The organism is Citrobacter sp. Cpo090 (assembly GCF_030332665.1).
Classification (GTDB): domain Bacteria; phylum Pseudomonadota; class Gammaproteobacteria; order Enterobacterales; family Enterobacteriaceae; genus Citrobacter; species Citrobacter portucalensis.
Genome location: NZ_JAOWHK010000035.1, coordinates 172,083 through 229,753 on the forward strand (window position 1 = coordinate 172,083; position 57,671 = coordinate 229,753).

The window sequence follows — 57,671 nt, forward strand, 5'->3', positions numbered from 1 at the left end:
ACTGTCCAAACTGCTGAGCAAGCAGAACGAACAGAACCTGCTGCCGAAAACCATTCTGTACTGCCTGAACCCGCGTGATAACGAAGTGCTGGGCACCATGATCGGTAACTTCCAGGGCGAAGGCATGCCGGGCAAGATGCAGTTCGGGTCCGGCTGGTGGTTCAACGATCAGAAAGACGGGATGGAACGTCAGATGACGCAGCTGGCCCAGCTCGGTTTGCTGAGCCGCTTCGTCGGCATGCTGACCGATAGCCGCAGCTTCCTGTCATACACGCGCCATGAATACTTCCGCCGCATTCTGTGCCAGATGATTGGCCGTTGGGTTGCTGCAGGTGAAGCACCGGCAGATATCCAGTTGCTGGGTGAAATGGTCAGAAATATTTGCTTTAACAATGCGCGTGATTACTTCGCCATTGAACTGAACTAAGGCCCGGGTGAAGGTATGCAATACATTAAGATCCATGCGCTGGATAACGTCGCGGTAGCGCTTGCTGATTTGGCTGAAGGAACCGAAGTCACCGTTGATGGGCAGGCGGTAACCCTGCGTCAGGCGGTCTCTCGTGGCCATAAATTTGCTTTACGCGATATTGCGAAAGGCGAAAACGTCATTAAATACGGTTTGCCAATTGGCCATACGCTGGTGGACGTTGCGGCGGGTGAGCATATTCATGCTCACAACACGCGCACCAATCTGAGCGACCTGGACACGTATAGCTACCAACCTGATTTTCAGGCGGAAGTTGCACAACCGGCGGATCGCGATGTGCAGATCTACCGTCGTGCCAACGGTGACGTCGGCGTGCGCAACGAACTGTGGATCCTGCCGACGGTAGGCTGCGTTAACGCCATGGCGCGCCAGATGCAGAACCGTTTCCTGAAAGAGACTAACGACGCCGAAGGAATCGACGGCGTGCATCTCTTCAGCCACACCTACGGCTGTTCACAGCTCGGCGACGACCACATTAACACCCGCACCATGCTGCAAAACATGGTGCGTCACCCGAATGCGGGGGCGGTGCTGGTGGTCGGCCTTGGTTGTGAAAACAACCAGGTTGATGCCTTCCGCGAAACCTTAGGCGAGTACGATCCTGAGCGCGTTCACTTCATGGTCTGCCAACATCAGGAAGACGAAGTGGAAGCGGGGATTGAACATCTTCACCAGTTGTACAACGTGATGCGTAACGATAAGCGTGAGCCGGGTAAACTGGGTGAGCTGAAGTTTGGTCTGGAATGCGGCGGCTCTGACGGCCTGTCCGGTATTACCGCCAACCCGATGCTGGGGCGTTTTTCTGACTACGTGATTGCCAACGGCGGCACCACCGTACTGACCGAAGTACCGGAAATGTTCGGCGCCGAGCAGCTGCTGATGGACCACTGCCGCGATGAAGAAACGTTCGGCAAGCTGGTCACCATGGTCAATGACTTCAAGCAGTACTTCATTGCCCACGACCAGCCGATCTACGAGAACCCATCGCCGGGCAACAAAGCGGGCGGTATCACCACGCTGGAAGATAAATCTCTGGGCTGCACGCAAAAAGCGGGCTCCAGCCAGGTGGTGGACGTACTGCGCTACGGTGAACGCCTGAAAACACACGGTCTGAACCTGCTGAGCGCGCCGGGTAACGATGCGGTGGCGACCAGTGCCCTAGCGGGCGCGGGCTGCCATATGGTGCTGTTCAGTACCGGTCGTGGTACGCCGTACGGTGGTTTTGTACCGACGGTGAAAATTGCCACCAACAGCGAGCTGGCAGCGAAGAAAAAGCACTGGATCGACTTTGACGCTGGACAGCTAATTCATGGTAAAGCGATGCCTCAACTGCTGAGCGAGTTTGTCGATACGATCGTTGAGTTCGCCAACGGCAAGCAAACCTGCAATGAGCGGAATGATTTTAGAGAGTTAGCGATATTTAAAAGCGGCGTAACGTTGTAGTAAATACCTGATGGTGCCTGCATACAGGTCTGCGCAAACCGTAGGCCTGATAAGCACAGCGCCATCAGGCACAAACCGTTGCCGGATGGCGGCGAACTCGCCTTATCCGGCCTACGAGATAGAATTGGGGTTGCTTGCATGACCGCGTATTGGCTGGCCCAGGGCGTAGGTGTCATCGCCTTTCTGATCGGTATTACCACCTTTTTTAATCGCGATGAGCGCCGCTTCCGGCTGCAACTCGCTGTCTATAGCGCCACCATTGGGGTGCATTTTTTCCTGATGGGCGCCTGGCCTGCGGGAATGAGCGCCGAGCTTAATACCATCCGCACACTCGTCTCGATGCATACCCGCAAACTGTGGGTGATGGCCGTTTTTATTATCCTCACCCTGGTTCTCGGACTGGCGAAATTACAGCATGCGATGGAGCTGTTGCCGATAGTCGGCACGCTGGCCAGCACCTGGGCGCTGTTCCGCTGCCAGGGATTAACCGTACGCTGCGTAATGTGGTGTGCAACCGCCTGTTGGGTTATCCATAATTTCTGGCTGGGATCGATTGGCGGGACGATGATCGAAGGGAGTTTTCTGGTGATGAACGGCCTGAATATTATTCGCTTCCGGCGGATGCAAAAACGCGGAATTGATCCGTTCAAAATTGAAAAAAGCGTACAAGAAAAGAACCCCTCCGCCCGATGACGGAGGGGAACAGCGATTAGCCGCGCAGGGCGCTATTTGCCAGACGCTCGTCTTCAGCCTGGCAGGCCGCAGCGGTAAACAGGACGTCTGTAGAAGAGTTCAGCGCCGTTTCACAGGAATCCTGCAATACGCCGATGATAAAGCCAACGGCTACCACCTGCATGGCGATATCATTCGGGATACCGAACATATTACATGCCAACGGGATCAGCAGCAGAGAACCGCCCGCCACGCCCGATGCACCGCAGGCACACAGCGAAGCCACCACGCTCAGTAACAGCGCCGTTGGTAAATCAACCGGAATACCCAGTGTATTCACCGCCGCCAGCGTCAGTACGGTAATGGTGATCGCCGCGCCAGCCATATTGATGGTGGCGCCCAGCGGGATAGACACCGAATAGGTATCACGATCCAGATTCAGCTTCTCACACAGCGCCATGTTCACCGGAATGTTTGCTGCGGAACTGCGGGTAAAGAAGGCATACACGCCACTTTCACGCAGACAGGCCAGTACCAGCGGATACGGGTTACGGCGAATTTTCCAGAAGACCAGCAGCGGGTTGACCACAAACGCCACCAGCAGCATACAGCCTACCAGAACGGTGAGCAGTTGGGCGTAGCCCCAGAGCGTAGCAAAACCGGTGGTTGCCAGCGTAGAGGAGACCAGACCAAAGATACCGATTGGCGCGAAACGAATGACCAGCTTCACCATAAAGGTGACGGCGTTGGACATATCATTGACCAGATTTTTGGTCGTTTCATTGCCGTGGCGCAGCGCAAAGCCCAGACCGACGGCCCATACCAGAATGCCGATATAGTTGGCGTTCAGCAGGGCATCAATTGGGTTAGAAACCATGCTCATCAGCAGGCTACGCATCACTTCAACAATGCCGGATGGCGGCACAATATCGCTGGCGCTGCTGGAAAGATGCAGCGTGGATGGGAAGGCGAAGCTGAAGACAACGGCCGCTAACGCTGCGGAAAATGTTCCGAGCAGGTAGAGGAACAGAATGGGGCGGATATTGGTTTTTTGCCCGTGCTGGTGGTTGGCGATAGAAGCCATTACCAGCATCAGAACCAAAATTGGCGCGACGGCTTTTAATGCGCCGACGAACAGCGTACCCAGCAAACCAACGGCCTCTGCCGCAGGTTTTGACACCAGTGCCAGTAAAATCCCCAGTACCAAACCGATCAAAATTTGTTTAACCAGGCTCCCTTGCGCCAAACGCGAGAATAGCCCCGATGAACGTTGCGTAGTCATGTCGTGATCCTTTCATTGTGTTGTTGCCTTACCTTTGTGCGTTCTGTTGACGCATCTTTCTGGATGGGGCAAATGTTTGCATGGCTGAGTATAAGGAAAGAACGGGGTTCTGGAAGCGAAATATCCCGGATTCCGCGTTGAGATCATATTTTATAACTTTAACTTAACATTATTTTGACATGATAAACAAAAAGCCCGACGCACGCAGTGTGCTGTCGGGCTTTTCAGCTAGCAGATGAAACTTACTGTATTTGCTGCTTTTTATCGTGCTGGTGGTTGACCCACGCGTTAACAACCAGCGTCACAAACAGAATGCCAAATACCACGCCTAACGAGATAGCGATCGGGATATGGTAGAAATCGACGATCAGCATCTTAATACCGATAAACACCAGAATGACCGACAAGCCGTACTTCAGCATGGAGAAACGCTCCGCCACGCCCGCCAGCAGGAAGTACATCGCTCGCAGACCCAAAATAGCAAACAGGTTCGAGGTCAGCACGATGAACGGGTCGGTGGTCACGGCAAAGATAGCCGGAATACTATCGACGGCAAAAATGACATCGCTCAGTTCAACCAGAATCAACACCAGCATCAGCGGCGTGACAAACAGCAGGCCATTTTTACGCACGAAGAACTTTTCATCTTCGATGGTATCGGTCATGCGCAAATGGCCGCGCAACCAGCGCACCAGCGGCCTGTCGCCGATACCGGAGGCATCTTCTTTCGCCAGTGCCATCTTCACGCCGGTAAACAACAGGAACGCGCCGAACACGTACAACAGCCACTCAAACTGGGTGATAAGCCAGCTGCCGGCGAAGATCATGATCGTACGCAGAACAATGGCACCCAGCACGCCATACACCAGTACCCGACGCTGCAACGCAGGCGGCACGGAGAAGTAGCTGAACAGCATCAACCAGACAAAGACGTTATCTACCGCCAGTGATTTTTCGATCAAATAGCCGGTCAGGAACGCCAGCGCCTGCGGATCGGCAACGGCGCGGCCCTGGGTTTCTGCCAGGTACCACCAGAAGGCGGCGTTAAACAGTAACGACAGCGTTACCCAGACGATTGACCAGGCCGCAGCCTGCTTCATTGACATCGTATGCGCGCCACGACGACCCTGCAACAGCAGGTCGATGGCCAGCATAATTACCACTACGACAGCGAAGCCACCCCATAACAACGGTGTGCCGACAGTATTCATTGTATTTCCCCATGCATAAAAAAAACGGCCAACGCCGAATGACGTTAGCCGCTGCTTTTTATGCATAGACCTTGCCATTCGGCAAGGTCTCACTTACAACAACAAAGGAATACGGTGGCGTATTCCTTTGTTATCGCCCGGTGACCGGATGTGGTTTTTCACACATCGTAATGACGATCAACCGACAACGAAGTTACTCCCCTTTGCGGGTTACAAAATATTACAGGCCATGCATTCAGTCAATGGCCTGCAACATTCGTTTTACACACCTTTACGCAGTCAGCGATGTTTCCGCTTCGTCTGCCGGGAAAACCACGCCGGTCTGGCGGCGAATCTCCGTTTGCAGTTTGGCGGTGATACGGCTGACGGCCTGTGCCGGGTGATCCACTTCGCCGGATTCAACCAAATGAGCAAAAGCCTCTGCCTCATACAGCATAGTATTGATGTGCTGAGGCGTCGTCAGATCCTGCGTTTTCCCTCCACGTGGAACGAAGCACACTTTCTGACACTCGGAGATATGCTCGATGACCAGCGATCCCGACTCGCCCTGAATTTCACTGGCTAATACCGAATCGCTTACTTTTGAGTGCTGGAGCGTAACGCTGAAATCACCATAATTCAGCACCACCACGCCGTGGGCATCCACACCGCTTTCCAGCAGGCTGGCGCTGGCCTGAACGCTCTGCGGTTCGCCCCACAGCGCAACCGCCGAGGCCAGGCAGTAAAAACCGATATCCATAATCGAGCCATTGGAGAACGCCGGATTAAACGTGTTTGGGTTTTCACCGTCCAGATAGCGCTGATAGCGCGAGGAGTACTGGCAGTAATTGATAAACGCTTTCCTGATTTTTCCAACTTTTGGGAGCGATTGCTGTAACAGCAGGAAGTTAGGCAGGTAGGCGGTTTTAAACGCTTCAAACAGCACGACCTGATTTTCACGCGCGCAGGTGATAGCGGCTTCAGCTTGCGCCAGGTTTGAGGCCAACGGCTTTTCGCAAATAACATGCTTTTTGTGCCGCAAAAACAGCTCAGTCTGCGGGAAATGCAAAGAGTTTGGACTGGCGATGTAGACGGCGTCGATCGCCTCGCTTTGTGCCATCGCGTCCAGTGAGGTAAACAGATGTTCGACAGGGTAATCGTTGGCGAAGGTCTGCGCCTGCTCAAGGCTACGGGAATAGACTGCGGTTAACTTATATTTGCCGGTTTCATGGGCGGCATCGACAAACTGGCGGGTGATCCAGTTTGTGCCAATTACTGCGAAACGTATCATAAAGGCCTTCAGGCTGCGAAAAGGGATTCTTTCGTCAATTTAGCATGCCCTGAAGACAAAGCCAGTGCGCGACTACGCAGTTTGCTTTAACGATTGTTGCGTTAACCACAGGCGGGTATCGAACTCCAGTTGGTGATACTGAGGCTCCATATGGCAGCACAGCTGGTAAAACGCTTTGTCGTGCTCTTTTTCCTTCAGATGCGCCAGTTCATGAACGACGATCATACGCAAAAAGGGTTCGGGGGCATTGCGAAACACGGTGGCGACGCGGATCTCCGCTTTGGCTTTGAGCTTACCGCCCTGCACGCGAGAAACGGCGGTATGCAGCCCCAACGCATTCTTCAGAACGTGGATCTTGCTGTCATACATGACTTTATTCAGCGGCGGGGCGTTACGCAGAAACTGATTTTTCAGATCCTGAGTATATTGCCAGAGCGCTTTGTCGGTCGCGAAGTCATGCGTACCCTGATAGCGCTTCTCCAGCACTGCGCCCAGGCGCTGCTCAGCAATCAGCGTTCTCACTTGAGAAAGCAAATGTTCCGGGTAGCCCTGGAGGTAAGTTAGTTGGTTCATTCATGTCCACGCAAATCATAAAAGTGTATACTCACGCACCCTTTTCAGGGATACGCCGAAATTTTACCATTCAGGAGGGCCGATGAGCCACATAGACAACGGTTTCCGTTCGCTGTCACTTAAACGTTTCCCGGAAACGGATGACGTTAACCCGCTGCTGGCGTGGGAAGCTGCAGATGAATATCTGCTGCAACAGCTGGACGATACCGAGATTAGCGGCCCGGTGCTGATCCTGAATGATACCTTCGGCGCGCTGGGCTGTGCGCTGGCGGAACATACGCCGTACAGCATTGGCGACTCCTATCTCAGCGAGCTTGCCACGCGCGAGAACCTGCGTCACAACGACATTGCCGAGTCGAGCGTCAAGTTCCTCGACAGTACCGCTGATTATCCGCAGGCGCCGGGCGTGGTGCTGATTAAGCTGCCAAAAACCATGGCGCTGCTGGAGCAGCAACTGCGCGCCCTGCGCGAAGTGGTAACGCCAGAAACGCGCATCATCGCCGGGGCAAAAGCGCGTGATGTACATACCTCGACGCTGGAACTGTTTGAAAAAGTGCTGGGTTCAACCACCACGACGCTGGCGTGGAAAAAAGCCCGTTTGATCAACTGTACGTTCAGCAAACCTGAGCTGGCCGCTGCCTCACAAACGCTAAGCTGGAAGCTGGAAGGTACCGACTGGACTATTCATAACCACGCCAACGTCTTCTCCCGTACCGGGCTGGATATCGGCGCGCGCTTTTTTATCGAGCATCTGCCGGAAAACCTCGAAGGGGAGATTGTTGACCTCGGCTGCGGTAACGGTGTTATCGGTATGACGCTGCTGGCGAAGAACCCGGAAGCCAGCGTGGTATTTGTTGATGAATCGCCGATGGCGGTGGCTTCAAGCCGTTTGAACGTGGAAAGCAACATGCCTGAAGCGTTGGATCGCTGCGAGTTTATGATTAACAACGCGCTGTCTGGCGTCGAACCTTTCCGCTTTAACGCCGTGCTGTGCAACCCACCGTTCCATCAGAAGCATGCGCTGACGGATAACATTGCCTGGGAAATGTTCCACCACGCCCGCCGCTGCCTGAAAATCAACGGCGAGTTGTACATTGTGGCTAACCGTCACCTCGACTACTTCCACAAACTGAAGAAGATTTTCGGCAACTGCGAAACCATCGCTACCAATAATAAATTCGTGGTGCTAAAAGCGGTCAAAACCGGTCGCCGCCGCTAATTGCGTGTGCCGGATGGCGGCTAACGCCTTATCCGGCACACGAAAAACATGACGTTATATTTCCAGCGCCAGTCGGGTGCCCTGCGCAATAGCGCGTCGGGCATCCAGTTCCATCGCCACATCGCAGCCGCCGATCAGATGCACCGTTTTACCTGCCGCGTGCAGCGGATCGACCAGTTCACGGCGCGGCTCTTGTCCGGCGCAAATCACCACGTTATCCACGTTAAAGATCACCGGTTCGCCGTTCAACACAACGTGTAACCCATCATCATCAATCTTCTGATAGCTGACTGCCGGGATCATTTTCACGCCGCGTGAGAGCAGGGTGGCGCGATGGATCCAGCCCGTCGTTTTACCTAAACCTTGTCCCGGTTTGCTGGCTTTGCGCTGCAGCATCACTATCTGGCGCGGGCTGCGGGATAAGTGCGGACCTTCCGGGCGTAAGCCGCCGGGCTGTTGCAGGCTGGTGTCGATCCCCCATTCTACGCAGAACTCCGCAATGTTCTGGCTGGTGGGGTCACCGGGCTGACTCAGATACATTGCAGTATCAAAACCGATCCCGCCGCAGCCCACGATCGCCACGCGTTTACCCACCGGCGTTTTATCGCGCAGAACGTCGAGATAGCTCAGCACTTTAGGATGATCGATCCCCTCGATCGGCGGCATGCGTGGCTCGATCCCGCTGGCAAGGATCACTTCGTCGAAGGTGTGCAGATCGTGTGCGCTGACAAAGTGATTCAGCTTCAGCGTCACGCCAGTCACGTCGATCATCCGGCGGTAGTAGCGCAGGGTTTCATAGAATTCTTCTTTGCCGGGGATCTGTTTGGCGATATTAAACTGCCCGCCAATCTCGCCATGTGCGTCAAACAGCGTCACGTGATGCCCGCGCGCTGCGGCATTTATGGCGAAGGCGAGGCCCGCAGGACCCGCGCCAACAACCGCCAGATTTTTCGGCACAGCTGCCGCAACGATCGGCATTTTGGTTTCATGGCAGGCGCGCGGATTGACCAGGCAAGAGGTGACTTTGCCGACGAAGATCTGATCCAGACAGGCCTGGTTACAGCCGATACAGGTATTGATCTCATCCGCTCGTCCGCTTTGCGCTTTTGACAGCAGTTCGGCATCGGCGAGGAACGGTCGGGCCATTGACACCATATCGGCATCCCCACGGGCCAGAATGTCGTCGGCGACCTGGGGATCGTTAATGCGGTTGGTGGTGACCAGTGGGATTGTCACATGCCCTTTCAGCTTACGCGTCACCCAACTAAACGCGCCGCGGGGTACCGGGGTAGCGATAGTGGGAATACGCGCCTCATGCCAGCCAATACCGGTGTTAATAATGGTGGCCCCGGCGGCTTCTATCGCCTGCGCCAGTTGGATGGTTTCGTCGAAGGTTCCGCCGTTTTCCACCAGATCGAGCATAGACAGGCGAAAGATAATAATAAAGTCATTCCCGGCACGCTGGCGTACCGCTCGCACCACCTCAACGGCAAAACGCATGCGGTTGGCATACTCACCGCCCCATTGGTCATCGCGCTGGTTGGTACGCAGCGTCAGGAATTCGTTGATGAGATACCCTTCCGACCCCATCACTTCCACGCCATCGTAGCCCGCTTCCCGCGCCAACTGTGCGCAGTGGGCAAAATCTTCAATCAACTGCAGCACTTCATCGTGTGTTAATTCATGTGGCGTAAAGCGGTTAATGGGGGCCTGAATGGCAGAAGGTGCCACCAGGTGCGGCTGGTAGCTGTAACGTCCGGTGTGCAGGATTTGCAGTGCGATTTTGCCGCCTTCATCATGCACTGCATCGGTAATGACGCGATGGTGTGCAAGCTGGCTGGTGTCATTGAGCATCGCGCCGCCTTCCATCCCTACACCGGAAAGCGCAGGCGCAATGCCTCCGCTCACAATCAAAGCCACACCGTGACGGGCGCGCTCGGCGTAGAACGCGGCCAGCCGTTCTGCACCGTCGGGATATTCCTCCAGCCCGGTATGCATTGAACCCATCAGCACGCGGTTTTTAAGCGTGGTGAAGCCTAAATCGAGCGGAGCGAACAGCGACGGATAGCTCATAAAGGTGTCCAGTATGTAAAATTATTGTTATGTGGTCGGATGAGTTAATAATTTAGCCGTCGCTGCGTAAAAGGGAAAAGGGGAATGCCGTGATTGTGATGGGATTCAAAAAAGGAGTGGGGCCGGAGAATGAATTTGCCGGATATCGGCGCAAGCACCTAATCCGGCCTGTGAAAATGTGTCCTTTGCAGGCCGGATAAGCGAAGCTCCATCCGGCGTTATGTCACAGATTACTGTTTTTTAAGAAAATCGTTATACAGCATATAGAGATGCGCCGCGCTCCAGGAGAAGTTCGGTGCGCCCTGCTGTGCGCCGGTCAATGGGTTATAGTTTTCCTGAATCGGACCGTCAGCGGTGAGGCCTTTGGCGTGGCTGAAGAAGGTATCCGCCAGTTTTAACGCGTCATCGCGATAGCCGTAACGCTCCATCCCTTTTAGTCCGAACCAGAACTGATCCACCCAGACGCGCCCGCGCCAGTATATATCCGCACCAAAGGCCGGGTTGGTCAGCGCCGCCGTACCAAGTGGGACAAAGGTGTTGAACTCTTTAGGGTCGAGCATCACCTTAACCACCGCGTCCGCATGGGACTGCGTTGCCGCGCCGTTAAACAGCGGCGACCAGCCCTCCGGCCCTTTGCCACGTTCGACGATCGGTTTACCCGCACAGCCGTTTGCCAGCGGGGTTTCTTCAATCCTGACGTCATAAAAGAATTGGGTGTCAGGGTCGAACATGCAGGTATTGATGTAATCCGCGAGTTTTTGCGCCAGCTGGCGGTAGCGTTGCGCCTCTTCATGTTTGCCGAGAAGGGGCGCCATCTGCGCCAGATAATGGTTGTCGCTGTACATGTAGCTGGCCTGATCGACTGATTCCTGCAACAGCGAGTAACCCAGCAAATCACCGTCTTTACTGCGGTTTTCGGCAAATTTCACCACCCAGTCGCTGCGTTTACCGCCGCCCGCGACGTATTTATCCAGTTGATCTTTATCGATAAAACCAAAGACTGCCGCATCGTCGCGACCGGACTCCCACGAGGCGGCAACCTGCGCTGGGATCTCCAGGCTGTCATACTGGCCCTTATCGATCACGGTGGCGTAGTTGTTAAGCCCGGAGAGCGTTTCTTCCTTGTCGCCTTTTTTCACCGTAAACAACATTTCGCCGCGGTCGGTATTGTGGGCTTTATCGCGGGTAGCGCCGTATTCCGGCACGCCGTTGCCGTTATGATCGCGGTTACGCAACCACCAGTCGTGATAAGCAACCAGCTTTGGATACATCTCTTCGAGCCAGGCCTTGTCTTTGGTGACGTTGTAGACCTCCATCACCGACCAGGCCGCCAGGCTGGGCTTGGTGTTGCGCTCGTTCCAGTTACCACCGTCGCCGCCGCGTTCCGGGCTGAGATTCCAGGCAATCAGGTCGGGAATGAATCCGGCATCCTGCGGGCGAACCGGGTCGCCGGGTTTAACCTGCCATGAAAAGACGGCGCGAATATTCTCTTTGGCGATCTCCGGGTTAAAGTGCGCCATGGCGAAGGCTTGCTTCCAGGTGTCCCACGGCCAGGTTTGGTTGCCGGAGAACCAGCGGCCGGTGACCGATGGCGTCACGGTATTGTGTTTTACCACACCGCCTGGCGAGCGCCAGTTACCGTTCAGCGTTTCAATCGCTTTTACCGCGACACGGGTTTGTTCCGTTGTGGCATCCGGGTTGGTTAAGCCTTTTTGCAGATAATCTGCCCAGCGCTTTTGTGATGCAGCAAGATACCAGGCCGGGCGCGCCAGAATATCGCGGATCTGTGGCTGCTCTTTCGCGACATCCTCGTCGGTAAGCAGGTGAGAATAAGTAGTATAAATAGTCGTCGAGCCGTTGATATGGGCCTTCCCCGTGAAGCGATGACCGTTAACCGTGGTTTTCATGGAGACGGATTTATGCACCTGATACTCCGACTCACCGGAGGTGAGCAGATCCCAGGTTGAGCGCACTTTGCCAAAGGTGACTTTCAGGCCATTATGAGTGGCGGTGATTTTGCGCTGATAGCCAGGAAATTCGCCATCAATGGTTTTATCCGACAGCGCTTTTCCCTCTTTGGCTTCCAGTTTTTCCAGCAGCTCGCCGTCCCACACCAGATCCAGCGGTGTATTACTGGTGATTTTGGTTTCCAGCAGCGAGGTGCGCGGACTGGCAAAACGCAGCGTCATCTCTATTTGCACATGCTTGGATGACAGCTTTTGCACCAGCGCGCCGGGAATGCTGTAGGCCTCAAGCGCGAAATCGACCTTTTTACCGTGCTGGTACACCGTCAGACGGTCAAAATTATTGGCCATAAAGTTGATGTACTCTTCGGTCAGCAACGCCACGCCTGGAAAACCACCCATCGTTGCAGGGCCGTCCGGGAGCAAATGACCGTGCCAGGCGCCGAGATCGAAAAAGGGATTAAAGCGCTGGTGGTCGTCGTGATCGTAGTCATGCATGTAGCCCGGCGCACCGGTGCGATTAATGATGTTTTTAAAGTCGTTAGCACTGGCGGCATGTGCGGAGAAGTTCATCAGCAGGATGCAGGCCAGCGGCGTAAGAATAGGTTTCATGTTCATGGTATTCCGGTCCTTGTTACCAATAGAAATATTGCATCAGGAAGATTTGGTCGCTCGGGTCGCCGGATGCATTCTGCATATAGAACCGACTGTCGAAGGCGGTAGCGAAACGGCCGCCGCCGTATTCATACCAGATACCAAACTGCATAAAGGAAGTGGTTTCGTCCTCGGCGCGATCTGGTCGGTGTTTGGCGTAGCTATAAGCGGTGGAGAGGTAAACGCCTTTTAGCGCTTCATACATCGCGCTGACCATGTAGCCGGTTTCGGTGCCGGACACATCCAGTCCGTCGGCTCGGCCCGTGTGGTGCCAGGCGCGGGCGGCGAAGTTGGGCGAAAGGATGCCGGTCAGGAACAGTTGTCCGGTACCGTCAGTTATCTCCAGGCCGTTCATCCAGGTTACGCCTTCGGTCAGGTCGTACTGGATATAGCCGTTCATCATGGCCGGATAGGTATATTTATCGTCGTAACGATCGTATTTACCAAAGTGCAGCCAGGCTTTGCTCTCGTCGTGGTGTCCGGCGGGCGTTGCTGTCACGCTGTAGCGCAAAGGACCGGTCAGGTTTTGCACCTTAATGGCGGTCATGATGTCGCGAGTGTTGGGAATGACGTAGCCCAGGTCTGGAGTGAAATCCCCCCACCATTGCAGGTCATCCAGCGAAGAGTCCTGGCGCAGGCTGAGCATCAGTTCCGTTCCGTCATTGGTACGATAACCGCCGTAAAAGCGGTTGATCCCGCCCTCGAACCCGCCCCAGCTATGGTCAGGAACCCAGGCATTGCCCTGATGGTCGGCCTGCACGGTCCAGCCCTCGCCGTAGATCAGACCAAACCACGAGCCGTGTTTTATCTCCAGGCCACCTTCTATATAGGTACCATCACTGTATTTATGTTTGTCTTGTCCTTCTAAATCCATATATCCCCCCATACCCAATTCGCCATAAAAGCGAAATGAGGGGGAAGATATTTCTGGCGTGTTCGTGTCGTCGTGTTCTGCAGGGCGAACTTCTTCTGCACCCAGAGAGGAGACGCAGAAAAAGGGCAGGGCAATAATTGCCCTGCAACAATGGCTAATGTTTTTCATGCTTCGATCCTAAGCAAATAAAATATAATTTTTATCGTTATAGCCTTGGCGAATATTGTTTATTGTTATTTTGTTTTAGTCATTAATTGATATCTGAAGCAGGAGCTGCCTCAATAGCTTTTTCTTCTTTGGTTAGCCCTTTGATGTATTTACTGTATTTCCACCAGGCAAAACCGAGGAAAATCACAATCCCACCGACGTTATAGAAAATAATGGTTATGATGTTACCGCCGGTCGGGAAGGTAGAGGCGATAAATCCGATGGTGAAAAGAACAATCAGCATCGACACCACAACAATGCCGGTTTTTTGCGAACCCATTCGGAAGTCGCGCGGTAAGTGGTCCAGTTTTGCACGCAGATTCAGGTAAGCCAGCATAATAAACAGCGGCGGCAGCATCGAGGCGGCGGCGGTCATGTTGATGATGGTGTTCATTAAATCCTGCACGGTATTGGAGCCGAGCGTCGGGATAATCATCAGCGGGATAACGATCAGGAACTGGATCCATGCTGCACGGGCCGGGACGCCGTTTTCATTCAGTTCGACGGTTTTTTTACCGAAAATACCCGCCGGAATTTCAGAGAAGAAGATCTTCACCGGCGTTGCGGTCCACATCAGCAGGGAGCCGAACATCGCGGTAAAGGAGACCAGGCCGACGAAGCGGTTAACGACCAGCTCCGGCAGGCCAAAATATGCCGCCAGACCGTGGAATACCTGCACCGATCCGCCGGTAAACTTCAGCTCTTTGCTGCTGACGAAGACGTTGATCAGCACCGAGGAAATGGAATAGAGCACGCCGATAAAAATCCCGGCAATGATAATGACCTTCACGAACGATTTGGAGCCGCCCTTGACGTCGTTGACGTACACCGCCACCGACTCCGCGCCGCCTGCTGCCATAAAGATCCAGGTGGTGATACCGAGGAATGCCCAGTTAAAATTCGGGATCATTGCGTCTACGGTGATAGGGTCAGCAGGCTGTACGCCGCCGACCAGCGCTGTACCTGCCAGTAAAATGTAGGACAGCGTCAGCAGCAGCATCAACGTGGAGGTGACCGAGGTAATCGGCCCTAGCATTTTTGCGCCATTGGTCGAAACCCAGGTGGAGAAGGCAAACAGCACCATACTTAACACGGTAGTCGCGAACGGCGTCAGAATGTATTCGTAGCCTAAAAAAGCATATGAGGCGTAGGCAATAACGCGGGGCAAAAGCGAGGTAAAAAAGAACAGGTTAACGAACCAGTAGGTGTAGGCGGTAATAAATGCCCAACGCCCACCCAGCGAACTTTTTACCCATGCGTAGACACCGGCTTCGGAGTTTTTATTCAGCGAAACAAATTCGGCGATGATTAAACAGAACGGAATAAAGTAGAAAATCGTCGCGAGGAAAAACATCGGTGCGGATGCCAGACCAAGCTCAATATTATTGTTGATTACATTATTAAAACTATAAACCGCGGCAAAGGTGAGTGAAAGTAAGCCGAACTTGCCGATGGTATTACGTTTGGTATCAGACATAGCACATCTCCGATTCCTGATTATTATAGGGTACTGGCGGCGCAACGTCGGCGCCGCCTGTGTTTTTATTTATTATGAAAATAACCATCTTCGATGGTGACTTTGAGTACGACTTTTTTCACTGCGTTATTACAAATAAAACGATAGGCTTCGTGGTTGTCACAAATAACCATTTGTCCTTCATGCACTTCGACGGTTTTTCCACAACCTTTCAGATATTCGCGATCGGTTTCATCGCGATAATATTCAACCACCTGGAGATCCTCTTTGGCGGCATACTCTATTTTTTGCTGTCCTTGCAGGTAGTAATGGATCTCAAAATAACGACGGTGACCCGTAAACAGCGCATCGGTCGCGGAATCTGTTTCCACGCGGTAGCTCAGGGAATCACCGATCGAGTGGGCGACGCCAGGCTGAATATTGTCAATATTTTCAATAGCCTCAACGCAGCGTTGCCATTTCCGACCCGAAGCATAGCGTTGCTGGAACTGCTCTAAGTTGTCGATGATCCTCATTTTGTATTCTCGCTGTGCATATTCGTGGAAAAGAACCCGGTGCCAAAGGCGCGGTTGGCGGTGGTTTGGGCGCCAGATTCGCTGCCGGAAACCGGCAACAACGTGAAGCCGTAGCTGAATGACGTAAACCAGACGCGCCAGGAATCGAGCACCTCACTCCCCCACGAATTGGAACCTAAGCCCAACAACTGGTGATCCACATTCAGGGTGATGTCATCGCTACGTTGCAGCGCGTTGCAGTGCTGTGCGGCAAAGATATTTTCTGGCGTATAACGCCAGGCGCTCAGGTTGACAGGGCGCTGCGGAACCACCAGCAGACCGTTGCCGTGGCGGTTGGTTAGCGTTGCCCAGCGCACGTCCTGACGATTGCCGTTGTTTTGCGGGAACGGATAGTTTTCGAACATCTCATCCACGCTGCTGCGCCAGATGTCGATGATGTTAGCCTGCTGGCTATCGGCATAGTTTTCACCGGGACCACGTCCGTAATACGCCACCTGGCCCAAATCACCGTTGATGCCCATCGTGAAGCCGATGCACGGAATGATGTCCCGGTACTCGCCGTAAGGCTGGCCAGAAAGTTCCACATTCAGCTGACCGTCCGCGGCAATGCGCCAGCGATAGGTGCAACGCATGCCGAAATCGAATACCGGCGGGGCGATAATGGTCTGGCTGGTTATCAGCAGCGCATCATCGGTTTGCTCAAGGGTAAACTCGCGCAGATGCTCCTGCATAATCTGTAAATGATTCGGCTGCCAGAGGCCTTCAAACTCTTGCTTGTGGTTATCAATGGTCGGTTTGAAGAAATTAATCTTCGGCTCGCGGGTAATCAGCTCTTCACCATTGACGTTCCAGGCGATCGGTTTACCGGTCAGCTTTGAGAAGGTCAGATGGAAGTTATAACCGCGAACGGTGCAGCTCTGGCGGCTGTCTTCCAGCGTCAGAGGGTTGGCGTTTTGCAGGCTAAACGGTACGGTAGTCGCCGTTCTGGCCTTCAGTGGGAACTGATACGTCGCGATGTGATGCCCGGCTTCGCTGTATGGCGTGCGGGAATCTTTCGTCACGATAACGTTGAGGAATGCTTCGCGCGCATCCAGCTCCGGCAGTACGCATTGCAGCAGCGCGTCGCTGTTGGGAGGAACGTCGCGCAGTTTTATCTGTTGAGCAGAGAGCGTATCTCCTTCGGCGCGAACCTCAATATGCAAGGTGTAATCGTCAAGGGTGGTGAACCACAGTTTGTTTTCTACCCGCAGCTCACCGCGGGCCAAATCCTGTGCGCGCACTTTCACTGGCGCAATTACCTGCTTGTACTCTTTCAGCCCTGGGCCTGGGGTTTGATCGGAATAAATCAGGCCATCAAGGCAGAAGTTGTAGTTGTTCGGATAGTCGCCGTAGTCGCCGCCATAGTTGTACCAGACGTTGCCGTCGTCATCTTTGGCCTGAATCCCGTGATCGCACCACTCCCAGACATAGTGTCCCTGAATGCAATCATGCTGATAGAAGACGTTCTGATATTCCGTTAACCCACCGGGACCGTTGCCCATGGCGTGAGCATACTCGCAGATGATGCGTGGCTTAGGATGCGGATATTCACCAAACTCATTCATCAGCGGCACGCGGGTGTACATAGTGGAGATGATATCCACCACTTCGGCGTCACGATCTTCTTCGTAATGGATCAGACGCGAGTCATCCAGCGCTTTCGCAGCGTGATACATGGCACGAATGTTACAGCCGTATCCGGATTCATTGCCGAGCGACCAGATGATGATCGACGGGTGGTTTTTCTGCGCATGGACGTGGCGCACGATGCGCTCAACGTAGACATTTTCCCACAGCGGATCGTCGGTGATCCGGCTGATATCGCCGATATTGGCGAAGCCGTGAGATTCAACGTCAGTTTCGGCCATCACGAACAGGCCGTAGATATCGCACAATTCATAGAAGCGCGGATCGTTCGGGTAATGGGCGGTACGTACGGAGTTGATGTTGTGCTGCTTCATTAACAGCAGATCTTTTTCAACGCGATCCATACCGACCGCGCGGCCCTTAAGATGATCGTTATCGTGGCGGTTAACGCCATGCAGCATCACGTAGCGGTTATTGATGTAAAACAGACCGTCGCGAACTTTGATATCGCGAAACCCAACGCGCTGTGGCACGACTTCAAGAATATTGCCGCTGGCATCTTTCAGCGTCATCACCAGATGGTAGAGATACGGCGATTCCGCCGACCACTGCTGCGGCGCGCTAACCTTGAAATGAAAAGCGGTCTGCGTTTGTTTATCCACCTTCAGGGTGTTAATCACACCGCTATGCAGCGCCTTCTCACCGTCAAACAGGGTGTATTCGAGCGATGCTATCGCTGGCGTTGCGGCCAGGTTTTCCAGCGCAATGTCGCAGGAGAGGGTGGCGTCGCGATAGTCATCATCGAACTCGGTGCGAACGGTAAAATCCTGAATGTGGGTCGCCTGTTTGCCGACCAGATAGACGTCGCGGAAAATTCCCGCCGACCACCACATGTCCTGGTCTTCAACGTAGGTGGAATCAGCCCATTGCATTACGCGAACGCACAGCAGGTTGTCACCAGTGCGCACCATTGCGCTGATATCAAATTCGGCCGTCAGGCGACTGCCTTTACTGAAGCCAACGTACTGACCATTCACGTAAACTTCGAAGTAGGTTTCTACGCCATCAAACTTAATCAGCGTCTGTTTGCCCTGCCAGCCTTCGCTGAGGGTGAAAATGCGCTGATAGGCCCCGGTGGGGTTATTGGTCGGAACGTAGGGGACATCAATCGGGAAAGGAAAACCTTCGTCGGTATACTGCAGCTTACCGTGTCCTTCCATCTGCCACATGCCGGGGACGGTGATGCTGCCCCAGTCGCTCATAAACTGCGACGTAAAGTCTTCCGGCACCTGCAGTGGATGCTCAAAGAACTGAAAATTCCACTGACCGCTTAGCAGCTGAAAGAGGCTGCTGGTTTCGCGGGCAAACGAGCGAGCCTGCGCAACGGAGTCGTAAGAGAAAAAGTATGCGCGTGGCGCCAGTCGATTTTCGTGGGTGAGCTGAATGTTTTCCCAGCGATTCATAAGGCCTCCCGGTGGAGAAAAATCGGAACCATTCATTGTAATGGTGAGTAAGTGTAATTGATGGTGGTTTTAGTAAAAGTTTTACTAAAATATAGCGGGCGAGGTGATTTACTTTAACTGGATCACGAAATTAATTCGGACACGGAAAATAATGCATGACAATGCGCGCCCGGCATCAGAAGAAACCGGGCGGGTTAACAGAGGGTTTTAGCGGGTGGTGCCGCGCAGTTTCAGCTTGCTGGGAACAAAAACCAGTAGGGGAAGCGCACGCCCGTCGCGGGCTTTCTCAAACAGCAGGTTGACGCCCTGACTGCCCATCATTTCTGAATGGATGCGAACGGTGGAAAGCGGAGGAAAGGTGAAACGCGCCGTTGGGATATCATTAACGCTAATCAGCGAAATATCCTGCGGAATGTTCAGTCCACGCTCGTGGATGGCGCGCAAAACGCCAATAGCTATCGAGTCTGAAGCCACAAACAGGGCGCTGGGATAGTCGGGTTTTGCCAGCATTTCTTTAGCCAGTTCATAGCCTGATGAACTGGAGAAACCGCCGCGATAGATGTCCTTTTCAGAAACGACCTGCTGCAGACGACCGTATTCGACAAACGCGGCTTCGCGGATATCGGCCTTGCCCGGCTGGTCTTCGCCGCCGATGAAGCCAATGCGGGTGACGCCCTGGGCAATGAAGAAGTCGATGCTCTCTTTACTGATGCGGGCCAGATCGATATCGACGGCGTCATATTCGCTGCCGGATTCATGGAAATCGATAAAGCAGATGTTGTCGGTAAGCGCTGTTGCCGCCTCGCGCAGAGCGGGAGAAGGCTTGCCGACAATAAGGATGCCGGTAATGTGTTTGGTCTCCGGCAGCCCGCTGTGTTCATAGCAGTTGGTCAGTTCGATTCCTAGCTTCTCACACTGGGTTTCAATCCCATGGCGGATCGCGAGGTAGTAAGGATCGTTGATTTCCAAATCCTGCTGATAGCTGTAGAGCGCCAGAATATGCTGGGGGCCGAGCGCGCTGGTCTGGTTCTTACGGGCGCTGCTGGTTTTGTACTCCAGCTTTTCCGCGATCTCCAGAATGCGATGCTTAGTCTCTTCTTTTACATTCAGCGTGGGGTCATCGTTTAAAACCCGGGACACTGTCGCCAGGGACACGCCAGCTTCGATTGCGATGTCTTTAAGTGTTGCCATGTTTGCCTTTTCCCTGAGTTACCTGCGCATTGTAAATGAAGTGCTTATCTATTCATCTGTTTTCAGTAAAAAAAGCATGTTTAATTGACATGCTCGGGGTAAAACTGGGCTTTCAGAGTGTGATGAGTACGTCATTTTCCTGCTTTTGAGAACAATGCCCGGAAAATATTTTGCTAGTATTTAGTAAAATTTTACCAAAGGAGAAAACAATGGATACCGTCGCATTTGCTGATTTTGCCCGAATGGAAATACGTGTTGGAAAAATCGCACACGTAAAGCGCCATGACAATGCCGATAAGCTGTATATCGTACAGGTAGATGTGGGAGAGCGTACGCTGCAAACCGTGACCAGCCTGGTGCCTTACTACAGTGAAGAGGAGCTGATGGGCAAAACGGTAGTGGTGCTGTGTAACCTGCAGAAGGCCAAAATGCGCGGTGAAGTTTCAGAGTGTATGCTGCTGTGTGCTGAAACGGACGATGGCAGCGAAAGCGTGTTGTTGACGCCAGAACGCCTTATGCCTGCGGGTGTGCGGATTGTTTAAGTTAGGCTAATTGCCGGATGGCGGCTGCGCCTTACCCGGCCTACAAAAGAGTGTCTTTTATAGGCCGGGTAAGGTTGTTACATTTGCTCCACGCTCACCCGTAATGCCGCCAGGGCTTTGCGCGTCGATCGCAATACCAGATCGCATTGCTCGATCGTTAACGTCAACGGCGGTTCGATGCGGATCGTCTTTGCATTGTTCAGCGTGCCGGCAACCAGCACCCGCTGGCGGAACATCTCACTGGCAAAGTTGTAGCCGATTTCATTATCGACAAACTCAATCGCCATCAGCATGCCCTTACCGCGAACATCATGTACCAGGTCCGGGTATTCCCGCGCAAGCTGACGGAAACCATCCAGCAACATATCGCCTTTCTGCTCCGCCTGAGCCGGTAAATTTTGCTCCAGCAGGACGTTAATGGTGGCCAGCGCAGCCGCACAAGCGAGCGGGTTGCCGCCAAACGTGGTGGTATGCAGGAAAGGATTGTCGAACAGGACGGAGAACACCTCTTCGGTGGCAATGGTCGCGCCAATGGGCATCACACCGCCGCCCAACGCTTTGGCCAGACACATAATATCGGGTTGCACGTTTTCGTGTTCGCAGGCGAACATTTTGCCGGTACGCCCCATGCCGGTTTGCACTTCGTCAAGGATCATCAGCGCGCCAAACTCATCGCAAAGTTTACGAACGGCGGTCAAATAGCCTTGTGGAGGCAAGATCACCCCGCCTTCACCCTGGATGGGTTCGAGGATCACGGCTGCGACATCGTCACCGGTCTTTTTACACTCGCTGAGCATGGTGCGCATCGCGTTAATATCGCCAAACGGCACATGACGGAAGCCCGGCAGCAGCGGCATAAAGGGTTTACGGAAGGTAGATTTAGCCGTGGCAGACAGCGCGCCCAGTGATTTACCGTGGAATGCGCCGCTGGTGGCAATAAACGTAAATTTACCACGCGGCGATTGATACGCTTTCGCCAGCTTCAGGGCGGCCTCAACCGACTCGGTCCCGCTGTTACAGAAAAAACTGTATTTCAGTTTACCGGGCGCCAGTGCGGCGAGAGTTTTTGCCAGCATGGCCCGCAGAGGGTCAAGTAACTCCTGGCTGTGCAGAGGTTGTTTCGCGAGTTGATTCTGTACGGCGGAAACCACGACTGGATTACGGTGCCCCACGTTGAAAATTCCAAAACCACCCAGGCAATCGACGAACTCTTGCCCTTGGGTGTCGACAAGCGTATTCAGGCTTCCCGCTTGCCACTCTACGGCTCCGTAATCCCCGCCTGCAGTTACAGATTTTCGATACTCTAAGAACCCCGGATTGACATGCTCCTTGAAGTACTCAATCACCTCTCGGTTTAACGATTTCATTTCCTCATGATCAAGCGTGCGCTTTTCAATGAGATTCAGTGCGTGTGCGCTGCAGGCCAGGGCCGATGCGCTGGAAGGTAACCTGTTCAAAATATGCTCCCGGAGCTCGCGTATCACATGATACTGATTTAAGTATTGCAGGGATTGCGCCATTCCGGCGCGCTTAGCAAAAATCGGGATAAACACCAGGAAACATCTCATTTGCGCAACATTTAATGCCGAGCTTTAACATTTGCTGGCATTTTGCCCAGGTCAGAAGCCTGAAAACAGATCGAAAAAACGCAAATTTGCGCTAAAAATGGGCAATATTTGCACTGTGACGGTGCGCTGGTAGAAGTGACATTGAATAGTTACTGGGCGAAAGTATTTTAAATCAATGGATTAGAATGCGTACAGATTTTGAGGTTTAATCGCAAATTGCGATCTAAATCAAATTTAACAACTAAAGATAAAAAAATTATCGCCGAAATAACATAAGCCGAAAGAGTTAACAACCAGATAACCTGCACAGGACGCAATCATGTCTTCTCATCCCTACGTTAGTCAGCAAAATACACCGCTGGATGATGATATCACCCTCATGTCTACCACCGATTTGCAAAGCTATATCACCCATGCGAACGATACTTTTGTCCAGGTCAGTGGCTATCAGCTGAATGAATTGCTCGATAAGCCGCACAATCAGGTTCGTCATCCGGACATGCCAAAAGCGGCGTTTGCGGATATGTGGTACACCCTGAAGCAGGGCGAGCCATGGAGCGGGATTGTGAAAAACCGGCGTAAGAATGGCGATCACTACTGGGTGAGGGCCAATGCGGTGCCGATGGTGCGGGAAGGACGCGTGACCGGGTATATGTCGATTCGTACCCGGGCAACTGACGAGGAAATTGCGGCGGTAGAGCCTTTATATAAAGCGCTGAATGAAGGACGTTGCAACCGACGTATCCATAAAGGACTGGTGGTACGCAAAGGCTGGCTGGGTAAACTGCCGGCGATGCCGATTCGCTGGCGGGTGCGCGGCGTAATGGCCTTGATGTTTGTCCTGCTAGCGGTCGCATTGCAGCAAATGGGCGCCGAATGGCCGTTACTGTTGATGAGTGCATTGGTGATGCTTTTAGGAACGGCTATTTTCGAATGGCAGATTGTGCGTCCTATTGAGAATGTCACCCGTCAGGCGCTGAAAGTGGCGACCGGTGAACGGAACAGCGTGTCGCATCTTAACCGTAGCGATGAGCTTGGCCTGATGCTGCGAGCAGTGGGCCAGTTGGGACTAATGTGCCGTTGGCTCATCCATGACGTCTCCAGCCAGGTGAGTTGTGTGCGCAGCGACAGCGAAACGCTGGCGAAAGGCAGCGATGATTTAAACAAGCATACGCAGCAGACAGTAGAGAATGTGCAGGAAACGGTGACCACCATGAATCAGATGGCGGCATCGGTGAAACAAAACTCAGAGACCGCCGCCGCGGCTGATAAGCTCTCTATTGCCGCCAGCAGCGCAGCAACGCACGGCGGTGAGGCGATGGATACCGTCATCAAAACCATGGACGATATCGCCAACAGCACCCAGCGGATCGGCACCATTACCACGCTGATTAACGATATTGCCTTCCAGACTAACATTCTGGCTTTGAACGCCGCTGTTGAAGCCGCGCGGGCGGGCGAGCAGGGGAAAGGGTTCGCCGTGGTGGCGGGAGAAGTGCGTCATCTTGCCAGCCGCAGCGCCAGTGCGGCCAATGATATCCGCAAGCTGATTGATGCCAGCGCTGACAAGGTGCAGTCCGGATCTGACCAGGTTCATGCCGCAGGACGCACGATGGACGATATCGTGGCGCAGGTGCAAAACGTCACTCAGCTGATCGCCCAAATCAGCCACTCCACGCTGGAACAATCGGATGGTCTTTCCAGCCTGACCCGCGCGGTGAATGAGCTGAGCAACATTACGCAGAAAAACGCCGAACTGGTTGAAGAGAGTGCGCAGATTTCCGCGATGGTGAAACATCGCGCGGGTCGTCTGGAAGATGCGGTTACGGTGCTGCATTAATACTAAAAATACAGGCGGAACGTCGGGCATACGGGTTCCGCCTGCTGTGCAGATTAATCCAACTGAGTAATATCCAGCGCAGCGCGATCGATAATACCGATGATTTTTTTGATCTGCGCATCGCTGGTATCACCATGATTGACGCGTAGATCCAGCACGGCTTTGAAGTTTTCCAGCGCGCGTTTCATCTGTGGATTTTTGCGTAATTCAAAACCCACGCAGCGGGCTTTAATACGTTCGTGGATATGTTCCAGATGCTCACGGTTTTCATCCAGCCACTGCTGGCCCTGGGTTGTGATCGCAATCTGTTTACGCCCACCTTCCTCGTCGCTGACGGTGATCAGTGCCTGATCCTGCAAGAAATCCAGCGTTGGATAGATAACGCCCGGGCTTGGGGTGTAATTACCCTGAGTCAGAGTTTCAATCGCTTTAATCAGCTCATAGCCGTGGCTGGCGTCGCGGGTTAAGATATCCAGAATCACCAGGCGTAATTCGCCGTGGCCGAAGAACCGCTGACGACGACCGCCGCCGCGACGATGCCCGCAGCCGTGCTCGTGGTGATGATCTTTGTTACAGCCTTCATGGCGATGTTCTTCACCTTTGCAGCAACCTGCATGGTGCTCGTTGTGGCGGCCTTCGTGGTGATGTCCTTCACCCTTGCAGCAGCCTTCGTGTTGGTGCTCTGTGTGCTTGCAGCAACCTTCATGATGGTTTTGCATCATCGTCTCCTGATGTTGTTTAGATATATCTAATTTATATCTAAAAATTATCAGCTTGCAAGTCTATAAAATAATTTTTGTTTAACTCGTTGATTATTAAGTATTTTTATGTGGTTGTGATAGCGGGGTAATCATAACTCAACTATATCAAAAAATTGCTTGCAATCTTTTTGATTAGCAATCATTATCATTTGAAAATGAGTTTAGATATATCTTATTATTTTCACGAAGGCGAAAAAATGACAACAAACACCTCACGCTACCCGCAGCGCGTTCGCAATGAACTTCGCTTTCGGGAACTTACCGTCCTGCGCGTAGAACGCATTAGCGCGGGCTTTCAGCGCATTGTACTGGGCGGTGACGCTCTGGACGGTTTTAGCTCACGCGGCTTTGACGATCATACCAAGGTCTTTTTCCCTGAACCGGGCAGCCACTTTGTACCGCCTGTCGTCACCGATGAAGGCATTGTCTGGGCTGACGGCGTACGTCCGTTATCCCGTGACTACACGCCGTTGTATGACGTAGTGCGCCATGAGCTGGCGCTGGATTTTTATATTCATGACGGTGGCGTGGCAAGTACATGGGCGATGAATGCCTGCGAGGGTGACAAGCTGACAATCGGTGGGCCGCGCGGTTCTTTGGTGGTGCCAGAGGAATATGCGTATCAGGTTTATGTGTGTGATGAATCGGGAATGCCCGCGTTGCGCCGACGCCTGGAGTCGCTCAGCCGTTTAACGGTACGTCCGCACGTCACGGCGCTGGTTAGCGTGCAGGATGCAGCGTACCAGGACTATTTAGCCCATCTCGACGGATTTACCATTCAGTGGTTTATCGGTCATGACGAGCATGCGGTGGATGAACACTTATCGCGGCTATCGGTGCCCGCAGACGATTATTACATCTGGATCACCGGTGAAGGAAAGGTGGTGAAAAACCTGAGTGCTCGCTTTGAAACCGAGGCGTTCGATCAGCAACGGGTTCGCGCAGCGGCTTACTGGCATCAACGTCGTTAATCAGTAATTAGACGGCGGAACGCCAAACGCCTGGCGGAATGCGTAGCTAAATGCCGCGGTGCTTGAATACCCTACGTCGAGCGCCACGGCGGTTACGCTTTTATTTTTCTTCAGCATTAATACGGATTCCAGAATACGCATTTTTTGCTTCCAGACGCTGAAAGGCAATCCGGTTTCTTTTTTGAAATGGCGTGAAAAGGTACGAGCAGACATACCCAGATGCTGCGCCCAGTATTCAACCGAATGCTCCAGTGCAGGGGATTCTTGTATTGTTCGGCATACTTTGGTTAATTCGCGATCCTGCGGCCAGGGTAATACAAAAGCGACTTCCGGGAGTTGCAGAATAATATCGACCAGCACACTAACCAGCTTGCCCTCTTTTGACTGACTATCATAATGGCCTGAAATTGAATTCGTGGCGTAATGAATAAACTCTCTGGCGAAATCACTGATAGCCACTACTTTGCATTCATTGATGCTCTCTTCAAGAAAGCCCGGTTTAATATCCAGATTTTCTAAATACACATCATCTAATGCCCAAACCGCATGCTCCGTATTATTGGGGATCCAGATGCCATAATGCGCCGGGATTATCCAGCACTTACCGGCAACATCAATGCGCATGCTGCCTTTGCGGGCGAAATGAAACTGCATAAATGAGTGTGAATGTTGCGGTACATGGTGGTTGGCTTCCAGGACATAAGAGCGAAAGAATACGTCCTGCGGCAGTTCGGTCATGGAGTTATCCGGGAAGGAGTTCCACTGTTTTTGCGCGAGAGTTTCCATAAATGAATCGTCAATGTTCCCGATGGTGTGTCCGCTGCTCGATAGATCTTGTCCGCGGATCATAATACATACACTCTTTTTTCCATAATAATCTTGCGTAATAATTTTTAGTCCACTTTTGGTAAATACCATGAACTCGCTTTGTTCAGATGCTGTCATCGTCAATGAAACAAATGATAACTGGACCCGAATGGGAAAAGAGCTGCTTTCGCAAGCGGATATCAGAATTAATGGCTCGCGTGCCTGGGACATTCAACTTCATCATACTGGTTTCTTTAAACGGGTATTGCAACAAGGCTCGTTAGGGCTTGGCGAAAGCTATATGGAAGGCTGGTGGGACTGCGAACGGCTCGATATTCTGTTCTGCAAAATCCTGAGAGCAAAACTCGACCAGCAAATGCCGGGAAATCTGAAAGATATTTTACGCATTGCCAGCGCACGCCTGTTTAATTTGCAGTCGCGGAGCCGGGCATGGATCGTCGGTAAAGAACATTATGATATTGGTAACGATCTCTTTGCGCTGATGCTTGATCCGCATATGCAATATTCCTGCGGTTACTGGAAAGATGCGGCCACATTAGAAGATGCGCAAAATGCCAAATTAAAAATGATCTGCGAGAAGCTGCAGCTTAAACCGGGTATGCGTTTACTCGATATCGGTTGTGGCTGGGGCGGGCTGGCGGAATATGCGGCACGTCATTATGGCGTGGCGGTAGAAGGCGTTACCATTTCCAAAGAGCAGCAGAAAATGGCGCAGCAGCGCTGTGAAGGGCTGGACGTTAACATTCTACTGCAGGATTATCGCGATCTTGATAAACACTACGATCGCATTGTGTCCGTGGGGATGTTTGAACATGTCGGGCCGAAAAACTACGACACCTATTTCAGCATCGCCGACCGTTGTTTAAAACCGGACGGACTGTTCCTGCTGCATACTATTGGTAGCAATAAAAAAGGGATGAGCGTCGATCCGTGGATCAATAAATACATTTTCCCGAACGGTTGCTTACCGGCAATTTCCCACATTGCCGAGGCCAGCGAATCACGGTTTGTGATGGAGGACTGGCATAACTTCGGTAGCGATTATGATAAAACGCTGATGGCCTGGCATGAGCGCTTTAATCAGGCCTGGCCGGAGTTGTCATCACGTTATTCCGCCACCTTCAGAAGAATGTTTAATTACTATTTATGCGCCTGCGCCGGGGCTTTCCGCGCCAGAGATATCGAGCTTTGGCAGGTTCTGTTTAGCCGCGGCGTAGAGGGCGGGATCCGCGTTTATCGTTAATGTTCTGCCGGATGGCGGCGCAAGCGCCTTATCCGGCCTACAAAGGTTTGCACTCGTAGGCCTGATAAGCGCAACGCATCAGGCACTTATGGCTTAGCCCAATTCACTCTCTGCCAGCGCTTTAAACACCATCGCGACGGCGTGCGCGCCGGGGTCCATATTTCCGAGCAGGCTTTCGCTGCTGAGATACGATGCGCGACCGGCATTGGCTTTGCTCGATAAACAGGTTCGTTCGGCTCCCGCTTGCGCGGCGTCGAATGCGGCCTGCAAATCTTGCGGTTGTGCGAGCAGCGAAGTCAGGGCCGGTTGCAGTGCATCAATCATGGTGCGATCGCCTTCGTCTGCGCCGCCGTAAAACTTCATCTGCGCCAGTCCCGTATTCAGGGCTTCGGCAACGTTAGCTCCCTGTTCCAGTTTCTGCCCCGCAGCGGTAAAGAAAATAGACATCAACACACCGCTGGAACCACCCATCACCACGGTCAGACGTTCACCAATCAGCGCGAACAGCGTGGCAAGATTATCCAGCGGCAACTGCTGACGATGCAACAGACCGGCAATTTCCCGCGCGCCGGCGGCAAAGGTTGAACCGGTATCGCCATCGCCGACTTTGGCATCCAGCGCATTAAGATGGGTCTCCAGATCGGAAAGGGTTGTGGTGACAAGTTCTACAATCCCGGCCACCAGAGCGTTCGCCGAAGGCTGGAATTCCACGCGTGCGCTACGCTGGGATGACGGTACACAGCTGATTTCACGCGGTGGGACAGGCGTCGGCCAGTTACTGGTTTCCACCTCGGTGAGTAGCGCTTTCTCGATGCTTTCTTCCAGCACGATGGCCGTGAGAGAAAAGCCTTTCATATCCAGCGCGGTGACCAGCGAGGCCGGGCCAATCAGCCAGTCGATACGCGGGTGCAGCGGGCTGCTGGCCAGTTCGCGGGTAATGATGGCCATTTCGGCAACAGAAACGCCGCCAAGATTGTTAATCATCACCGCCAGACGGCCGGTTTCAGGCAGGGCAGCCAGCAGTTTATCCACCATCAGGCTCACCACCTGCGCACTGTTCTGGGTGTCGATAACCGAGGCACCTGGTTCGCCGTGAATGCCCATGCCCAGTTCCGCGTGGCCCGGATGATGACGTGGGGCGGTGTCGGTTTCTTGCGGCAGATGACAGCTTGAAAGCGCAACGCCCAGGCTGAAGGTGTTATTAGCCGCGTACTGCGCTTCACGCAGGACGGTGGCGAGGTTGTAGCCGCGTTCGGCAAAATAGCCTGCGATTTTATGCACCAGGATGGTTCCCGCAATGCCGCGCGGGTGTTTGTTATCCGGCAGGGAGATGTCGTCGCCAGCAATCAGCATTTCAACGTTGTAACCAAGGCGACGGGCTTTTTCGGCGGCAAGACCGAAATTAAGACGGTCACCGGTGTAATTTTTCACGATCAATAAACAGCCCGCCTCACCGGTCACCGCCTGAATGGCGGTCAGTACCGCATCCACGCTCGGGGAGGCGAACACGTCGCCACAGACCGCAGCGGTTAGCATTCCTTTACCGATAAACCCAACGTGCGCGGGTTCGTGCCCTGAACCGCCGCCGGAAATGACCGCCACGTTATTTTTGTTGAGGTCACGACGGACCACGATGCGAATGGCCGGATCGCTTTCCAGACGCGCCAGGTTATTCCACGGGCTGGCGATAATCGTACCGTCGATGACGTCGCTCACAAGATGGGTACGTTGATTAAAAAAGAATTGAGACATAACGGCTCCTTGAGGTTGAGTGTAAGACAAACCCCCGGAAGCATGGTCATGGTGCGGAGGCGATAGAGAGATTCTGGCGAAGTCAGCACGGAAAAAAACAACGTTAAAATGAGTTTCATTACGGAACGTTGTTGTCGTTTTTTGTTCCGAAATGAAACTTAAAAGAACGAGGAACGACCACAATGCGAGCTTGCTCGACTTTTTTCTCTCGCGTTGAATGCAGGTCAAACGGCACTGTCAGCTTTTTTTTGTCGTTTTTTTGGCAAGCAAGTGGGTAAAAGAGAAAGTGAGATTCGTCTGTGCCGGAGATTTGGCGGTAAATGAACGGATCGGGATCGCAAACCTTATATTTTTTATGGATAAGCGTTCCAATATGGAACATGTGTCGTTTTTATCTGTTTCATATCAGAACAAAAAGACGAAAGATTTTTTTGTGCACGCCTCGCCATACAGTTATTGCATCGCTCCGGTATCTCCCGTTTTCGCCGTCAGCATCAGGCCAAACAGGTTAACGCCAGGGCTCACCATGTAAAAACATGTACTTATTTGAGGATGAAAGGAATGCTAAAAGTTATTCAATCTCCAGCCAAATATCTCCAGGGTCCTGACGCTTCCACCTTGTTTGGTCAATACGCTAAAAATCTGGCGGACAGCTTTTTCGTGATTGCGGATGACTTCGTGATGAAGCTGGCGGGAGAGAAAGTACTCAACGGCCTGCACAGCCACGATATTAGCTGCCATGCGGAGCGCTTTAACGGTGAATGTAGCCATGTTGAAATTAATCGCCTTATTGCCATTCTGAAACAGCACGGTTGCCGCGGTGTGGTTGGGATTGGCGGTGGGAAAACGCTGGATACCGCCAAAGCGATTGGCTACTACCAGAAGTTGCCGGTGGTGGTGATCCCGACTATCGCGTCTACCGATGCGCCAACCAGCGCGCTGTCCGTTATCTATACCGAAGCCGGTGAGTTTGAAGAGTATCTGATCTACCCGAAAAACCCGGATATGGTGGTGATGGACACTGCAATCATTGCCAAAGCGCCGGTACGTCTGCTGGTGGCCGGGATGGGCGATGCGCTCTCGACCTGGTTTGAAGCGAAAGCCTGTTATGACGCCAGAGCGACCAGCATGGCGGGCGGACAGTCCACCGTGGCGGCGCTGAGCCTGGCGCGCCTGTGCTATGATACCCTGCTGGCGGAAGGTGAGAAGGCACGCTTTGCCGCGCAGGCTGGCGTGGTGACCGATGCGCTGGAACGTATTGTCGAAGCCAACACTTACCTCAGCGGTATCGGCTTTGAAAGCAGCGGTCTGGCAGGGGCGCATGCGATCCACAACGGCTTTACGATTCTGGAAGAGTGTCACCATTTGTACCACGGTGAAAAAGTCGCCTTTGGTACGCTGGCGCAACTGGTGCTGCAAAACAGCCCGATGGAAGAGATCGAAACCGTGCTGAATTTCTGTCAGAAAGTAGGCCTGCCGGTAACGTTAGCGGAAATGGGCGTGAAAGAAGACGTTGACGGCAAGATCATGGCGGTGGCGAAAGCGACCTGTGCAGAAGGTGAAACCATCCACAATATGCCGTTCCCGGTAACGCCTGAAAGCGTACATGCCGCTATTTTGACGGCAGATCTGCTGGGACAGCAGTGGCTGGCGCGTTAATCAGTCGTCGGTAGGTTTTATCCGGCATCTTCTCCCCTCTGACAGTCTCTGCCGGAGGGGTTGTCTATGGTTAAACAGCGGAAAGGGATATGACGGCGCACACGCATAGCATCGGGAAGGAAGTCTCTTCAGTCATTGCCCAGTCATGGCATCGTTGCAGCAAGTTTATGCAGCGGGAAACCTGGCAGGTGCCGCATCAGGCGCAGGGGCTGACCTTTGAGTCGATTTGTCGTCGCAAGACGGCGTTGCTGACGATTGCTCAGGCTGCGCTGGAAGATGCCTGGGAGTTTATGGATGGCCGCCCGTGCGCGCTGCTGATTCTGGATGAATCAGCCTGTATTCTCAGCCGTTGCGGCGATCCGCAGACGGTGGAACAGTTGGCGGAGCTTGGGTTTCGTGACGGCAGCTACTGTGCAGAAAGCATCATTGGCAGTTGTGCCCTGTCGCTGGCGACGATGCCGGGCCAGCCGACAAAAACCTCTGGCGATCAGCATTTTAAGCAGGCGCTGCATCCGTGGTCGTTCTGCTCGACGCCGGTCTTCGATAACCATGGTCGACTGTTTGGCTCCATCTCGCTGTGCTGTCTGGTGGAACATGAGTGCGTTTCTGATTTATCCCTGACGCTGGCGATTGCCAGAGAAGTCGGCAACTCTTTGCTGACCGACAGCCTGCTGGCTGAATCCAACCGCCATCTGAACCAGATGTACGGGCTGCTGGAGAGTATGGATGATGGTGTGATGGCCTGGAACGAACAGGGCGTATTGCAGTTCCTCAATGCGCGTGCGGCGCTGCTTTTGCATCTCGACGCGCAGGCCAGTCAGGGGAAAAACATTCACGATCTGCTCAATCTCCCCATGCTGCTGCGCCGGGCGATCAAACATGCCCGCGGTCTGAATCACGTCGAAGTTACCTTTGAAAGCCAGCATCAGTTTGTTGATGCCGTCATCACCCTGAAACCGATTGTTGAGGAGCAGGGCAACAGCTTTATCCTGCTGCTGCATCCGGTGGAGCAAATGCGCCAATTGATGACCAGTCAGCTCGGCAAGGTGAGCCACACTTTTGAGCAGATGTCGACTGACGATCCGGAAACCCGCCGCTTGATCCATTTTGGACGCCAGGCGGCGAGGGGGAGTTTCCCGATCCTGCTGTGCGGGGAAGAGGGTGTTGGTAAGGAGCTGCTGAGTCAGGCCATTCACAATGAAAGTGAGCGCGCTAGCGGGCCGTATATCGCCGTGAACTGTCAGCTGTATGCCAACAGCGTGCTGGGGCAGGATTTTATGGGTAGTGCGCCTACCGACGATGAAAATGGCCGATTGAGCCGTCTTGAACTGGCGAACGGCGGCACGCTGTTTCTGGAAAAAATTGAATATCTGGCGCCGGAGCTGCAATCCGCGTTGTTACAGGTGATCAAGCAGGGGGTATTAACCCGCCTGGATGCCCGTCGGCTGATTCCGGTGGATGTCAAAGTGATCGCCACCACCACGGTTGATCTCGCCAATCTGGTGGAGCAAAACCGCTTTAGCCGTCAGCTGTATTACGCGCTGCACTCTTTTGAGATAGTGATCCCACCGCTGCGGGCGCGGCGCAGTAGTATTCCCTCGCTGATTTATACGCGGCTGAATAGCCTGAAAAAACGCTTTTCATCCAGCCTGAAGATCGACGACGACGCGCTGGCGCAACTGGTGGCCTATTCGTGGCCGGGCAATGACTTTGAGCTGAACAGCATTATCGAAAACATCGCCATCAGCAGTGATAACGGCCATATTCGGCTGAGCAATCTACCGGATTATCTGTTTGCCGAACGTCCTGGTCTGGAGACAGCGTCTTCACTGCTGCCAGCCAGCCTGACCTTTACCGCTATCGAAAAAGAGGCGATTATCCATGCTGCCCGCGTCACCAGTGGACGCGTACAGGAGATGTCGCAACTGTTGAATATTGGTCGCACCACCCTGTGGCGTAAGATGAAGCAGTACGACATTGATGCCAGCCAGTTTAAGCGCAAGCATCTGGACTAGTTTCTTCAATTCTCGCCATCGAGAACAGCGCGTCTGACAGTCGGTTGATATAACGCCTGGGTTCATCGCGTAACGTTAGCGTTCTGCTCATCGCGATGAGGATCCGCTCCAGTCGACGTGTCAGAGTTCGCGCAACGTGTAGCTGTGCCGATGGCAGATTTTTCCCCGGAATAACAAACTCTTTGAGCGGGCCGCTTTGCGCCATATTGCGGTCAATAAGCTGCTCCAACGCCTGAATATCCTCTTCGCCAATACGCTGTTGTAAGCGAGCGAGTCCTTTCTCATCGCTGGCGAGTTCCGCACCCAGTACAAACAGCATCTTCTGTATGGCGTGCAGATCCTGACGTAGCCCGGTCTGACGCGTGCTGGCATAGCAGACGCCAAGCTGAGAAATCAGTTCGTCCACCGTGCCATAGGACTCAACGCGGATGTCGTCTTTGTCGATACGGCTGCCGCCAAACAGCGCGGTCGTGCCTTTATCGCCGGTTCGGGTATAGATGCGGTACATTTATTTTATCTCGCTGAAGGGAAGTACTTTAACCAGTTGACCGGCATTGGCGCCTAGCGTGCGGAGCTGGGCTGCTCCGGCACGGGTATGCCCACGGATCAGCGCCCGATCCTCGGGCAACTGAGCGTGTGTTAACGCAATATCACCCGTGGCGTTAAGACCGAGACCGACACGTAGCGTTGAGCTTTTGGCCGCAAGTTTGCTCAATGCCAGCGCGCAGTCATGCTCGTCGCAACAGATTGCCCGGCAAGGGACGCCTTGCTCTTCCAGTCCCCAGCACAGCTCATCAAGCACGCGGGTCTCCTGCCAGCGTGAGTGATAAAACAGATGTACGCCCGGTGATGAAAGTGACATTGCCCCCCCTGTACTATCAGAATGCCTGACGGAAGATCTCGGCAATTTCTTTCTCGTTCCCTTTGCGCGGGTTAGAGAAGGCGTTGCCGTCCTTCAGCGCCATTTCCGCCATATACGGGAAATCGGCTTCTTTGACGCCCAGATCGCGCAGATGTTGCGGAATGCCGATGTCAGCGGAGAGACGGGCAATGGCGTGAATGGCCAGTTCGGCGGCATCCATGGTGGAAAGTCCGTCAGTGTTTTCGCCCATAAATTCTGCGATATCGGCAAATTTTTCCGGGTTAGCGATCAGGTTATAGCGTGCCACGTGCGGGAGCAGTACGGCATTTGCCACGCCGTGTGGCATGTCGTACAGACCGCCAAGCTGATGCGCCATTGCGTGAACGTAGCCGAGGTTGGCGTTGTTGAAAGCCATACCCGCCAGCAGAGAAGCGTAAGCCATGTTCTCGCGAGCTTTCAGGTTACTGCCCAGCGCTACGGCCTGACGCAAGTTGCGTGCGATCAGGCGAATAGCCTGAATAGCGGCGGCGTCGGTGACCGGGTTGGCATCTTTGGAAATATAGGCTTCCACGGCGTGGGTCAGGGCGTCCATCCCGGTTGCGGCGGTCAGCGGGGCGGGTTTGCCGAGCATCAGCAGCGGATCGTTAATGGAGACAGACGGCAGGTTGCGCCAGCTGACAATCACAAATTTCACTTTAGTTTTGGTATTGGTCAGCACGCAGTGGCGGGTGACTTCGCTGGCGGTACCGGCAGTGGTATTCACGGCAACGATAGGCGGCAGCGGGTTGGTCAGGGTTTCAATCCCGGCATAGCTGTAGAGATCGCCTTCGTGGGTCGCCGCGATGCCGATGCCTTTACCGCAGTCATGCGGGCTACCGCCGCCAACAGTAACGATGATATCGCAATGCTCTTTGCGAAAGACTTCCAGACCGTCGCGCACGTTGGTGTCTTTAGGGTTGGGCTCAACACCGTCAAAAACCACCACATCAATATCGGCCTCACGCAGATGGGCGAGGGTTTTATCTACTGCACCGTCTTTAATGGCCCGCAGACCTTTATCAGTAACCAGCAGCGCTTTTTTACCGCCTAACAGTTTGCAGCGTTCGCCGACAACGGAAATAGCATTGGGGCCAAAGAAGTTCACATTTGGCACCAGGTAATCAAACATACGATAGCTCATAATATACCTTCTTAGATTTAAATTATAATTCAGAGAAACAATTCAGTGCGGTTTCTGCTAATAATTTGTCTTGTTCGACGGTGCCGCCGCTAACGCCAACGGCACCAATTAATTTACCGTTTAATATGACAGGTAAGCCGCCGCCAAAAATAACAATGCGTTGTTGGTTGGTAAGCTGCAAACCATATAGCGAAGCACCCGGTTGTACCGCGTCGGTAATTTCATGGGTACCCTGGCGCAGGCAGCAGGCGGTATATGCTTTATTAAGAGAGATATCACAGCTGGTGACAAACGCATCGTCCATGCGTTGCATTAGCAGCGTATTCCCGCCGTGATCCACCACGGAAAAGACCACCGGAACGTTGATCTCAAGCGCTTTAGCCTCAACGGCCAGTGCCATTTTTTTTGCAGCCGCCAGCGTAATGGTGGCAATTTGTTGGCTCTTATTCACAGTCTCTCCTGAAAATATTGTAGGGCTGAGGTCACGAAACAAATCGCGCAACAGCTATTTTTATCATTGGCTTTACCTTATTTTCTCGCCGCACGTTATTAAGTCAATAGGTCGAAAATTTCAAAGATATTAAATTCACCTTCCCGCTTTTGCATTTATTGATAATGATCATTTAACCTCGTCACAATTCACGATGGATATTCCTGAATTGCGTTTCAATATGAAACGATGCGTTTTTATTAGGTGCCAAATTGGAACGAAATTAATTTTATTTTTTTATTGTTCTGCTCATTTAGAGTTCGCCCATTGCTGATGAAAGGCGAATGCCGGGTGTTGTGTCCCCGGCAATATGGCCCGGCGTCCCTATTTTTTACCTTTTGAGTCCATAAATCATGAGAAGATCAAAACGATTCGAAGTGCTTGCGAAGCGGCCTGTAAATCAGGATGGGCTGATTGGTGAATGGCCTGAAGAGGGGCTGATCGCCATGGAAAGCCCCTACGATCCAGCGTCGTCGGTGAAGGTGGAAAATGGTCGTATTGTTGAGCTGGACGGTAAGAGCCGCGCCGAGTTCGACATGATCGACCGTTTCATTGCCGACTACGCGATCAACGTGGCCGAGGCTGAGCGCGCCATGCAACTCGACGCGCTGGAGATCGCCAGAATGCTGGTGGATATCCACGTCAGTCGGGAAGAGATTATTGCCATTACCACCGCCATCACCCCGGCGAAAGCGGTGGAAGTGATGGCGCAAATGAACGTGGTGGAAATGATGATGGCGCTGCAAAAAATGCGCGCCAGACGCACGCCCTCCAACCAGTGCCACGTAACCAACCTGAAAGACAACCCGGTACAGATTGCCGCCGATGCCGCTGAAGCGGGGATCCGCGGCTTTTCCGAGCAGGAAACGACGGTCGGGATCGCCCGCTACGCGCCATTTAACGCCCTGGCGCTGCTGGTGGGTTCCCAGTGCGGTCGTCCTGGTGTGCTGACGCAATGTTCCGTTGAAGAGGCTACGGAGCTGGAGCTGGGCATGCGTGGGCTAACCAGCTACGCCGAAACGGTGTCGGTGTATGGCACAGAATCGGTGTTTACCGATGGCGATGACACGCCGTGGTCCAAAGCGTTTCTCGCCTCGGCTTATGCGTCGCGTGGCCTGAAGATGCGCTACACCTCCGGCACCGGCTCGGAAGCGCTGATGGGCTATTCCGAAAGTAAATCGATGCTTTATCTGGAGTCGCGCTGCATTTTTATCACTAAAGGCGCGGGCGTACAGGGGCTGCAAAACGGCGCGGTCAGCTGTATCGGCATGACCGGCGCTGTGCCTTCGGGGATCCGCGCGGTGCTGGCGGAAAACCTGATTGCCTCAATGCTTGACCTTGAAGTGGCCTCCGCCAATGACCAGACCTTTTCCCACTCCGATATTCGCCGTACTGCCCGCACCCTGATGCAGATGCTGCCGGGCACCGACTTTATTTTCTCCGGTTATAGCGCGGTACCCAACTACGACAACATGTTTGCCGGGTCGAACTTCGACGCTGAAGACTTCGATGATTACAACATTCTGCAACGCGATCTGATGGTTGACGGCGGTCTGCGTCCGGTGACTGAAGAAGAAACCATCGCTATTCGCAATAAGGCCGCACGCGCCATTCAGGCGGTGTTCCGCGAACTGGGCCTGCCGCTGATTAGCGATGAAGAAGTCGAAGCCGCTACTTATGCTCACGGCAGCAAAGATATGCCCGCGCGCAATGTGGTGGAGGATTTAGCTGCCGTGGAAGAGATGATGAAGCGCAATATCACCGGGCTGGATATCGTCGGCGCGTTGAGTTGTAGCGGCTTCGAAGATATCGCCAGCAATATCCTTAACATGCTGAGGCAGCGCGTCACCGGGGATTACCTGCAAACGTCGGCCATTCTGGATCGCCAGTTCGACGTCGTCAGCGCCGTCAACGACATCAATGATTATCAGGGACCAGGTACCGGCTATCGCATCAGTGCCGAACGCTGGGCGGAAATTAAAAATATTGCGGGCGTGGTTCAGCCCAGCTCGATCGAATAAGGCGGAACACTGTGGAATGCACAACTGAACGTAAGCCGGTTTTCACCTTACAGGTGAGCGAAGGCGAGGCGGCTAACGCGGATGAACGCGTGGATGAGGTGGTGATTGGCGTCGGCCCGGCCTTTGATAAGCATCAGCATAAAACCTTGATTGATATGCCGCACAACGCGATTTTGAAAGAGCTGGTTGCTGGCATCGAAGAAGAGGGGTTACATGCGCGGGTCGTGAGGATCCTGCGCACCTCGGATGTTTCTTTTATGGCATGGGATGCGGCAAATCTCAGCGGCTCAGGCATCGGGATTGGTATCCAGTCGAAAGGAACTACGGTGATTCATCAGCGCGATCTGCTGCCGCTAAGTAACCTGGAACTGTTTTCTCAGGCTCCGCTGCTGACGCTGGAAACCTATCGTCAGATTGGTAAAAACGCCGCGCGCTATGCACGTAAAGAGTCGCCTTCTCCGGTGCCAGTGGTCAATGACCAGATGGTGCGCCCTAAATTTATGGCCAAGGCCGCGCTGTTTCATATCAAAGAAACCAAACACGTGGTGCAGGATGCTGCGCCCGTCACGTTGCATATTGCACTGGTAAGGGAATGACCATGAACGACAACATCATGACCGCGCAGGATTACCCATTAGCCACTCGCTGCCCGGAGAAAATCCAGACGCCTACAGGTAAGCCGCTAACCGACATTACTCTTGAGAATGTGCTGGCGGGCCGCGTAGGACCGCAGGATGTGCGTATTTCTCAGCAAACGCTGGAGTACCAGGCGCAGATTGCCGAACAGATGCAGCGTCATGCCGTTGCGCGCAATTTTCGTCGTGCGGCAGAGCTGATTGCGATCCCGGATGCCCGCATTCTGGAGATCTACAACGCGCTGCGACCGTTTCGCTCTTCGTTCGCCGAGTTGCAGGCCATTGCCGATGAGCTGGAACACACCTGGCATGCCACGGTGAACGCCGGGTTTGTCCGCGAATCGGCAGAGGTATACCAGCAGAGAAATAAGCTGCGTAAAGGCAGCCAGTGACGGAGGCAGCATGCCGTTAATTGCAGGGATTGATATCGGCAACGCCACCACCGAAGTGGCGTTGGCGCAGGATGGCCGGTTTATCGCCAGCGGGATTGTCGCCACGACTGGTATGAAAGGCACGCGGGATAATATCGCCGGGGTGGTGGCCTCCCTGCAGCAGGCACTGGATAAAACGCCGTGGTCGCTGCAGGACGTGGCGAAAATCTGCATCAACGAGGCCGCACCGGTGATTGGCGATGTGGCGATGGAAACCATCACTGAAACCATCATTACTGAATCAACGATGATTGGCCATAACCCGCAAACGCCCGGCGGCGTTGGTGTGGGCATGGGAACCACCATCGCCGTGGAGAAGCTGGCAGCGTTGAGCGAGGATCGATTTGCTCAGGGCTGGATCCCGTTGGTGGACGAGGAGATGGATTTCCTTGAGGCGGTTTGGTTTATCAATGAAGCGCTGGATCGCGGCATCAACGTAGTGGCGGCCATCCTGAAAAAGGATGATGGCGTGCTGGTGAATAATCGCCTGCATCGGCCAATACCGGTGGTTGATGAAGTCACTCTGCTGGAGAAGGTGCCGGAAGGCGTGCTGGCGGCGGTGGAAGTGGCGGCCCCGGGACAGGTAGTGCGGGTGCTGTCGAATCCTTACGGCATCGCGACCTTCTTTGCCCTGACCCCTGAGGAAACGCAAACTATCGTCCCTATCGCCAGGGCGCTGATTGGCAACCGTTCCGCTGTGGTGCTGAAAACCCCGCAGGGCGATGTGCGATCAAGAGTGATCCCAGCGGGTAAGATCTTTATCCGTGGTGAAAAGCGTGGCGGTGAAGCCGACGTAGCACAAGGCGCGCAGGCCATTATGCAGGCGATGAGCGCCTGCGCGCCCGTGTGCGATATTCGTGGTGAAGCTGGTACGCACGCAGGCGGCATGCTGGAGCGGGTGCGAAAGGTGATGGCCTCGCTGACCGGTCATGACATGAACACGGTGCATATTCAGGATCTGCTAGCGGTCGATACATTTATTCCGCGCAAGGTGCAGGGCGGCATCGCCGGAGAGTGTTCAATGGAGAACGCCGTGGGTATTGCGGCGATGGTGAAGGCCGATCGTTTACAGATGCAGGCCATCGCCAGTGAGCTGAGCGCCCGGTTAAACACTCTGGTTGAGGTTGGCGGCGTGGAGGCCAATATGGCTGTAGCGGGGGCGTTAACAACGCCCGGATGCGCCGCACCGCTGGCGATCCTAGACTTAGGCGCAGGATCTACCGATGCCGCCGTCATCAATAGCGACGGCGTAGTGAAAGCGGTTCATCTGGCCGGTGCGGGGAATATGGTCAGCCTGTTGATTCAAACTGAGCTGGGCTTAAGCGATGCCTTTCTGGCGGAGGAAATTAAAAAATACCCGCTGGCAAAAGTGGAGAGCCTGTTTAGCATTCGCCATGAGAATGGCGTGGTAGAGTTTTTCCGCGAACCGCTCAGCCCGTCGGTGTTTGCCAAAGTGGTGTATCTGAAAGACGGTGAGCTGATCCCGGTAGATAACCAGACCTCGCTGGAAAAAATCCGTCTGGTGCGCCGACAGGCCAAAGAGAAGGTTTTTGTGACCAACTGCCTGCGCGCGTTACGCCAGGTGTCACCCGGTGGCTCTATTCGCGATATGACGTTTGTGGTGCTGGTGGGCGGTTCTTCGCTGGATTTCGAAATCCCGCAGATGATCACCGACGCGCTGGCGCATTACGGCGTTGTCGCCGGGCAGGGCAATATTCGAGGAACCGAAGGGCCGCGTAATGCGGTGGCAACCGGGCTGGTTTTAGCCGGAGAAGCCAAAAAATAGCGCAGAAAACAGCCGCGCAAGCGTTTAGCTGCGGGGTAAGTCAAATAAAGGCGATGTTCTCTTTGATATCCCGGCGGAGTTGGGTACATAGTATAAACGTGTCTCTCACGTGGTTAATTTTAAGGATAAGAGCATGCCAACAGCAATTGAGAAAGCATTGGATTTTATTGGTGGTATGAACACTTCGGCGTCAGTACCCCATTCAATGGATGAAAGCACCGCTAAGGGAATCTTAAAGTATTTGCATGACTTAGGTGTGCCAGCGAGTCCGGAAGTTGTGATGGCACGGGGTGAGCAAGAGGGATGGAATCCCGAGTTCACGAAAAAAGTGGCCGGATGGGCAGAAAAAGTCGCCTCCGGTAACCGCATCCTTATCAAGAACCCAGAGTATTTTTCAACCTATATGCAGGAGCAGCTCAAAGAGCTAGTGTGAGCTGACTATCGAATCAAACTCTAACGGACGTTTCCATCTCTGGATGGCGGCGTCCAAAAGCGCCGCCTCTAGTCTGATTAACCCCGATTGCCAACCGGGTGCGTAACTCTATATCTTAAAAATAACCACGCTTTTATTATCTGGTTAAACCTCTGACGATCTCCATTTCATAAAATACGCCATTTCGTTTTGTCCTTCTGGACAAAATAAAAATATGAACATAATCAGCTCAGCGGTGCCTGCAAAATCGTTGTGATCGCAGCGCAACCTGCTCTGGGCGGCGTCCGCTCACCAACACGAAGTGTGTTTTTATACTTTCCCGACTGGAATCATCGTTTTTTCATGAATGTGTCACTATAGCTAAAAGCCTCAATTACGAATGTCTCATTATTGAGCCATCCGTTACCTCAGGAATATATCTATGTCTGCTAAAACGCTGTATGAAAAATTAGTTGAATCGCATACCGTTCGGGAACTTGATAACGAAGGGCATGTTTTACTTTATATCGATCGTTCGATACTCAATGAATATACCAGTCCACAGGCATTTAGCGGGTTAAGGGAACAAGGACGGTCGGTACGGCATCCGGAAGCCTTTCTGCTGAATGTTGATCATGTTAATCCTACCCGACCGCAACGGGATGTCTTAATGACCGATCCGGGAGGACAGCTACAGGTTGATTACTTTCGGGAAAATGCCGCTGACTTTGGCATCACATTATTTGATGTGCTGGATCCGCGTCAGGGGATTGAACACGTGGTTGCTCATGAACAAGGGCTAGTGATGCCTGGCATGGTGATCGCCGCCGGGGATAGTCACACGACAACCTACGGTGCATTTGGCGCGCTGGGCTTTGGTATCGGGACGTCGGAAATTGAACATCTGCTGGCCACGCAGACGCTGGTTTACCGCAAGCTCAAAACCATGCGCGTAAGCGTTCAGGGAGAGCTACCTTTCGCCTGTTCCGCAAAAGATATTGTTCTTGAATTGCTTGAACGTATTGGCGCTGATGGCGCGACCGGATATGCCATTGAATTTGAGGGGGAGGCCATCAGCGCGTTGAGCGTTGAAGGACGAATGACGCTCTGCAACATGGCGGTAGAAGCGGGGGCGCGTGGTGCCATTATTGCGCCGGATAAAAAGGTTTTTGACTATATCTACGGTAAACCGCAAATGCCTGTAGGTGAACTCTGGCAGCAGGCATTGCTGGAATGGTCACAGTTGAGCAGCGATGCTGATGCGGTATTTGATAAGACGGTGGCGATCAACTGCCATGATCTTGAGCCTAAAGTCACCTGGGGAATCAGTCCGGATCAAACGGGTTCCATCACCGGACGTGTCCCTTTTCCGGAACAGGAAACCAATCCGCTTAAACGCCTGGCGCTTGAGAAGGCCCTTCAATACATGGGATTAACGGCTGGCATGTTGCTGAAAGATATTCGTATCTCACACGCTTTTATTGGTTCATGCACAAATGGTCGCATTGAGGATTTGCGTGCCGTTGCGAAGGTGCTTGAAGGGCGAAAAATCGCCAGCCATGTTCGCGGGATCATTGTGCCCGGTTCAACCATGGTCAGACGCCAGGCGGAAGAAGAAGGGCTGGCGAAAATCTTTATTGCTGCCGGTTTTGAATGGCGGCAGTCGGGTTGCTCAATGTGCCTTGCGATGAATGAAGATGTGTTGTCGTCCGGCGATCGCTGTGCATCAGGTACGAACCGTAATTTCCCTGGACGACAGGGCGCTGGAGCAAGAACGCATTTGATGAGCCCGGCGATGGTTGCGGCGGCGGCGGTAGCAGGGTATCTGGTCGATGTTCGGTCATTACTTCAGGCAGGGGAATAAGATGGATACATTTAAGCAAATTAGCGGGCGAATTGCGCCAATGCTGGAACCGAATATCGACACCGATGTGATTATGCCAAAACAGTTCCTGAAAGGGATCGATCGCCAGGGGCTGGATAAAGGAGTGTTTTTCGATCGTCGCTTTATGGCTGGCGGCCAACCAAATCCTGATTTTATTCTGAACATGCCGGGCTGGCAGAGCGCGACATTCCTGCTGGTTGGCCCCAATTTTGGCTGTGGATCGAGTCGCGAGCACGCCGTATGGGGATTAAAACAACTGGGAGTACGGGGGCTGATAGGTAGCACATTTGCAGGCATTTTCGATGATAACTGCCAACGCAACGGGATCCTCACGGTCTCATTAGATGAACCTGCTTTGGCGCGCCTGGCGCAGCTTGCCGCGAGTGTTGATACCAATGCTATCACTGTTTCACTCGATCGCTGCGAAATTACGGCGGCAGAGGAAACGATCCCCTTTGTGATCAGTGAACTCAAACGGGAGATGCTGGTCGCAGGCGAAGATTCGATAGCCTGGACATTGCAATATTTGCCGGAGATTGAAAATTTTGAGGCGCAGCATTACGCATGTCGCCCATGGTTAAGTGTCCGGTATCCGCATGCGGATAAGAAAAGAGATGGCGATGAACCGGGTGCAATGTCGGGCAAGCAATGAAGGCAGGAGAAAGTGATGAGTACACTGATTGAATGCGGCGCTTCTCCGTTTATTCCGGGGTTTGTACTCAAGGATGTTCGTCTGGAAAATGGTCTGACGATAAGAGTGGCTATCGGAGGCAGCGGTTCACCTTTGGTACTGCTACATGGGCATCCGCAGAATCATACAACATGGCGGAAAGTCGCACCGATATTGGCGCAAAATCATACAGTCATTTTGCCGGATTTGCGTGGCTATGGCGACAGCGATAAACCAACGAGCGATCCGGCGCATCGTACCTATTCAAAGCGCACCATGGCGCAGGATATTGTCATGTTAATGGACGCGCTCGGCTTTTCCCGTTTTGCCTTCGTAGGGCACGATCGTGGCGGACGCGTAGGACACAGGCTCGCGCTGGATTATCCGGATCGTGTGACCTGTTGTACTTTTATCGACATTGCTCCAACCGCGACGATGTACGCCTTAACCGATAAATCCTTTGCTACGCGTTACTTCTGGTGGTTTTTCCTGATTCAACCTTTCCCGTTACCTGAAACGATGATTGCGCACGATCCGGCATTTTTTCTGCGTAAGCATATTTCGGGTCAGCTAAAAATTGAGGGCGCGACCTCGCAGGAAGCATTCAATGAATACCTGCGCTGTTACCAGAACCCTGAAATGATCCACGCGATCTGTGAGGACTACCGGGCTGCTGCGACGATTGATTTGGACGATGATGCCGCAGATACGTCGGCGCGTATCCGGTGCCCGTTGCAGCTGCTGTGGGGCGGACTGGGAACGGTAGGGCAACTGTATGATGTGGTTGATACCTGGAAAGAAAAGGCGCTAAACGTTCAGGGGGAAGCATTGCCTTGCGGGCACTCCCCGCAGGAAGAGTGCCCTGAGTACTTTATCCAGAAACTTCAGTCCTTTTTACATTCAGTGTTATAACTCGGTCATCCTTTGCAACTTCGCACTGATGCTATGAAAACGACGCCTGTAGGAAAAAAACATCGCCAGCCCCTTGAGGGCTGGCCTTCTGTTGAGGATCTTTTCGTTTTTGTCACCGTTGCTCGCAACGGTGGATTTGCCCGGGCAGCGCTGGAGCTGGGGCTATCTCCCTCCTATATCAGCAAACGTATTGCTATCCTTGAAAAATGTCTCAACGCCCGGCTTTTTTTTCGCAATAACAGAGTGATGCGTCTCACACCGGAAGGCGAAAATGCGCTGGGTGGGGCTATGCAGGTCGTCAGTGAAATGGATGGTTTTGTCAGTCGTCTGGATAATCAACGTGGTGTGTTGGCTGGAAATATCACCATCAACTGCTCATTTGGTTTTGGGCATAAATATGTCGCAGAGGCGCTGTCGTCATTTATGATCGCTTATCCTGATATTACGGTAAAACTCACGCTAACGGATCGTGAGGTGGATCTGGTGGAAGAGGGGGTCGATATTGAAATTCGCGTTGGGGATGATATCAACGAATTGTATATCGCACGGCAGTTAGCCACTAATCGACGGATCCTGTGTGCTTCCCCTGAATACCTCGAACGCCACGGCAAGCCAGAGTCTGTTAGTGCGCTTGTGCAGCATGATTGCCTGATGATTCAGGAAAAAAACTCGGCATTTGGCAATTGGATATTAACGGACGGTAAGCAGCAGACACATTGCCGACTAAACGGTTTTCATTCTTCCAACAGTGGCAGTGTGGTGCTTATTTGGGCACTGAAAGGCCATGGCATTACATTGCGGTCGGAATGGGATGTTGCGCAGTATATTGAACGAGGTGAGCTGGTACACGTGTTGCCTCAGTGGTATCAGGAAGCGAATATCTGGGCTGTATATACCCGGCGTTCATCAAGTTCTGATCGTATCAAAACCTGCATTGATTTCCTCACGGAGCATCTTGCGCAATGCTTGCCAGGCGGTAAAGCTTCGGGCGTGTTGTGAGCAGTCGGCGCTGGATGAGGGGTTGTGTTGGGTTAGTTTGGTATAAGCGGTTTTTACCTCTAACAACTCAACTTGACACTTTTGCGCAAAATGTTGCGTTTTCTAAATCAATTTTTTTGCTACTCCGTAGCCGTTTCCCGCGCGCAATTCAGGCATAAACGGTCTGGCGGCTGACACCCCGGAATTCGGCATATTCGGCTTTAACCATCATTATGTGCTGTGCTCTTGATTGTGTTGCAAATGATGCAATGACTGGATCTATTGTTGCTAACTACGGCGGGGAAGGTAAGAGGAGCCCGGCTAGCATGACCGGGCTGGTACTTAATCTTGTTTTTTCTTCTGCCTGGCGATAACAAAAATCAACAGCGTGTTGATGAGTACCGACACACAGAGGACGGTTAGCATAAACAAATCATTCCAGTCCTGTTCGGTAATAAAACCAACTAGATCGCTAAAACGCTCGAACAAATATACCTCAGGCAATAGCAGGTAACATGCTGAAAAAATAAGGGTAAATGACATAAACTGAATGAGCCATAATCCTACTTGTTTCGCTGGTGTCATCATTAATACACCTGAATTGTGCCGTATGCTTTGAGTGACGCCGTTACCAATACTGTTGGGGCCCTCATGAGCGCTTCACGCAACACAGTAAAATGAGATGGAGAAGGAAGTGTTATGCAGCCGTTACTAATCCCCTCATATCCTGCCGGGTGAAGCCTAAAGTTTCCCCTTTCGACCTGAGCAACGAAAGTGTGGTCGTCGATGTTGCTGTCCACTCTGTACAGGGCGAACCAAATTGAGTGATCCGATCCTGTGTATGTCGTAGCAAAAACATCTCTTACGCGAGTGCTCAGGCTGCGGGGGCGGTCGACAATATAATATTTTCCTGGCGGCAATGGGCCAATATTCTTTACCGTGATTGAGTCCGGATTATTACGATGTTGCCCTGTATTACCGGAGTATGCGGGGAAGAAGCCTATCCCAGGGCAGCTCAGGTTGACAGTGCATTCCCGTTCAGCCGAAAGGTGCAATGGATCATCGCTCGTTCCACGCATCAGTGAACATGATATTCCCATCACAGTGCTTCCAGGTAATTTTCTCATAGCGCAGCGACACGGCCTCTAGATGATTATGTTTTTCGGTACCGGCATTTTTGCAGTTATGCATCAGTGGGCAGCCCGTGCGCGAAACTATGAATCTCGATGCTGCCTTCTCTATTCTGAACATCAACAGAACCTTTAATATCTGCATTGCCATCATCTTTTAGCCAAAGATAAGCAGGTATAGCCATGTCAAAAACTCCACCTTTAAATTGTTCTAAATATTAATAACCCCCTTGTAGATAAAAATTATCACATAAAGTGTTATGTGTTTTATTTATACTAGGTTGATATTTATGAATTAAATTATTTTTCATAAAGTATGCTGAAAATATATTTTATGAATATATAGATTGAGCTGATTGTTTTAGAGGAAGGTCTCTATTTTATTACATTCGTAACCACAAAGTTCGGATTGATATGTTTGATAGTGATAAATTTCTTATGGCATTAGAATGGGTGGATATTTATAGGCCATATCATAGATATTATGATATATATGTAATGAGTTTATATGTCATTAGCTCAGAAAATGAAACTACAACATTTAAATAAGAAGTTAAGAACGAAGGAAATTATTCGGTGAAGTGGTTGGCTCCTGACCGAGGATCTTGGGAGTATAGATCTGAAACTGTGATGCAAAAATAAATTGAGTTCTATGAAGGTAAATTGTTGTCCTATCTTGAATCAACTGATGTCTCAGATCTGAGTGGGGATTTTGCTTTTTTCTCTACAGCTGAAGAGCCTCCGACCAGGCCAACATTGAAGAAATACAGTAGTGTTGAACAAGCACTGAATAGCTTTCTGGACTAGTTTCTAGACTTTGCTCGCTTGAGTTAAGGCGGCATGGTACGCAATAGCCTTGAAATTTGGTGGCCCCTGCTGGACTTGAACCAGCGACCAAGCGATTATGAGTCGCCTGCTCTAACCACTGAGCTAAGGGGCCGTGGTGGTGGATTATAAAGTAACTCTGCGTTGCAATCCAGACATAAGCGTACGGATGCTGTTTTTATAAACAATGTATTTTCAGTCCGTTATACTTGTTCCCTTGATGTATTGTTCGGAGTAATTATGGTTAAGGACATACTGGCACCGGGGCTGCGGGTGGTGTTTTGCGGCATCAATCCGGGGCTATCTTCCGCAGGTACAGGATTCCCCTTTGCACATCCCGCCAATCGCTTCTGGAAGGTCATCCATCAGGCGGGATTCACCGAGCGCCAGCTTAAACCTGAAGAGGCACAGCATCTGTTGGACTTCCGCTGTGGCGTGACTAAATTTGTCGACAGACCAACGGTGCAAGCCAATGAAGTGAAGCTACAGGAGATGCGTAACGGTGGTCGTCTGCTCATTGAGAAAATAGAAGAGTATCAGCCAGCCGCGCTCGCTATCCTTGGGAAGCAGGCATTTGAGCAGGGGCTTAGCCAGCGTGGGGCTCAGTGGGGGAAACAGACGCTGACCATTGGCGCGACGCAAATATGGGTATTGCCGAATCCTAGCGGGTTAAGCCGTATCACGCTGGATAAACTGGTGGAGGCGTATCGGGAAGTGAATGACGCCCTGGTCAGGCGGGGACTATAAAGAAAAACGCCACCTTGCGGTGGCGTTTATGCTTATGCGGCGAGATTAATCGTCCAGGAAGCTACGCAGCACTTCAGAGCGGCTCGGGTGGCGCAGTTTACGCAGCGCCTTCGCTTCGATCTGACGGATACGTTCGCGGGTAACGTCGAACTGTTTACCCACTTCTTCCAGCGTGTGGTCGGTGTTCATATCGATACCGAAACGCATACGCAGGACTTTCGCTTCACGAGCGGTCAGGCCAGCCAGAACATCGTGCGTTGCGGCACGCAGGCTCTCGGTGGTCGCAGAGTCCAGCGGCAGCTCGAGGGTGGTATCCTCGATGAAATCACCCAGATGCGAATCTTCATCGTCGCCGATCGGCGTTTCCATGGAGATAGGCTCTTTAGCGATTTTCAGCACTTTACGGATCTTGTCTTCCGGCATCAGCATGCGCTCAGCCAGTTCTTCTGGCGTCGGCTCACGGCCCATCTCTTGCAGCATCTGACGGGAGATACGGTTGAGCTTGTTGATAGTCTCAATCATATGTACCGGGATACGGATGGTACGCGCCTGATCCGCGATCGAACGGGTGATCGCCTGACGGATCCACCAGGTTGCATAGGTGGAGAACTTGTAACCACGACGGTATTCAAACTTATCAACCGCTTTCATCAGACCGATGTTGCCTTCCTGAATCAGATCCAGGAACTGCAGGCCACGGTTGGTGTACTTTTTAGCGATAGAGATAACCAGACGTAAGTTCGCTTCAACCATCTCTTTTTTCGCACGGCGGGCTTTCGCTTCACCGATGGACATGCGACGGTTGATGTCTTTAACCTGCTCGATGGTCAGGCCGGTTTCTTCTTCAATCTGCTGCAGTTTCTGCAGGCCGCGGTGAACGTCATCTGCAACATCGTGCAGTTTTTCAGACCACGGTTTGTTCATCGCGATTGCCGCGTTGAACCAGGTTTCGCTGGTTTCGTTGCCAGTGAACAGGGTGATGAAGTTTTTCTTCGGCATTTTGCACTGCTCAACGCAGAGCTTCATGATCAGACGTTCCTGAGTACGCACGCGGTCCATCATGACGCGCATGCTGTTTACCAGGTAGTCGAACTGCTTCGGCACCAGGCGGAACTGTTTGAACACTTCGGACAGCTTCTGAATTTCTTCCTGCGCGGCAGCATGGCTGCGGCCTTTCGCTTTGATGGTGTCGCGAGTGATTTCGTACTGAGTACGCAGTTCACCGAATTTTTCACGCGCTAATTCAGGGTCGATGCTGTTGTCGTCATCGCTGCTGTCGTCGTCTTCTTCTTCATCTTCGTCTTCATCGTCATCCATCTCTTCCTGAGAGAGTTCAGAGCCGACGTGGGTCGCCGTTGGCGCCATGTCTTCTTCCGCGTTTGGATCGACAAAGCCAGTGATCAGATCGGAAAGACGTGCTTCTTCAGCTTCTACGCGATCGTACTGCTCAAGCAGGTAGGTGATAGCTTCCGGGTATTCGGCAACGGAGCATTGAACCTGGTTAATCCCGTCTTCGATGCGTTTAGCGATGTCGATTTCGCCTTCACGGGTTAACAGTTCAACGGTACCCATTTCACGCATGTACATGCGGACCGGGTCAGTTGTACGACCGATTTCGGACTCAACGCTGGACAGAACCTGGGCAGCCGCTTCTTCCGCGTCTTCATCGGTGCTGTTGGAGGTTTCAGCAAGCAGCAGATCATCGGCATCAGGTGCTTCTTCCATCACCTGAATACCCATGTCATTGATCATTTGGATGATGTCTTCGATTTGATCTGAATCGACGATATCTTCCGGCAGATGGTCATTGACCTCGGCATAGGTCAGATAGCCTTGCTCCTTACCACGTTGGACAAGAAGCTTCAGCTGTGACTGCGGGTTTTGCTCCATAAGACGGTATCCACACTTAATTCGTTTGATTGGTGTTGGGCGGTAAAACCGCCAACGGCAAAACGAGGGCATACTTATATTTTGCCGCTGCCTCTCCGTGCGGCTGTCGGGGGCTTCCCGATCGATATTCGGCAGTTAAGCCGTTAAATACTTTTGTCTTTCTGTTATTTCTTGGCCAGTTCCTGGTTCAGTGTCCAGAGTTCCCGGCGTTCTTCGCTACTTAAACCGTGTGTGCGCTCACGAGCTATCAACTCTTCCTGGCGCAGTTCAAGCATCGAATCAAACATATGGTTGAGTGAGTCGGTGAAGGTTTTTTCCGCGATATCTTTATCTGCTATATCGTCCCACATCGACAGTTTTTCAAGGGTCGCAGCATCATTTGTGCCACGATAGTGTTCTAAAAGTTGCCCGGTGGTCAGACCTGGCTGAGCCAGACAAGTGTTGACCAGTTCTCTGAATAAGCCAAGTCCAGGTAGCTTATTGCTATCCAGTGCGCCTAACGGTGGAACCAGCGGGGCCAAATCCGGATTCTGTACCAGCAACCCTATAAGTATACGCATGGTCGTACGTTTTAGCTGTGGAACAGGGCGGGAAGCCCCATTTTCTGCCAGTTTTGGCATTAAACGTTCAAGCTGGCTGTCATCCAGAATGCCGAGCTTGTTTCCCAACTCCTGTCGCAGGTAAATGCGCAACGTTTCGCCTGGTACCTGAGTAATCAGCGGTAATGCCAGCGTGCTGAGCTGTGCGCGTCCGTCCGGGGTACTCAAATCCACCTGCGGCAACAGGCTGTTAAATAAAAACGCGGAGAGCGGCAGCGCCTGCTCCATCCGAGCTTCAAAAGCCTCTTTCCCTTCTTTACGCACCAGCGTATCGGGGTCTTCACCGTCAGGTAAAAACATAAAGCGTAGCTGGCGTCCGTCTGTCATATAGGGCAGTGCGGTTTCCAGCGCGCGCCATGCTGCGTCGCGTCCGGCACGGTCGCCGTCGTAACAGCAAATTACGTTGTTCGTCGCACGGAACAACAGCTGGATGTGATCGGCGGTGGTTGACGTCCCAAGGGATGCCACGGCGTAGTTAATGCCGTATTGCGCCAGCGCTACCACATCCATATAGCCTTCTACCACTAACAGGCGCTGTGGATCGGCGTTATCCTGCTGGGCTTCATAAAGGCCATACAGCTGGCGACCTTTATGGAAAATATCGGTTTCAGGGGAGTTCAGATACTTCGGCAGGGCATCGCCCAGCACGCGTCCACCAAAACCAATGACCCGACCACGTTTGTCGCGGATGGGGAACATCACCCGTTCGCGGAAGCGATCGTAACTGCGTCCCTGATCGTTGGTGACCAACATCCCCGCATCGACCAGCGATTTGCGATTCTCAGCATTGCCACCAAACCGTTTCAGGACGTTGTCCCAGCCGGGGGGCGCAAAACCAATAGCAAAACGGGTGATAACGTCGCTACTTAATCCTCGCTTTTCCAGGTACTGGCGCGCAGGGGTAGCGGCGGGCTGCATCAAAGACTGTTGATAAAAAGTGTTCAGGCCGTCCATCAATTGATAAAGGCTTTGCCGTTGATGGCGCTCTATCTGACTGGGGCCACTGCCTGCTTCATAGGGCACTTCAAGGTTGTGCATTGCGGCCAGTTCTTCGACGGTTTCCACAAACTCGAGCTTGTCGTAGTTCATGAGAAAGTCGACGGCGTTGCCATGCGCGCCACACCCAAAGCAGTGATAAAACTGTTTTTCACCGTTTACGGTGAAAGAGGGGGTTTTTTCGTTATGGAACGGACAGCACGCGTGATAATTTTTGCCCTGCTTTTTCAGCTTTACCCGCGCGTCGATGAGATCGACGATGTCGGTTCTTGCCAGCAGGTCATTGATAAAAACGCGAGGAATTCGTCCAGCCATAAGCCCCTGTTTTTTGATGACTCATATACACAAAATCATTCAGGATGCATCAAGGCGGCAAGGAAGCGAATCCTCAGGTGCGTACAGCAGTACGTGACTGGGGGGAGCGACTGCAGCCAACACTGAGGCAGCTTGAATGATGACGTGTATAAACGAAAATAAGCCGCGCATTCCTTCCGGAAGCACGGCCTTACAACTACAACTCAGTCTGAATTGAGAGCTTTGGCTCTCAATAGATTAGTACAGACGAGTACGGCGTGCGTTTTCGCGAGCCAGTTTCTTCGCGTGACGTTTCACAGCAGAAGCTTTAGCGCGCTTACGTTCGGTAGTCGGTTTTTCATAGAACTCACGACGACGAACTTCCGCCAGAACACCTGCTTTTTCGCATGAACGCTTGAAGCGACGCAGTGCTACGTCGAACGGCTCGTTTTCACGTACTTTAATTACCGGCATGTAACTCTCACCTTTAATAAATTCGGTTTGCCGCTGGCATCAACGCCAGCTTATTTCAAAATGGTGCGGAATTTTACTGCAATTGCTGCTGCTTTGTAAAGCACCGACGCGATTTTGAAAGGGACTTTTATAAGGACAAGGAGTATACACGAGCGAAACTCCTGGGGCGAACAAAGTTTTACATCAACCCGCATTGGTCCTACACTGCGCGGTAATAGAGCGAGGTAAAACAAGTCATGCGTGTACTGGGTATTGAAACATCCTGCGATGAAACCGGCATCGCCATTTACGACGATGAAAAAGGTCTTTTAGCCAACCAATTGTATAGTCAGGTGAAATTACATGCTGACTACGGCGGCGTGGTGCCAGAACTGGCCTCGCGCGATCACGTACGTAAAACCGTACCGTTGATCCAGGCCGCGCTGAAAGAAGCGGGACTGACGGCAAAAGAGATCGATGCGGTGGCGTATACCGCAGGTCCTGGTCTGGTTGGCGCGCTGTTGGTTGGCGCAACCGTAGGACGTTCGCTGGCGTTCGCCTGGGGCGTACCGGCAATTCCTGTGCACCACATGGAAGGGCATCTGCTGGCGCCAATGCTGGAAGATAATCCGCCTGCATTCCCATTCGTCGCGCTGCTGGTTTCCGGCGGTCACACGCAGCTGATCAGCGTCACCGGTATCGGTCAGTATGAATTACTCGGCGAATCGATTGATGATGCCGCTGGAGAAGCGTTCGACAAAACCGCCAAGCTGCTGGGGCTGGATTATCCTGGCGGCCCAATGCTGTCAAAGCTGGCTTCGCAAGGCGTTGAAAAACGCTTTGTCTTCCCGCGTCCGATGACCGACCGTCCGGGGCTGGACTTCAGCTTCTCCGGCCTGAAAACCTTTGCCGCGAATACCATTCGCAATAACGAAAATGACGACCAGACCCGCGCTGATATCGCCCGTGCGTTTGAAGATGCGGTGGTCGATACGTTGATGATCAAGTGCAAACGCGCACTGGATCAAACCGGTTTTAAACGTCTGGTGATGGCGGGGGGCGTGAGCGCGAACCGTACGCTGCGCGCAAAACTGGCTGAGATGATGAAAAAACGTCGTGGCGAAGTGTTTTACGCGCGTCCGGAATTTTGCACTGATAATGGGGCGATGATCGCCTACGCTGGCATGGTGCGCTTTAAAGCGGGGGCAACGGCGGATCTTGGCGTGACCGTGCGTCCACGCTGGCCGCTGGCGGAATTACCGGCAGCATAAGTTATTTGCCCGGTGGCGCTGTGTTTACCGGGCAAAAAAACCGTAGACCGGGTCAGACGAAGCCGCCACCCGGCGATAATTCTCACTACATCCGCAGCATTCCTTTCTCTTCCAGAAACGCGATAATTTTTTCCAGGCCTTCTCCAGATTTTAAATTACTAAACGTCCATGGACGCTCGCCGCGCATGCGCAAGGTATCGCGCTCCATCACCTCCAGTGATGCGCCGACGTAAGGAGCCAGATCGGTTTTATTGATCACCAGAAAATCGGATTTGGTGATCCCCGGACCACCTTTACGCGGGATCTTCTCGCCTTCAGCAACGTCGATCACATAGATCGTCAGGTCCGCGAGTTCCGGGCTGAAGGTAGCGCTCAGATTATCGCCGCCGCTTTCCACAAAAATCAGATCCAGATTGCCGAATTTCTCGCTCAGCGCTTCTACGGCGGCCAGATTCATCGACGCATCTTCACGGATGGCGGTATGTGGGCAGCCACCGGTTTCCACGCCGACAATCCGTTCAGGCTCCAGTGCGCCCGCCTCGGTGAGAATGCGCTGATCTTCTTTGGTGTAGATATCGTTGGTCACCACCGCCAACTGATAGCTGCTGCGCATGGCTTTGCATAACGCTTCCAGCAGCGCCGTTTTGCCCGAGCCAACCGGGCCGCCAACGCCCACACGCAGGGGATGCTTGTAGTTACTCATTTTTTCTCCTCAGGAGCGGAATAATCGGGAATATTGGGTTTCATGCCGGGCAGAGGCGATAGCGGCCAACGGCGTTGCGGAGCCGAGGCTGGTGTCAGGCGTCGCCAGCGCCTGTGCCAGGCCCTGCGCATAGCGATCGCTGAGCGCAATAATCAAACGCTGGGCCGCCTGTTGTCCAAAAGGAACCAGCTTGACGCCAGCCATGACAGCGCTCTCAATCCAGCTGTAGCCGAGGCTTAACGCCAGCTCCGTCAGGGGAATTTTCCAGCGTACGCCCAGCCAGGCCATGCCGCAGAGTTGGCTGTCGGCGAAGAGGGTGCGCCACTCTCGCGAGCAATCCGCCTCCCAGTCGGTGACCAGCCGCGTAAACGCCGCACCCCGACTGCGTTCTTCATCCCGCAATTCGCGGGTTTCGCGACAGGCCAACAGGTAAGCGCTCCAGCGGCGTGCAGCGGTAAGATCGTCCTGCTCGCAGGCGCGATACAGTCTCGCCAGCAGCGGTAGGTCGACGGTAAAAAAGTTCTGCTCCATCTGCTGGATTTGCCAGGCAGAGAAGTCATCGACGCTTTTCACCCAGCCGATTTCCACCGCCCACTCCAGACCCTGGGACCAGGTAAACGACCCCACCGGGAGAGCGCTGCTGGCGAGCTGCATCAGACGTAGCTGTTGGCTGTTATGCATCAGTGCGCATGGCCGTGATGATGCCCGTGTGATTCACTGGCATAAGCGCCTGCTTCAGGTTCAAATGGCAACTGGGCGAATGTCACCTCAAGGTTGAACTGGCGCAGCATGTCGTCCAGCACATGATCGTGGTGGTAGCGCAGTTCGTCCGGCAGAATTTGCAGTGGAACGTGGCGATTGCCGAGGTGATAACAGGCTTTGGCGAGCAGGAAAGGATCGGCGCAGCGCACCACGGAAACCGACTCCGGCGCGGCGATCACTTCGATCACTTCGCGGCCATCTTCGGTGCTCAGCAGATCGCCACCGCGTAGCAGCAAACCACGCGGTAGCATCAGCCCGGCTTCGCGACCGTCATTCAGCGCCACTCTGGCGCGACTTTTTACCCGAACATCAATGGGCAGCGTGACGCTTGCAGTAACGCGGTGGGTGTGGTCAAGGCGTTGGGTCAGGTAGATCATCGTCACTCCTCAAAACAGAAAATAGCGTTGCGCCATCGGCAAAACGTCCGCCGGTTCGCTGGTGATCAGTTCGCCATCAATACGCACCTCGTAAGTCTGAGCATCGACGGTGATATTGGGTTGCAGGCCGTTGTGGATCATGTCGGCCTTTTTCACCGTCCGGCAGCCTTTGACGACGGCGATGGCGCTTTGCAGATTGAGCTGCTGTGGGATGTTTTGCACGTCAGCGGCCTGCGAAATAAAGGTCAGTCGCGTGTGGTGCCGTGCTGCGCCAAGTGCGCCGAACATCATGCGGTAATGCACCGGCTGCGGGGTGGGGATCGAGGCGTTGATGTCGCCCATTGGCGCACAGGCGATCATCCCGCCCTTGACGATCGTCGCCGGTTTTACGCCAAAAAAGGCGGGCGACCACAGCACCAGATCGGCCAGTTTGCCAGGCTCAATGGAGCCGACTTCATGGGCGATACCGTGGGTTAGCGCCGGGTTGATGGTGTATTTGGCGACGTAGCGTTTAACGCGCAGGTTGTCGTTGTCACCGGTTTCTTCTGCCAGCGGGCCACGCTGAACCTTCATGCGGTGCGCCACCTGCCAGGTACGTAGGATCACTTCGCCCACGCGCCCCATCGCCTGTGAATCGGATGAGGTCAGGGAAAACGCGCCAATGTCATGCAGCACATCTTCGGCAGCGATTGTTTCCCTGCGAATGCGGGATTCGGCAAAGGCCACGTCTTCGGCGATATCCGGGTCGAGGTGGTGGCAAACCATCAGCATGTCGAGATGCTCGTCAATGGTGTTGACGGTATAGGGCAGCGTCGGGTTAGTGGAGGAGGGCAGAATATTCGGATGCGCGCAGGCGGTGATGATATCCGGCGCATGGCCGCCGCCCGCGCCTTCGGTGTGAAAAGTATGAATGGTGCGATCGCCAATCGCCGCCAGCGTATCTTCAACAAATCCGGACTCGTTGAGCGTATCGCTATGCAGCGCGACCTGGATGTCCATCTCGTCGGCCACGGTCAGCGCGCAGTCGATAGCGGCAGGCGTGGCGCCCCAGTCTTCATGGATCTTCAGGCCAATTGCGCCCGCGCTGATTTGCTCGCGCAGGGCGTCAGGGTTTGAGCCGTTACCTTTGCCCAGCAAACCGATGTTAACCGGTAACGTGTCTGCCGCCTGCAGCATGAGCGCGATGTACCACGGACCCGGTGTGCAGGTGGTGGCGTGAGTGCCTGCCGCCGGACCGGTACCGCCACCGATCATCGTCGTCACGCCGGAAACCAGCGCCTCCTGCGCCTGCTGTGGGCAGATCCAGTGAATATGCGTATCCACGCCGCCCGCAGTGACGATCTTGCCTTCCCCGGCGATGACTTCAGTTCCCACGCCTATCGGGATCGTCACGTTGGGTTGAATATCGGGATTACCTGCTTTGCCGATAGCGAAGATCCTGCCGTTTTTGATGCCGATATCCGCTTTCACGATCCCCCAGTGGTCGACGATCAGCGCGTTGGTTATCACCAGATCCACGCATGCATCGGCGCGCATTTGTCCCTGGCCCATGCCGTCGCGGATCACTTTTCCGCCGCCGAATTTGACCTCTTCGCCGTAGGTGGTGAAATCTTTTTCCACCTCGATCCACAGGTCGGTATCCGCCAGGCGCACTTTATCGCCGGTGGTTGGGCCAAACATGTCGGCGTACGCCTGCCGGGAAATATCACTCATTATCTGCCTCCAGCGCGCCCATCACTTCGCTGCGAAAACCTACGATCCTTTGTGCGCCAGCAACGCGTACCAGTTCGACTTCGCGTTTTTGTCCCGGCTCAAAACGCACTGCCGTGCCCGCAGCAATGTTCAGACGAAAGCCGCGTGCGGCCAGCCTGTCAAAGCGCAGCGCCGGGTTCACTTCGTAAAAGTGGTAGTGCGATCCCACCTGGATGGGTCTGTCGCCATGATTTTCCACCACGATCGTGCAGATCTCTCGCCCCTGATTA

50 protein-coding genes, 1 tRNA gene and 2 pseudogenes (2 of these 53 cut by a window edge) are annotated in these 57,671 nt (G+C 53.2%); 21 read left to right on the forward strand and 32 right to left on the reverse strand.

Going from position 1 to position 57,671, the window contains the following annotated elements; all coding sequences use genetic code 11:
- The 3 genes from uxaC to OGY83_RS19005 form a co-directional block, all read left to right on the forward strand.
- On the forward strand, positions 1-427 hold the final stretch of the coding sequence (gene uxaC, locus OGY83_RS18995; RefSeq protein ID WP_043017737.1) for a glucuronate isomerase. The gene continues 986 nt to the left of window position 1, outside the view; the window shows 427 of its 1,413 coding nt (coding positions 987-1,413); its start codon lies off the left edge, out of view; its stop codon occupies positions 425-427.
- A gap of 15 nt (positions 428-442) precedes the next feature.
- Entirely contained in the window at positions 443-1,930 is a 1,488-nt protein-coding gene (locus OGY83_RS19000; RefSeq protein WP_079938303.1) for a UxaA family hydrolase, read from the forward strand.
- A 138-nt stretch (positions 1,931-2,068) separates the two neighbouring features.
- Complete coding sequence (locus OGY83_RS19005) at positions 2,069-2,623, forward strand: YgjV family protein (protein ID WP_123267852.1); 555 nt, start codon at positions 2,069-2,071, stop codon at positions 2,621-2,623.
- 16 nt (positions 2,624-2,639) lie between these two features.
- Here the strand turns inward: OGY83_RS19005 and sstT are convergent, their stop codons facing one another.
- The 4 genes from sstT to OGY83_RS19025 all read right to left on the reverse strand — a co-directional run bounded on the left by sstT (position 2,640) and on the right by OGY83_RS19025 (position 6,938).
- Positions 2,640-3,884 (reverse strand): serine/threonine transporter SstT, encoded by a 1,245-nt coding sequence (sstT, locus tag OGY83_RS19010; protein ID WP_079938305.1) that lies wholly within the window; start codon positions 3,882-3,884, stop codon positions 2,640-2,642.
- 242 nt (positions 3,885-4,126) lie between these two features.
- Positions 4,127-5,095: a TerC family protein gene (locus OGY83_RS19015; protein WP_048216385.1), complete on the reverse strand. Its 969-nt coding sequence runs from the start codon at positions 5,093-5,095 to the stop codon at positions 4,127-4,129.
- Positions 5,096-5,366: 271 nt separating this feature from the next.
- Positions 5,367-6,365, reverse strand: a complete 999-nt coding sequence (locus tag OGY83_RS19020) for a Gfo/Idh/MocA family protein (RefSeq protein ID WP_286636634.1) — start codon at positions 6,363-6,365, stop codon at positions 5,367-5,369.
- Positions 6,366-6,437: 72 nt separating this feature from the next.
- Positions 6,438-6,938, reverse strand: coding sequence for a M48 metallopeptidase family protein (locus OGY83_RS19025; RefSeq protein WP_286636636.1), 501 nt, complete (start codon positions 6,936-6,938; stop codon positions 6,438-6,440).
- An 82-nt stretch (positions 6,939-7,020) separates the two neighbouring features.
- Between OGY83_RS19025 and rlmG the strand changes: the two genes are divergently transcribed.
- Positions 7,021-8,157: a 23S rRNA (guanine(1835)-N(2))-methyltransferase RlmG gene (rlmG, locus tag OGY83_RS19030; RefSeq protein WP_079938307.1), complete on the forward strand. Its 1,137-nt coding sequence runs from the start codon at positions 7,021-7,023 to the stop codon at positions 8,155-8,157.
- Positions 8,158-8,211: 54 nt separating this feature from the next.
- Here the strand turns inward: rlmG and OGY83_RS19035 are convergent, their stop codons facing one another.
- The 7 genes from OGY83_RS19035 to ebgR all read right to left on the reverse strand — a co-directional run bounded on the left by OGY83_RS19035 (position 8,212) and on the right by ebgR (position 20,201).
- The gene (locus OGY83_RS19035) at positions 8,212-10,230 is read right to left on the reverse strand and encodes an NADPH-dependent 2,4-dienoyl-CoA reductase (RefSeq protein ID WP_286636637.1); all 2,019 of its coding nucleotides are present in this window, start codon (positions 10,228-10,230) and stop codon (positions 8,212-8,214) included.
- Between the two features lie 230 nt (positions 10,231-10,460).
- On the reverse strand, positions 10,461-12,812 hold the full coding sequence (gene ygjK, locus OGY83_RS19040) for an alpha-glucosidase (RefSeq protein ID WP_286636638.1): 2,352 nt from the start codon (positions 12,810-12,812) through the stop codon (positions 10,461-10,463).
- A gap of 16 nt (positions 12,813-12,828) precedes the next feature.
- Positions 12,829-13,890, reverse strand: coding sequence for a protein YgjJ (ygjJ, locus tag OGY83_RS19045; protein WP_191234646.1), 1,062 nt, complete (start codon positions 13,888-13,890; stop codon positions 12,829-12,831).
- Between the two features lie 82 nt (positions 13,891-13,972).
- Positions 13,973-15,406, reverse strand: coding sequence for an amino acid permease (locus OGY83_RS19050; protein WP_079939777.1), 1,434 nt, complete (start codon positions 15,404-15,406; stop codon positions 13,973-13,975).
- Positions 15,407-15,471: 65 nt separating this feature from the next.
- A complete protein-coding gene (locus OGY83_RS19055; RefSeq protein ID WP_003828536.1) occupies positions 15,472-15,921 on the reverse strand; it encodes a beta-galactosidase subunit beta in 450 nt (149 codons plus the stop codon).
- Entirely contained in the window at positions 15,918-19,010 is a 3,093-nt protein-coding gene (gene ebgA / locus OGY83_RS19060; protein ID WP_286636641.1) for a beta-galactosidase subunit alpha, read from the reverse strand. Before ebgA ends, OGY83_RS19055 begins: the two co-directional genes overlap by 4 nt.
- A gap of 207 nt (positions 19,011-19,217) precedes the next feature.
- Positions 19,218-20,201, reverse strand: a complete 984-nt coding sequence (ebgR, locus tag OGY83_RS19065) for a transcriptional regulator EbgR (protein WP_191228131.1) — start codon at positions 20,199-20,201, stop codon at positions 19,218-19,220.
- Between the two features lie 209 nt (positions 20,202-20,410).
- On the opposite strand from ebgR, the gene OGY83_RS19070 reads away from it, so the two are divergent.
- Positions 20,411-20,743, forward strand: a complete 333-nt coding sequence (locus OGY83_RS19070; protein ID WP_286636642.1) for a tRNA-binding protein — start codon at positions 20,411-20,413, stop codon at positions 20,741-20,743.
- Positions 20,744-20,820: 77 nt separating this feature from the next.
- On the opposite strand, the gene ygjG is transcribed toward OGY83_RS19070, so the two are convergent.
- Positions 20,821-22,200 carry a putrescine aminotransferase gene (gene ygjG / locus OGY83_RS19075; RefSeq protein ID WP_167371260.1) on the reverse strand — a complete coding sequence of 460 codons (1,380 nt, stop codon included), beginning with the start codon at positions 22,198-22,200 and terminating at the stop codon, positions 20,821-20,823.
- A gap of 430 nt (positions 22,201-22,630) precedes the next feature.
- On the opposite strand from ygjG, the gene OGY83_RS19080 reads away from it, so the two are divergent.
- A complete protein-coding gene (locus OGY83_RS19080; RefSeq protein WP_286636644.1) occupies positions 22,631-24,151 on the forward strand; it encodes a methyl-accepting chemotaxis protein in 1,521 nt (506 codons plus the stop codon).
- A gap of 53 nt (positions 24,152-24,204) precedes the next feature.
- Here the strand turns inward: OGY83_RS19080 and OGY83_RS19085 are convergent, their stop codons facing one another.
- Positions 24,205-24,873, reverse strand: coding sequence for a PadR family transcriptional regulator (locus OGY83_RS19085; RefSeq protein ID WP_267440824.1), 669 nt, complete (start codon positions 24,871-24,873; stop codon positions 24,205-24,207).
- A gap of 236 nt (positions 24,874-25,109) precedes the next feature.
- Here OGY83_RS19085 and OGY83_RS19090 point away from each other — a divergent pair, with 236 nt between their 5' ends.
- A complete protein-coding gene (locus OGY83_RS19090; protein ID WP_286636647.1) occupies positions 25,110-25,883 on the forward strand; it encodes a siderophore-interacting protein in 774 nt (257 codons plus the stop codon).
- On the opposite strand, the gene OGY83_RS19095 is transcribed toward OGY83_RS19090, so the two are convergent.
- On the reverse strand, positions 25,884-26,732 hold the full coding sequence (locus OGY83_RS19095) for a helix-turn-helix domain-containing protein (RefSeq protein WP_079939820.1): 849 nt from the start codon (positions 26,730-26,732) through the stop codon (positions 25,884-25,886). It abuts the gene before it with no gap.
- A gap of 67 nt (positions 26,733-26,799) precedes the next feature.
- On the opposite strand from OGY83_RS19095, the gene cfa reads away from it, so the two are divergent.
- Positions 26,800-27,954 carry a cyclopropane fatty acyl phospholipid synthase gene (gene cfa, locus OGY83_RS19100; protein ID WP_286636650.1) on the forward strand — a complete coding sequence of 385 codons (1,155 nt, stop codon included), beginning with the start codon at positions 26,800-26,802 and terminating at the stop codon, positions 27,952-27,954.
- Between the two features lie 93 nt (positions 27,955-28,047).
- Here the strand turns inward: cfa and OGY83_RS19105 are convergent, their stop codons facing one another.
- Both OGY83_RS19105 and OGY83_RS19110 read right to left on the reverse strand, forming a co-directional pair.
- The gene (locus OGY83_RS19105) at positions 28,048-29,706 is read right to left on the reverse strand and encodes a glycerone kinase (RefSeq protein WP_286636651.1); all 1,659 of its coding nucleotides are present in this window, start codon (positions 29,704-29,706) and stop codon (positions 28,048-28,050) included.
- A gap of 118 nt (positions 29,707-29,824) precedes the next feature.
- Positions 29,825-30,088, reverse strand: a complete 264-nt coding sequence (locus OGY83_RS19110) for a hypothetical protein (RefSeq protein ID WP_286636652.1) — start codon at positions 30,086-30,088, stop codon at positions 29,825-29,827.
- 179 nt (positions 30,089-30,267) lie between these two features.
- Here OGY83_RS19110 and OGY83_RS19115 point away from each other — a divergent pair, with 179 nt between their 5' ends.
- Both OGY83_RS19115 and dhaR read left to right on the forward strand, forming a co-directional pair.
- Entirely contained in the window at positions 30,268-31,365 is a 1,098-nt protein-coding gene (locus OGY83_RS19115; protein WP_003024745.1) for a glycerol dehydrogenase, read from the forward strand.
- Positions 31,366-31,454: 89 nt separating this feature from the next.
- Positions 31,455-33,380, forward strand: a complete 1,926-nt coding sequence (gene dhaR / locus OGY83_RS19120; protein ID WP_286636653.1) for a dihydroxyacetone kinase operon transcriptional regulator DhaR — start codon at positions 31,455-31,457, stop codon at positions 33,378-33,380.
- Here the strand turns inward: dhaR and OGY83_RS19125 are convergent.
- From OGY83_RS19125 to OGY83_RS19140, 4 genes are read right to left on the reverse strand one after another with little or no spacing between them, the layout of a single operon-like run.
- Entirely contained in the window at positions 33,358-33,888 is a 531-nt protein-coding gene (locus tag OGY83_RS19125) for a cob(I)yrinic acid a,c-diamide adenosyltransferase (RefSeq protein ID WP_123267867.1), read from the reverse strand. The genes dhaR and OGY83_RS19125 overlap by 23 nt on opposite strands.
- Positions 33,889-34,242, reverse strand: coding sequence for a glycerol dehydratase reactivase beta/small subunit family protein (locus OGY83_RS19130; RefSeq protein ID WP_286636655.1), 354 nt, complete (start codon positions 34,240-34,242; stop codon positions 33,889-33,891).
- Between the two features lie 16 nt (positions 34,243-34,258).
- Positions 34,259-35,422: a 1,3-propanediol dehydrogenase gene (gene dhaT, locus OGY83_RS19135; RefSeq protein ID WP_286636656.1), complete on the reverse strand. Its 1,164-nt coding sequence runs from the start codon at positions 35,420-35,422 to the stop codon at positions 34,259-34,261.
- Between the two features lie 22 nt (positions 35,423-35,444).
- Positions 35,445-35,873 (reverse strand): GlcG/HbpS family heme-binding protein, encoded by a 429-nt coding sequence (locus tag OGY83_RS19140; RefSeq protein ID WP_079939788.1) that lies wholly within the window; start codon positions 35,871-35,873, stop codon positions 35,445-35,447.
- Between the two features lie 392 nt (positions 35,874-36,265).
- Here OGY83_RS19140 and OGY83_RS19145 point away from each other — a divergent pair, with 392 nt between their 5' ends.
- From OGY83_RS19145 to OGY83_RS19185, 9 genes are all read left to right on the forward strand, one after another.
- Positions 36,266-37,933: a propanediol/glycerol family dehydratase large subunit gene (locus OGY83_RS19145; RefSeq protein WP_079939789.1), complete on the forward strand. Its 1,668-nt coding sequence runs from the start codon at positions 36,266-36,268 to the stop codon at positions 37,931-37,933.
- 11 nt (positions 37,934-37,944) lie between these two features.
- Positions 37,945-38,529: a propanediol/glycerol family dehydratase medium subunit gene (locus OGY83_RS19150; protein WP_191213892.1), complete on the forward strand. Its 585-nt coding sequence runs from the start codon at positions 37,945-37,947 to the stop codon at positions 38,527-38,529.
- Positions 38,530-38,531: 2 nt separating this feature from the next.
- Positions 38,532-38,960, forward strand: a complete 429-nt coding sequence (locus OGY83_RS19155) for a diol dehydratase small subunit (protein ID WP_003024721.1) — start codon at positions 38,532-38,534, stop codon at positions 38,958-38,960.
- A gap of 10 nt (positions 38,961-38,970) precedes the next feature.
- Entirely contained in the window at positions 38,971-40,785 is a 1,815-nt protein-coding gene (locus OGY83_RS19160; protein WP_286636658.1) for a diol dehydratase reactivase subunit alpha, read from the forward strand.
- A 109-nt stretch (positions 40,786-40,894) separates the two neighbouring features.
- Complete coding sequence (locus OGY83_RS19165) at positions 40,895-41,218, forward strand: DUF1889 family protein (protein WP_001573898.1); 324 nt, start codon at positions 40,895-40,897, stop codon at positions 41,216-41,218.
- 421 nt (positions 41,219-41,639) lie between these two features.
- Positions 41,640-43,061, forward strand: a complete 1,422-nt coding sequence (gene leuC, locus OGY83_RS19170) for a 3-isopropylmalate dehydratase large subunit (RefSeq protein ID WP_286636659.1) — start codon at positions 41,640-41,642, stop codon at positions 43,059-43,061.
- A gap of 1 nt (position 43,062) precedes the next feature.
- Positions 43,063-43,734: a 3-isopropylmalate dehydratase small subunit gene (gene leuD, locus OGY83_RS19175; RefSeq protein ID WP_286636661.1), complete on the forward strand. Its 672-nt coding sequence runs from the start codon at positions 43,063-43,065 to the stop codon at positions 43,732-43,734.
- 15 nt (positions 43,735-43,749) lie between these two features.
- A complete protein-coding gene (locus OGY83_RS19180; RefSeq protein WP_286636662.1) occupies positions 43,750-44,664 on the forward strand; it encodes an alpha/beta fold hydrolase in 915 nt (304 codons plus the stop codon).
- A 33-nt stretch (positions 44,665-44,697) separates the two neighbouring features.
- Positions 44,698-45,663, forward strand: a complete 966-nt coding sequence (locus OGY83_RS19185; protein WP_079939797.1) for a LysR family transcriptional regulator — start codon at positions 44,698-44,700, stop codon at positions 45,661-45,663.
- Between the two features lie 321 nt (positions 45,664-45,984).
- On the opposite strand, the gene OGY83_RS19190 is transcribed toward OGY83_RS19185, so the two are convergent.
- From OGY83_RS19190 to OGY83_RS19205, 4 genes and pseudogenes are all read right to left on the reverse strand, one after another.
- A complete protein-coding gene (locus OGY83_RS19190; protein ID WP_191234657.1) occupies positions 45,985-46,230 on the reverse strand; it encodes a hypothetical protein in 246 nt (81 codons plus the stop codon).
- A pseudogene (locus OGY83_RS19195) lies at positions 46,230-46,705 on the reverse strand (DUF2778 domain-containing protein). The gene OGY83_RS19190 and the pseudogene OGY83_RS19195 overlap by 1 nt, the downstream one beginning before the upstream one ends.
- Positions 46,702-46,957: pseudogene (locus OGY83_RS19200) on the reverse strand (Hcp family type VI secretion system effector). Before OGY83_RS19200 ends, OGY83_RS19195 begins: the two co-directional pseudogenes overlap by 4 nt.
- A gap of 679 nt (positions 46,958-47,636) precedes the next feature.
- Positions 47,637-47,712 (reverse strand) — tRNA-Ile (locus OGY83_RS19205).
- 125 nt (positions 47,713-47,837) lie between these two features.
- Here OGY83_RS19205 and mug point away from each other — a divergent pair.
- On the forward strand, positions 47,838-48,344 hold the full coding sequence (gene mug / locus OGY83_RS19210; RefSeq protein WP_149281949.1) for a G/U mismatch-specific DNA glycosylase: 507 nt from the start codon (positions 47,838-47,840) through the stop codon (positions 48,342-48,344).
- A gap of 45 nt (positions 48,345-48,389) precedes the next feature.
- Here mug and rpoD read toward each other — a convergent pair whose 3' ends face one another.
- From rpoD to rpsU, 3 genes are all read right to left on the reverse strand, one after another.
- Positions 48,390-50,234 carry an RNA polymerase sigma factor RpoD gene (gene rpoD / locus OGY83_RS19215; RefSeq protein ID WP_048213265.1) on the reverse strand — a complete coding sequence of 615 codons (1,845 nt, stop codon included), beginning with the start codon at positions 50,232-50,234 and terminating at the stop codon, positions 48,390-48,392.
- Positions 50,235-50,398: 164 nt separating this feature from the next.
- Positions 50,399-52,144: a DNA primase gene (gene dnaG / locus OGY83_RS19220; RefSeq protein ID WP_038633998.1), complete on the reverse strand. Its 1,746-nt coding sequence runs from the start codon at positions 52,142-52,144 to the stop codon at positions 50,399-50,401.
- 237 nt (positions 52,145-52,381) lie between these two features.
- Complete coding sequence (gene rpsU / locus OGY83_RS19225; protein ID WP_001144069.1) at positions 52,382-52,597, reverse strand: 30S ribosomal protein S21; 216 nt, start codon at positions 52,595-52,597, stop codon at positions 52,382-52,384.
- Positions 52,598-52,833: 236 nt separating this feature from the next.
- Here rpsU and tsaD point away from each other — a divergent pair, with 236 nt between their 5' ends.
- The gene (gene tsaD / locus OGY83_RS19230) at positions 52,834-53,847 is read left to right on the forward strand and encodes a tRNA (adenosine(37)-N6)-threonylcarbamoyltransferase complex transferase subunit TsaD (protein ID WP_286636664.1); all 1,014 of its coding nucleotides are present in this window, start codon (positions 52,834-52,836) and stop codon (positions 53,845-53,847) included.
- Positions 53,848-53,932: 85 nt separating this feature from the next.
- Here the strand turns inward: tsaD and ureG are convergent, their stop codons facing one another.
- The 5 genes in view from ureG to OGY83_RS19255 are tightly spaced (at most 9 nt apart) and all read right to left on the reverse strand, a layout consistent with a single transcriptional unit that may run on beyond the window.
- Complete coding sequence (gene ureG, locus OGY83_RS19235) at positions 53,933-54,550, reverse strand: urease accessory protein UreG (RefSeq protein WP_003828463.1); 618 nt, start codon at positions 54,548-54,550, stop codon at positions 53,933-53,935.
- A gap of 9 nt (positions 54,551-54,559) precedes the next feature.
- The gene (locus tag OGY83_RS19240; protein WP_286636665.1) at positions 54,560-55,231 is read right to left on the reverse strand and encodes an urease accessory protein UreF; all 672 of its coding nucleotides are present in this window, start codon (positions 55,229-55,231) and stop codon (positions 54,560-54,562) included.
- Complete coding sequence (ureE, locus tag OGY83_RS19245; protein WP_194211405.1) at positions 55,231-55,689, reverse strand: urease accessory protein UreE; 459 nt, start codon at positions 55,687-55,689, stop codon at positions 55,231-55,233. The genes OGY83_RS19240 and ureE overlap by 1 nt, the downstream gene beginning before the upstream one ends.
- A 9-nt stretch (positions 55,690-55,698) precedes the next feature.
- Complete coding sequence (gene ureC, locus OGY83_RS19250; protein ID WP_286636668.1) at positions 55,699-57,402, reverse strand: urease subunit alpha; 1,704 nt, start codon at positions 57,400-57,402, stop codon at positions 55,699-55,701.
- Positions 57,395-57,671, reverse strand: partial view of an urease subunit beta gene (locus OGY83_RS19255; protein ID WP_071446135.1) — the 3' portion only. It continues 44 nt past the right edge of the window; 277 of the gene's 321 nt are visible here — the last part of the coding sequence; its start codon lies off the right edge, out of view; it ends in the stop codon at positions 57,395-57,397. The genes ureC and OGY83_RS19255 overlap by 8 nt, the downstream gene beginning before the upstream one ends.

What these genes read in the sequence shown, in the direction of transcription:
- OGY83_RS19115 (WP_003024745.1), top strand. Translation starts at nt 30,268, where the DNA reads ATGCTAAAAGTTATTCAATCTCCAGCCAAATATCTCCAGGGTCCTGAC.
- OGY83_RS19125 (WP_123267867.1), bottom strand. Translation starts at nt 33,888, where the DNA reads ATGTACCGCATCTATACCCGAACCGGCGATAAAGGCACGACCGCGCTG.
- rpsU (WP_001144069.1), bottom strand. Translation starts at nt 52,597, where the DNA reads ATGCCGGTAATTAAAGTACGTGAAAACGAGCCGTTCGACGTAGCACTG.
- OGY83_RS19070 (WP_286636642.1), top strand. Translation starts at nt 20,411, where the DNA reads ATGGATACCGTCGCATTTGCTGATTTTGCCCGAATGGAAATACGTGTT.
- OGY83_RS19160 (WP_286636658.1), top strand. Translation starts at nt 38,971, where the DNA reads ATGCCGTTAATTGCAGGGATTGATATCGGCAACGCCACCACCGAAGTG.
- dhaT (WP_286636656.1), bottom strand. Translation starts at nt 35,422, where the DNA reads ATGAGCTATCGTATGTTTGATTACCTGGTGCCAAATGTGAACTTCTTT.
- ebgR (WP_191228131.1), bottom strand. Translation starts at nt 20,201, where the DNA reads ATGGCAACACTTAAAGACATCGCAATCGAAGCTGGCGTGTCCCTGGCG.
- OGY83_RS19095 (WP_079939820.1), bottom strand. Translation starts at nt 26,732, where the DNA reads ATGATCCGCGGACAAGATCTATCGAGCAGCGGACACACCATCGGGAAC.
- ureE (WP_194211405.1), bottom strand. Translation starts at nt 55,689, where the DNA reads ATGATCTACCTGACCCAACGCCTTGACCACACCCACCGCGTTACTGCA.
- rpoD (WP_048213265.1), bottom strand. Translation starts at nt 50,234, where the DNA reads ATGGAGCAAAACCCGCAGTCACAGCTGAAGCTTCTTGTCCAACGTGGT.
- dnaG (WP_038633998.1), bottom strand. Translation starts at nt 52,144, where the DNA reads ATGGCTGGACGAATTCCTCGCGTTTTTATCAATGACCTGCTGGCAAGA.
- OGY83_RS19035 (WP_286636637.1), bottom strand. Translation starts at nt 10,230, where the DNA reads ATGAGCTATCCGTCGCTGTTCGCTCCGCTCGATTTAGGCTTCACCACG.
- OGY83_RS19105 (WP_286636651.1), bottom strand. Translation starts at nt 29,706, where the DNA reads ATGTCTCAATTCTTTTTTAATCAACGTACCCATCTTGTGAGCGACGTC.
- OGY83_RS19145 (WP_079939789.1), top strand. Translation starts at nt 36,266, where the DNA reads ATGAGAAGATCAAAACGATTCGAAGTGCTTGCGAAGCGGCCTGTAAAT.
- OGY83_RS19020 (WP_286636634.1), bottom strand. Translation starts at nt 6,365, where the DNA reads ATGATACGTTTCGCAGTAATTGGCACAAACTGGATCACCCGCCAGTTT.
- OGY83_RS19190 (WP_191234657.1), bottom strand. Translation starts at nt 46,230, where the DNA reads ATGATGACACCAGCGAAACAAGTAGGATTATGGCTCATTCAGTTTATG.
- ebgA (WP_286636641.1), bottom strand. Translation starts at nt 19,010, where the DNA reads ATGAATCGCTGGGAAAACATTCAGCTCACCCACGAAAATCGACTGGCG.
- OGY83_RS19005 (WP_123267852.1), top strand. Translation starts at nt 2,069, where the DNA reads ATGACCGCGTATTGGCTGGCCCAGGGCGTAGGTGTCATCGCCTTTCTG.
- ygjJ (WP_191234646.1), bottom strand. Translation starts at nt 13,890, where the DNA reads ATGAAAAACATTAGCCATTGTTGCAGGGCAATTATTGCCCTGCCCTTT.
- OGY83_RS19155 (WP_003024721.1), top strand. Translation starts at nt 38,532, where the DNA reads ATGAACGACAACATCATGACCGCGCAGGATTACCCATTAGCCACTCGC.
- ureC (WP_286636668.1), bottom strand. Translation starts at nt 57,402, where the DNA reads ATGAGTGATATTTCCCGGCAGGCGTACGCCGACATGTTTGGCCCAACC.
- OGY83_RS19055 (WP_003828536.1), bottom strand. Translation starts at nt 15,921, where the DNA reads ATGAGGATCATCGACAACTTAGAGCAGTTCCAGCAACGCTATGCTTCG.
- OGY83_RS19185 (WP_079939797.1), top strand. Translation starts at nt 44,698, where the DNA reads ATGAAAACGACGCCTGTAGGAAAAAAACATCGCCAGCCCCTTGAGGGC.
- OGY83_RS19180 (WP_286636662.1), top strand. Translation starts at nt 43,750, where the DNA reads ATGAGTACACTGATTGAATGCGGCGCTTCTCCGTTTATTCCGGGGTTT.
- cfa (WP_286636650.1), top strand. Translation starts at nt 26,800, where the DNA reads ATGAACTCGCTTTGTTCAGATGCTGTCATCGTCAATGAAACAAATGAT.
- ureG (WP_003828463.1), bottom strand. Translation starts at nt 54,550, where the DNA reads ATGAGTAACTACAAGCATCCCCTGCGTGTGGGCGTTGGCGGCCCGGTT.
- leuC (WP_286636659.1), top strand. Translation starts at nt 41,640, where the DNA reads ATGTCTGCTAAAACGCTGTATGAAAAATTAGTTGAATCGCATACCGTT.
- OGY83_RS19025 (WP_286636636.1), bottom strand. Translation starts at nt 6,938, where the DNA reads ATGAACCAACTAACTTACCTCCAGGGCTACCCGGAACATTTGCTTTCT.
- OGY83_RS19015 (WP_048216385.1), bottom strand. Translation starts at nt 5,095, where the DNA reads ATGAATACTGTCGGCACACCGTTGTTATGGGGTGGCTTCGCTGTCGTA.
- OGY83_RS19090 (WP_286636647.1), top strand. Translation starts at nt 25,110, where the DNA reads ATGACAACAAACACCTCACGCTACCCGCAGCGCGTTCGCAATGAACTT.
- OGY83_RS19050 (WP_079939777.1), bottom strand. Translation starts at nt 15,406, where the DNA reads ATGTCTGATACCAAACGTAATACCATCGGCAAGTTCGGCTTACTTTCA.
- OGY83_RS19240 (WP_286636665.1), bottom strand. Translation starts at nt 55,231, where the DNA reads ATGCATAACAGCCAACAGCTACGTCTGATGCAGCTCGCCAGCAGCGCT.
- tsaD (WP_286636664.1), top strand. Translation starts at nt 52,834, where the DNA reads ATGCGTGTACTGGGTATTGAAACATCCTGCGATGAAACCGGCATCGCC.
- OGY83_RS19110 (WP_286636652.1), bottom strand. Translation starts at nt 30,088, where the DNA reads ATGTTCCATATTGGAACGCTTATCCATAAAAAATATAAGGTTTGCGAT.
- ygjK (WP_286636638.1), bottom strand. Translation starts at nt 12,812, where the DNA reads ATGAACATGAAACCTATTCTTACGCCGCTGGCCTGCATCCTGCTGATG.
- leuD (WP_286636661.1), top strand. Translation starts at nt 43,063, where the DNA reads ATGGATACATTTAAGCAAATTAGCGGGCGAATTGCGCCAATGCTGGAA.
- sstT (WP_079938305.1), bottom strand. Translation starts at nt 3,884, where the DNA reads ATGACTACGCAACGTTCATCGGGGCTATTCTCGCGTTTGGCGCAAGGG.
- OGY83_RS19080 (WP_286636644.1), top strand. Translation starts at nt 22,631, where the DNA reads ATGTCTTCTCATCCCTACGTTAGTCAGCAAAATACACCGCTGGATGAT.
- mug (WP_149281949.1), top strand. Translation starts at nt 47,838, where the DNA reads ATGGTTAAGGACATACTGGCACCGGGGCTGCGGGTGGTGTTTTGCGGC.
- OGY83_RS19000 (WP_079938303.1), top strand. Translation starts at nt 443, where the DNA reads ATGCAATACATTAAGATCCATGCGCTGGATAACGTCGCGGTAGCGCTT.
- OGY83_RS19085 (WP_267440824.1), bottom strand. Translation starts at nt 24,873, where the DNA reads ATGATGCAAAACCATCATGAAGGTTGCTGCAAGCACACAGAGCACCAA.
- OGY83_RS19130 (WP_286636655.1), bottom strand. Translation starts at nt 34,242, where the DNA reads ATGTCACTTTCATCACCGGGCGTACATCTGTTTTATCACTCACGCTGG.
- rlmG (WP_079938307.1), top strand. Translation starts at nt 7,021, where the DNA reads ATGAGCCACATAGACAACGGTTTCCGTTCGCTGTCACTTAAACGTTTC.
- dhaR (WP_286636653.1), top strand. Translation starts at nt 31,455, where the DNA reads ATGACGGCGCACACGCATAGCATCGGGAAGGAAGTCTCTTCAGTCATT.